General features: G+C 63.0%; 53 protein-coding genes, 4 tRNA genes and 1 pseudogene (1 of these 58 cut by a window edge). 16 read left to right on the top strand and 42 right to left on the bottom strand.

Going from position 1 to position 56,197, the window contains the following annotated elements; translation table 11 throughout:
- A protein-coding gene (gloB, locus tag A6V37_RS14575) for a hydroxyacylglutathione hydrolase (protein ID WP_064268413.1) crosses the window boundary here: on the bottom strand, positions 1-199 show its start. The gene continues 593 nt to the left of window position 1, outside the view; only the first 199 of its 792 coding nucleotides appear in the window; the start codon lies at positions 197-199; its stop codon lies beyond the left edge, outside the window.
- 19 nt (positions 200-218) lie between these two features.
- Here gloB and A6V37_RS14570 point away from each other — a divergent pair, with 19 nt between their 5' ends.
- The 5 genes from A6V37_RS14570 (at position 219) to A6V37_RS14550 (ending at position 4,847) form a co-directional block, all read left to right on the top strand.
- Positions 219-1,094: a class I SAM-dependent methyltransferase gene (locus tag A6V37_RS14570; RefSeq protein ID WP_064268415.1), complete on the top strand. Its 876-nt coding sequence runs from the start codon at positions 219-221 to the stop codon at positions 1,092-1,094.
- Positions 1,091-1,537 carry a ribonuclease HI gene (gene rnhA, locus A6V37_RS14565; protein WP_064268416.1) on the top strand — a complete coding sequence of 149 codons (447 nt, stop codon included), beginning with the start codon at positions 1,091-1,093 and terminating at the stop codon, positions 1,535-1,537. The genes A6V37_RS14570 and rnhA overlap by 4 nt, the downstream gene beginning before the upstream one ends.
- A gap of 105 nt (positions 1,538-1,642) precedes the next feature.
- Complete coding sequence (gene dnaQ / locus A6V37_RS14560; protein WP_064268418.1) at positions 1,643-2,377, top strand: DNA polymerase III subunit epsilon; 735 nt, start codon at positions 1,643-1,645, stop codon at positions 2,375-2,377.
- 48 nt (positions 2,378-2,425) lie between these two features.
- A tRNA-Val gene (locus tag A6V37_RS14555) sits at positions 2,426-2,500 on the top strand.
- 469 nt (positions 2,501-2,969) lie between these two features.
- Entirely contained in the window at positions 2,970-4,847 is a 1,878-nt protein-coding gene (locus A6V37_RS14550) for an ABC transporter ATP-binding protein (protein WP_064268420.1), read from the top strand.
- Between the two features lie 5 nt (positions 4,848-4,852).
- Here A6V37_RS14550 and A6V37_RS14545 read toward each other — a convergent pair whose 3' ends face one another.
- From A6V37_RS14545 to A6V37_RS14535, 3 genes are all read right to left on the bottom strand, one after another.
- Positions 4,853-5,317 (bottom strand): DUF2214 family protein, encoded by a 465-nt coding sequence (locus tag A6V37_RS14545; protein WP_064268421.1) that lies wholly within the window; start codon positions 5,315-5,317, stop codon positions 4,853-4,855.
- A gap of 152 nt (positions 5,318-5,469) precedes the next feature.
- A complete protein-coding gene (locus tag A6V37_RS14540; RefSeq protein WP_064286101.1) occupies positions 5,470-6,327 on the bottom strand; it encodes a hypothetical protein in 858 nt (285 codons plus the stop codon).
- Between the two features lie 235 nt (positions 6,328-6,562).
- Complete coding sequence (locus tag A6V37_RS14535; protein WP_064268423.1) at positions 6,563-7,627, bottom strand: glycosyltransferase family 4 protein; 1,065 nt, start codon at positions 7,625-7,627, stop codon at positions 6,563-6,565.
- 692 nt (positions 7,628-8,319) lie between these two features.
- Here A6V37_RS14535 and A6V37_RS14525 point away from each other — a divergent pair.
- A complete protein-coding gene (locus A6V37_RS14525; RefSeq protein ID WP_064268426.1) occupies positions 8,320-10,155 on the top strand; it encodes an ABC transporter ATP-binding protein in 1,836 nt (611 codons plus the stop codon).
- Between the two features lie 118 nt (positions 10,156-10,273).
- Here the strand turns inward: A6V37_RS14525 and otsA are convergent, their stop codons facing one another.
- Genes otsA through A6V37_RS14510 form a run of 3 tightly spaced genes read right to left on the bottom strand, consistent with a single transcriptional unit; the run spans position 10,274 to position 12,915 of the window.
- On the bottom strand, positions 10,274-11,734 hold the full coding sequence (gene otsA, locus A6V37_RS14520) for an alpha,alpha-trehalose-phosphate synthase (UDP-forming) (RefSeq protein WP_064268427.1): 1,461 nt from the start codon (positions 11,732-11,734) through the stop codon (positions 10,274-10,276).
- A gap of 52 nt (positions 11,735-11,786) precedes the next feature.
- Positions 11,787-12,536, bottom strand: a complete 750-nt coding sequence (otsB, locus tag A6V37_RS14515) for a trehalose-phosphatase (RefSeq protein WP_064286082.1) — start codon at positions 12,534-12,536, stop codon at positions 11,787-11,789.
- Between the two features lie 49 nt (positions 12,537-12,585).
- Positions 12,586-12,915 carry a hypothetical protein gene (locus tag A6V37_RS14510; protein WP_064268429.1) on the bottom strand — a complete coding sequence of 110 codons (330 nt, stop codon included), beginning with the start codon at positions 12,913-12,915 and terminating at the stop codon, positions 12,586-12,588.
- 111 nt (positions 12,916-13,026) lie between these two features.
- Between A6V37_RS14510 and A6V37_RS14505 the strand changes: the two genes are divergently transcribed.
- From A6V37_RS14505 to A6V37_RS14495, 3 genes are read left to right on the top strand one after another with little or no spacing between them, the layout of a single operon-like run.
- Positions 13,027-13,596, top strand: coding sequence for an SCO family protein (locus A6V37_RS14505; protein WP_064268430.1), 570 nt, complete (start codon positions 13,027-13,029; stop codon positions 13,594-13,596).
- 18 nt (positions 13,597-13,614) lie between these two features.
- A complete protein-coding gene (locus A6V37_RS14500) occupies positions 13,615-14,076 on the top strand; it encodes a copper chaperone PCu(A)C (protein ID WP_064268431.1) in 462 nt (153 codons plus the stop codon).
- A 9-nt stretch (positions 14,077-14,085) separates the two neighbouring features.
- Positions 14,086-14,970: a cytochrome c oxidase assembly protein gene (locus A6V37_RS14495; RefSeq protein ID WP_064268432.1), complete on the top strand. Its 885-nt coding sequence runs from the start codon at positions 14,086-14,088 to the stop codon at positions 14,968-14,970.
- A gap of 73 nt (positions 14,971-15,043) precedes the next feature.
- Here the strand turns inward: A6V37_RS14495 and A6V37_RS14490 are convergent, their stop codons facing one another.
- The 4 genes from A6V37_RS14490 to A6V37_RS14475 form a co-directional block, all read right to left on the bottom strand.
- Positions 15,044-15,538, bottom strand: coding sequence for a GNAT family N-acetyltransferase (locus A6V37_RS14490; protein ID WP_064286080.1), 495 nt, complete (start codon positions 15,536-15,538; stop codon positions 15,044-15,046).
- 109 nt (positions 15,539-15,647) lie between these two features.
- Positions 15,648-16,406 carry a TraB/GumN family protein gene (locus tag A6V37_RS14485; RefSeq protein WP_064268434.1) on the bottom strand — a complete coding sequence of 253 codons (759 nt, stop codon included), beginning with the start codon at positions 16,404-16,406 and terminating at the stop codon, positions 15,648-15,650.
- 48 nt (positions 16,407-16,454) lie between these two features.
- Positions 16,455-16,859, bottom strand: a complete 405-nt coding sequence (locus tag A6V37_RS14480; protein ID WP_064268435.1) for a hypothetical protein — start codon at positions 16,857-16,859, stop codon at positions 16,455-16,457.
- A gap of 103 nt (positions 16,860-16,962) precedes the next feature.
- Positions 16,963-17,697 carry a hypothetical protein gene (locus tag A6V37_RS14475; protein WP_064268436.1) on the bottom strand — a complete coding sequence of 245 codons (735 nt, stop codon included), beginning with the start codon at positions 17,695-17,697 and terminating at the stop codon, positions 16,963-16,965.
- A 215-nt stretch (positions 17,698-17,912) separates the two neighbouring features.
- Here A6V37_RS14475 and A6V37_RS14470 point away from each other — a divergent pair, with 215 nt between their 5' ends.
- Positions 17,913-18,968 carry a hypothetical protein gene (locus tag A6V37_RS14470; RefSeq protein ID WP_064268894.1) on the top strand — a complete coding sequence of 352 codons (1,056 nt, stop codon included), beginning with the start codon at positions 17,913-17,915 and terminating at the stop codon, positions 18,966-18,968.
- 85 nt (positions 18,969-19,053) lie between these two features.
- Here A6V37_RS14470 and A6V37_RS14465 read toward each other — a convergent pair.
- The 5 genes from A6V37_RS14465 to uvrC all read right to left on the bottom strand — a co-directional run bounded on the left by A6V37_RS14465 (position 19,054) and on the right by uvrC (position 22,569).
- Positions 19,054-19,127, bottom strand: a tRNA-Cys gene (locus A6V37_RS14465).
- A 105-nt stretch (positions 19,128-19,232) separates the two neighbouring features.
- Positions 19,233-19,308: transfer RNA gene (locus A6V37_RS14460), tRNA-Gly, on the bottom strand.
- Between the two features lie 63 nt (positions 19,309-19,371).
- A tRNA-Gly gene (locus tag A6V37_RS14455) sits at positions 19,372-19,447 on the bottom strand.
- Between the two features lie 214 nt (positions 19,448-19,661).
- Entirely contained in the window at positions 19,662-20,255 is a 594-nt protein-coding gene (gene pgsA / locus A6V37_RS14450) for a CDP-diacylglycerol--glycerol-3-phosphate 3-phosphatidyltransferase (protein ID WP_064268437.1), read from the bottom strand.
- 133 nt (positions 20,256-20,388) lie between these two features.
- Positions 20,389-22,569, bottom strand: coding sequence for an excinuclease ABC subunit UvrC (gene uvrC / locus A6V37_RS14445; protein WP_064286079.1), 2,181 nt, complete (start codon positions 22,567-22,569; stop codon positions 20,389-20,391).
- A 165-nt stretch (positions 22,570-22,734) separates the two neighbouring features.
- Here uvrC and earP point away from each other — a divergent pair, with 165 nt between their 5' ends.
- The 3 genes from earP (at position 22,735) to A6V37_RS14430 (ending at position 26,720) form a co-directional block, all read left to right on the top strand.
- Positions 22,735-23,928 carry an elongation factor P maturation arginine rhamnosyltransferase EarP gene (earP, locus tag A6V37_RS14440; RefSeq protein WP_064286100.1) on the top strand — a complete coding sequence of 398 codons (1,194 nt, stop codon included), beginning with the start codon at positions 22,735-22,737 and terminating at the stop codon, positions 23,926-23,928.
- 308 nt (positions 23,929-24,236) lie between these two features.
- Positions 24,237-24,794 carry an elongation factor P gene (gene efp / locus A6V37_RS14435; RefSeq protein ID WP_012433870.1) on the top strand — a complete coding sequence of 186 codons (558 nt, stop codon included), beginning with the start codon at positions 24,237-24,239 and terminating at the stop codon, positions 24,792-24,794.
- A gap of 543 nt (positions 24,795-25,337) precedes the next feature.
- Positions 25,338-26,720, top strand: a complete 1,383-nt coding sequence (locus A6V37_RS14430; protein ID WP_064268439.1) for a sigma-54-dependent transcriptional regulator — start codon at positions 25,338-25,340, stop codon at positions 26,718-26,720.
- Between the two features lie 17 nt (positions 26,721-26,737).
- On the opposite strand, the gene nagZ is transcribed toward A6V37_RS14430, so the two are convergent.
- From nagZ to A6V37_RS14320, 22 genes are all read right to left on the bottom strand, one after another.
- Positions 26,738-27,766 carry a beta-N-acetylhexosaminidase gene (gene nagZ / locus A6V37_RS14425; RefSeq protein WP_064268440.1) on the bottom strand — a complete coding sequence of 343 codons (1,029 nt, stop codon included), beginning with the start codon at positions 27,764-27,766 and terminating at the stop codon, positions 26,738-26,740.
- Between the two features lie 70 nt (positions 27,767-27,836).
- Complete coding sequence (gene acpS / locus A6V37_RS14420) at positions 27,837-28,277, bottom strand: holo-ACP synthase (protein WP_064286078.1); 441 nt, start codon at positions 28,275-28,277, stop codon at positions 27,837-27,839.
- Between the two features lie 16 nt (positions 28,278-28,293).
- A complete protein-coding gene (gene pdxJ / locus A6V37_RS14415) occupies positions 28,294-29,058 on the bottom strand; it encodes a pyridoxine 5'-phosphate synthase (RefSeq protein WP_064268442.1) in 765 nt (254 codons plus the stop codon).
- Positions 29,055-29,960, bottom strand: a complete 906-nt coding sequence (gene recO, locus A6V37_RS14410) for a DNA repair protein RecO (protein WP_064268443.1) — start codon at positions 29,958-29,960, stop codon at positions 29,055-29,057. Before recO ends, pdxJ begins: the two co-directional genes overlap by 4 nt.
- Positions 29,947-30,846, bottom strand: a complete 900-nt coding sequence (gene era / locus A6V37_RS14405) for a GTPase Era (protein ID WP_064268444.1) — start codon at positions 30,844-30,846, stop codon at positions 29,947-29,949. The genes recO and era overlap by 14 nt, the downstream gene beginning before the upstream one ends.
- Positions 30,847-30,900: 54 nt before the next feature.
- Positions 30,901-32,118 (bottom strand): ribonuclease III, encoded by a 1,218-nt coding sequence (rnc, locus tag A6V37_RS14400; protein WP_075643488.1) that lies wholly within the window; start codon positions 32,116-32,118, stop codon positions 30,901-30,903.
- 174 nt (positions 32,119-32,292) lie between these two features.
- Positions 32,293-33,186 carry a signal peptidase I gene (gene lepB, locus A6V37_RS14395; RefSeq protein ID WP_064268446.1) on the bottom strand — a complete coding sequence of 298 codons (894 nt, stop codon included), beginning with the start codon at positions 33,184-33,186 and terminating at the stop codon, positions 32,293-32,295.
- An 18-nt stretch (positions 33,187-33,204) separates the two neighbouring features.
- The gene (lepA, locus tag A6V37_RS14390; RefSeq protein ID WP_064268447.1) at positions 33,205-34,998 is read right to left on the bottom strand and encodes a translation elongation factor 4; all 1,794 of its coding nucleotides are present in this window, start codon (positions 34,996-34,998) and stop codon (positions 33,205-33,207) included.
- Positions 34,999-35,225: 227 nt separating this feature from the next.
- Positions 35,226-35,489, bottom strand: a complete 264-nt coding sequence (locus tag A6V37_RS14385) for a glutaredoxin family protein (protein ID WP_064268448.1) — start codon at positions 35,487-35,489, stop codon at positions 35,226-35,228.
- The gene (locus tag A6V37_RS14380) at positions 35,486-37,012 is read right to left on the bottom strand and encodes a DegQ family serine endoprotease (RefSeq protein WP_064268449.1); all 1,527 of its coding nucleotides are present in this window, start codon (positions 37,010-37,012) and stop codon (positions 35,486-35,488) included. The genes A6V37_RS14385 and A6V37_RS14380 overlap by 4 nt, the downstream gene beginning before the upstream one ends.
- A gap of 35 nt (positions 37,013-37,047) precedes the next feature.
- Positions 37,048-38,091 (bottom strand): MucB/RseB C-terminal domain-containing protein, encoded by a 1,044-nt coding sequence (locus tag A6V37_RS14375; protein WP_064268896.1) that lies wholly within the window; start codon positions 38,089-38,091, stop codon positions 37,048-37,050.
- Positions 38,092-38,095: 4 nt separating this feature from the next.
- Complete coding sequence (locus tag A6V37_RS14370) at positions 38,096-38,725, bottom strand: sigma-E factor negative regulatory protein (protein ID WP_064268897.1); 630 nt, start codon at positions 38,723-38,725, stop codon at positions 38,096-38,098.
- Between the two features lie 83 nt (positions 38,726-38,808).
- The gene (rpoE, locus tag A6V37_RS14365) at positions 38,809-39,408 is read right to left on the bottom strand and encodes an RNA polymerase sigma factor RpoE (RefSeq protein WP_064268450.1); all 600 of its coding nucleotides are present in this window, start codon (positions 39,406-39,408) and stop codon (positions 38,809-38,811) included.
- Between the two features lie 102 nt (positions 39,409-39,510).
- Complete coding sequence (locus tag A6V37_RS14360; protein ID WP_341272021.1) at positions 39,511-39,996, bottom strand: hypothetical protein; 486 nt, start codon at positions 39,994-39,996, stop codon at positions 39,511-39,513.
- A gap of 14 nt (positions 39,997-40,010) precedes the next feature.
- Complete coding sequence (fabF, locus tag A6V37_RS14355) at positions 40,011-41,249, bottom strand: beta-ketoacyl-ACP synthase II (RefSeq protein WP_064268899.1); 1,239 nt, start codon at positions 41,247-41,249, stop codon at positions 40,011-40,013.
- A gap of 327 nt (positions 41,250-41,576) precedes the next feature.
- Complete coding sequence (gene acpP, locus A6V37_RS14350; protein ID WP_004197638.1) at positions 41,577-41,816, bottom strand: acyl carrier protein; 240 nt, start codon at positions 41,814-41,816, stop codon at positions 41,577-41,579.
- A gap of 152 nt (positions 41,817-41,968) precedes the next feature.
- A complete protein-coding gene (gene fabG / locus A6V37_RS14345; RefSeq protein WP_064268451.1) occupies positions 41,969-42,718 on the bottom strand; it encodes a 3-oxoacyl-ACP reductase FabG in 750 nt (249 codons plus the stop codon).
- Positions 42,719-42,817: 99 nt separating this feature from the next.
- Entirely contained in the window at positions 42,818-43,753 is a 936-nt protein-coding gene (fabD, locus tag A6V37_RS14340; protein ID WP_064268452.1) for an ACP S-malonyltransferase, read from the bottom strand.
- Between the two features lie 106 nt (positions 43,754-43,859).
- Positions 43,860-44,849, bottom strand: coding sequence for a beta-ketoacyl-ACP synthase III (locus tag A6V37_RS14335; RefSeq protein ID WP_064286077.1), 990 nt, complete (start codon positions 44,847-44,849; stop codon positions 43,860-43,862).
- Entirely contained in the window at positions 44,849-45,955 is a 1,107-nt protein-coding gene (plsX, locus tag A6V37_RS14330; protein WP_064268454.1) for a phosphate acyltransferase PlsX, read from the bottom strand. The genes A6V37_RS14335 and plsX overlap by 1 nt, the downstream gene beginning before the upstream one ends.
- 172 nt (positions 45,956-46,127) lie before the next feature.
- Positions 46,128-46,307: a 50S ribosomal protein L32 gene (gene rpmF / locus A6V37_RS14325; protein ID WP_006051932.1), complete on the bottom strand. Its 180-nt coding sequence runs from the start codon at positions 46,305-46,307 to the stop codon at positions 46,128-46,130.
- Between the two features lie 101 nt (positions 46,308-46,408).
- Positions 46,409-47,053: a DUF177 domain-containing protein gene (locus A6V37_RS14320; RefSeq protein WP_064268455.1), complete on the bottom strand. Its 645-nt coding sequence runs from the start codon at positions 47,051-47,053 to the stop codon at positions 46,409-46,411.
- A 235-nt stretch (positions 47,054-47,288) separates the two neighbouring features.
- On the opposite strand from A6V37_RS14320, the gene A6V37_RS14315 reads away from it, so the two are divergent.
- Both A6V37_RS14315 and A6V37_RS14310 read left to right on the top strand, forming a co-directional pair.
- Positions 47,289-47,906, top strand: a complete 618-nt coding sequence (locus tag A6V37_RS14315) for a Maf-like protein (protein ID WP_064268456.1) — start codon at positions 47,289-47,291, stop codon at positions 47,904-47,906.
- Positions 47,903-48,622, top strand: coding sequence for an SAM-dependent methyltransferase (locus A6V37_RS14310; RefSeq protein ID WP_064268457.1), 720 nt, complete (start codon positions 47,903-47,905; stop codon positions 48,620-48,622). The genes A6V37_RS14315 and A6V37_RS14310 overlap by 4 nt, the downstream gene beginning before the upstream one ends.
- A 124-nt stretch (positions 48,623-48,746) precedes the next feature.
- On the opposite strand, the gene A6V37_RS14305 is transcribed toward A6V37_RS14310, so the two are convergent.
- The 4 genes from A6V37_RS14305 to A6V37_RS14290 are packed head-to-tail and all read right to left on the bottom strand — an operon-like array spanning position 48,747 to position 51,863.
- On the bottom strand, positions 48,747-49,751 hold the full coding sequence (locus A6V37_RS14305; RefSeq protein WP_064268458.1) for a S49 family peptidase: 1,005 nt from the start codon (positions 49,749-49,751) through the stop codon (positions 48,747-48,749).
- Positions 49,752-49,784: 33 nt separating this feature from the next.
- Complete coding sequence (locus tag A6V37_RS14300) at positions 49,785-50,189, bottom strand: Rieske (2Fe-2S) protein (protein ID WP_064268459.1); 405 nt, start codon at positions 50,187-50,189, stop codon at positions 49,785-49,787.
- Complete coding sequence (locus tag A6V37_RS14295) at positions 50,186-50,845, bottom strand: HAD-IIIA family hydrolase (protein ID WP_064268460.1); 660 nt, start codon at positions 50,843-50,845, stop codon at positions 50,186-50,188. Before A6V37_RS14295 ends, A6V37_RS14300 begins: the two co-directional genes overlap by 4 nt.
- Positions 50,838-51,863, bottom strand: coding sequence for an RluA family pseudouridine synthase (locus A6V37_RS14290; protein ID WP_064268461.1), 1,026 nt, complete (start codon positions 51,861-51,863; stop codon positions 50,838-50,840). The genes A6V37_RS14295 and A6V37_RS14290 overlap by 8 nt, the downstream gene beginning before the upstream one ends.
- Before the next feature lie 731 nt (positions 51,864-52,594).
- Between A6V37_RS14290 and A6V37_RS14285 the strand changes: the two are divergent.
- A pseudogene (locus tag A6V37_RS14285) lies at positions 52,595-55,864 on the top strand (Rne/Rng family ribonuclease); the annotation flags it as partial.
- Positions 55,865-56,197 lie beyond the last annotated feature (333 nt).

The raw sequence follows: 56,197 nt of genomic DNA, 5'->3' as shown, positions 1-56,197 counted from the left end.
GATCGGCCACCCCACCGACGTGGTCTTGATGATGGTGCGTGAGTAAAATAGCGCTCAGCCGCCAACCACGTTTCGCGAGATAGGCCTGAACAGGCGCGGCCTCGCCCGGATCGACGACTACCGCGTGGTGTCCGTCGGAAACGACCCAGATGTAATTGTCATCAAACGCCGGGACCGGTACGTACTCGAGCGCATTCATAAGCGACGCATTCTTTGATATGACTGATCGATCGATTATAGACTGGCCCGCCTGGACCGATTCACCGCCCGGCCGCTACGTGCTCGACTGGGAACAGACCCAGCTCGACCGCGTGGTGTCGGACGTGTTCGGCTACCATGCGCTGCAACTCGGCCTGCCGCAGCTCGACGCCTTGCGCGAAAACCGCATGCCGTGCCGCGGGCTCGTGCTCGACGCCGCGAGCGGTGCCAGTGCGCCCTACGCGTTTCCGCGCGGCCCGGGGCAAGCCGGCAACAGGCACGGCAACGGCTCGAGCCATGGCGCGGGTCATGACGCAACTCAAGGCGCGTTCGCAGGACTGCCCGCGCCGGCCGGACGCAGCACGGTCTGGTGCGACCTGCTGGACCTGCCGTTCGAAGCGCAGAGCGTCGATCTGATCGTGATGCCGCACACACTGGAATTCACCAGCGATCCGCACCGGCTGCTGCGCGAAGCCGAGCGCGTGCTGATGCCCGAGGGCCAGCTCATCATTCTCGGCTTCAACTCGCTGTCGTTATGGGGCGCGCGGCAATCGGTCGGCAAGATGACCGGTCGGCCGTTCGTGCCCGAGTCGGTCGACCTGATCGCCTTCACGCGTCTGAAAGACTGGATCAAGCTGCTGGGCTTCGACCTTGAACGCGGGCGCTTCGGCTGCTATCGTCCGCCGCTTGGCAGTGAGCAATGGCTGTCCCGCTACGGCTTCATGGAAGCCGCCGGCGACCGCTGGTGGCCGATTTTCGGCGCCACCTACATGATCAAGGCAATCAAGCGCGTGCGCGGCATGCGCCTCGTCGGCCCGCTGAAAGTAAAGAAACCCGTCCTCGCCGCGGGCCTCTCGCCCGCCGCCACACCGAATACACGCAACCCGACTCAATGACCTCTGATCTCATCGACATTTATACCGACGGCGCCTGCAAGGGCAACCCAGGCCCGGGCGGCTGGGGCGCGCTGCTGCGCTTCGGCGACCAGGAAAAAGAACTGTTCGGCGGTGAAGCCAACACCACCAACAACCGTATGGAACTGATGGGCGTGATTGCCGCGCTCGAAGCGCTGAAGCGCCCCTGCAAGGCGGTCGTGCATACCGATTCGCAATATGTGCAGAAAGGCATCAGCGAGTGGATTCACGGCTGGAAGAAAAAAGGCTGGATCACCGCCGCGAAGCAGCCGGTGAAGAACGCCGATTTGTGGAAGCGGCTCGACGCGCTCGTCACGCAACACGAAATCGAATGGCGCTGGGTGCGCGGGCATAGCGGCCACCCGGAAAACGAGCGAGCCGATCAACTGGCCAACCGCGGCGTCGCGTCGCTCGCGCAGACGTAAGACCAGACATCAGTCCCGTCGCGAGGCTAGCACCGGGAACCTCGCGCACGCCCTTCCCGCGCTCCTTGTTTTCCGCAGCAATTTTCTGAAGCAGGCTATTCCGACATGCGTCAACTCATCCTCGATACCGAAACTACCGGCCTGAATGCCCGCACCGGCGACCGGATTCTCGAACTCGGCTGTGTCGAGCTGGTGAACCGCCGGCTCACCGGCAACAACCTGCACTTCTACATCAACCCGGAGCGCGACAGCGATCCGGGCGCATTGGCCGTTCACGGCCTGACGACCGAGTTCCTGAGCGACAAACCGAAGTTCGGCGAAATCGCCGACCAGTTCCGCGACTTTATCCAGGGCGCGGACCTGATCATCCACAACGCACCGTTCGACATCGGCTTTCTCGACGCCGAGTTCGCCCTGCTGGGTCTGCCGCCGGTGAAGACTTATTGCGGCGAAATCATCGACACGCTGGCGCGCGCCAAACAGATGTTCCCGGGCAAGCGCAACTCACTCGACGCGCTGTGCGACCGCTTCGGCATCAGCAATGCGCACCGCACGCTGCACGGCGCGCTGCTCGACTCGGAACTGCTCGCCGAAGTGTATCTGGCGATGACGCGCGGCCAGGAAAGCCTCGTCATCGACATGCTGGGCGAATCGCATGCGAGCGGCGATGCGCACGCACCACGCGTGGCGATCGGCTCGCTCGATCTGGTCGTGCTCGCCGCCAGCGACGACGAACTCGCCGCGCACGAGGCCGTGCTCGACGGTCTCGACAAGGCGATCAAGGGGACGAGCGTGTGGCGCCTCGACCCCGCCGCAGCCGCGGATGAGCAAACTACTTAAAAAGTACTAGACGGGTGCGAAAATCCCTGACATAATTCGGCTCTCTTCGGGTGGTTAGCTCAGCGGTAGAGCACTGCCTTCACACGGCAGGGGTCACTGGTTCGATCCCAGTACTACCCACCAGAATTTTGGTGTGTCGATCACCGAAGACAAAAGGGCTTATGCAGAAATGCGTAAGCCCTTTTCTATTTTCCGGGCCCAGTATCAAAAGCAGTCGCTCGTCAAATCCGAAACTTCGTATCTTTGCAGACGCGAAATACTGCTGATATAGTCAGTTTTCGGGCACTCGCCCCGTCCATTTCTCCACCTCATTCGACTACAGGGAGGCGCCACATGTTCACAATGCGTATCGCCACCCTCGGCATAGTCGCGCGACCGCTTTCACGATCGAAGTCACGACCGCTTTCACAGTACTAAGGTCGCTGATTCGTCGCTTGCGTCGCTAATGCGGCACCGCCTCAACGGGCGCTCCGCGCAATTTCCAGACAGTCCGTAGTTTCATTGCCGGCGTATGCCGGTGCGCTTCGACTGTCTCGTCCTTTCGCTTCTGACTGGAACCTCGGTGCGCCCTGGCGCCACCAGGTCGTGGCAAATGACCAGAAAAAAACTCGACTTTCGCGGACAGGCCTTCAAGGATGTCCTGGGCTTCACCTTCCGTCACTGGGCGCAGCAACCGGGGCGCATCCTCGTCATTGCGGCGCTGGTGCTGCTCGCGGCCGTGGCCGACGTGCTCACGCCGATGTTCGCGGGCCACCTCGTGGACGCCATCGCTTCCGGCCCGGCCAGCCAAGCCTCCGCCTGGCACGCGGCGCTCACGGCCTTTTGCGTGCTGGCCGCGCTCGGCGTTGGCGCCACGCTGCTGCGGCAAGGCGTGTACTTCAACATCATCCGGCTCACGCTCAAGATGATGAGCGAAATCGCCGCCAACGCGTTCCATCGGGTGCAGCGCTTTTCGACCGACTGGCACGCCAACAGCTTTGCCGGCTCCACCGTGCGCAAGATCACGCGCGGCATGTGGGCGCTCGACCTGCTCAACGACACGCTGCTGATCGCGCTGTTCCCGTCGCTGGTGATGCTGGTGGGAGCGACCACGCTGCTCGGCTGGCGTTGGCCAATGATGGGCGCGGTCGTCGGGATCGGCTCGGTGCTGTATATCGCGGTGACGGTGGCCATGTCGCTCGGCTTCGTGGCCCCGGCCGCGCGCCTCGCGAACGCATGGGACACGCGTATGGGCGGCGCGCTCGCCGACGCGGTCAGCTGCAACGGCGTGGTGAAGGCATTCGGCGCGGAAGCGCGCGAGGAAGCCCTGCTGGCGCGCGTGATCAGCAAGTGGAGGCACCGCACGCGTCGCACATGGATGCGCGGCACGATCAACGGCGGCGTCCAGGGCGGCATGCTGGTCGCGATCCAGGCCGCGATTCTCGGCACCGCGCTGCTGCTGTGGGCGCGCGGCGAAGCGGGTGTCGGCGACATCACATTCGCGCTGACCATGTTCTTCATGCTGCAAGGCTACCTGCGCGAGGTCGGCATGCATATCCGCAACCTGCAGCGTTCGGTCAACGACATGGAAGAACTGGTGTCGCTGCAGAGCCAGCCGCTCGGTATCGAGGACCGCCCTGGCGCGGGTCCGATCGCGATCGGCCGGGGCGAGATCCGCTTCGAGCACGTCACCTTCCACTATGGAGCGACCGGCAAACCGCTCTACGACAACTTCTCCGTGCGCATCGCGCCGGGTGAGCGCGTCGGACTGGTCGGGCATTCGGGCTCGGGCAAGACGACCTTCATCAAGCTGATCCAGCGCCTCTACGACATTTCAGGCGGACGGATCACGATCGACGGTCAGGACATCGCTCACGTACGGCAGGCGTCGTTGCGCGGCCAGATCGCAATCGTTCAGCAGGAGCCGGTGCTGTTTCACCGGTCGCTGGCCGAGAACATCGCATATGCGCGCCCAGGCGCCGGCCGTGCCGAGATCGAGCGTGCCGCGCGGCTCGCAAGCGCGCACGACTTTATCGCCGACCTGCCCAATGGCTACGACACGCTGGTCGGTGAACGCGGCGTCAAACTCTCGGGCGGTGAGCGTCAGCGAGTCGCGATCGCGCGGGCATTTCTCGCCGACGCACCGATCCTGATACTGGACGAAGCGACGTCAAGCCTCGACAGCGAAAGCGAAGTGCTGATCCAGCAGGCCATGGAGCGGCTGATGATGGGCCGCACCACGCTGGTCGTCGCGCACCGGCTGTCCACGGTGCGCGCGCTGGACCGGCTGCTGGTGCTGGACAAGGGCAAGGTGATCGAGGAAGGCAGCCACGAAGCGCTGATCAGACTCGAAAACGGCCTGTACCGGCGGTTGTTCGAACGTCAGGCCCTGGAGCTGATCAAGGGGCTGGGCGAGCCGGAGTTCACGCCCCCGGCCTCGCGGCTGAATGCAAACCGGACCGACGATTCCAGTTTGCTGGTTGGGAAGTAACCGACCTACACCACACCGGCTGGCAGCCCGACACCTCGTGCCATGCCGGTGGCGGCGAGCACCATCAGCACCAGCAGGATCGTTTGAATGACGCTGTAGCGAGCATAGGAGCGAGCCTTGCGCAGATCCGGCGGCGCGCCTTTCCTGATGGAGGCGCGCCAACGCATCAACGCAAGCATGGACGGGATTTCGAGGATGAGAATCGCCACCAGCAGTGTCATCTTGAGGTGAAAGAGCGGCTCGTGGAGGTAGTAGTCGGCGCCCTTTTCGAAACCGCCGAAAGCACGCATCAATCCGGTCACGACCAGCACCAGTCCCGAGAGAGCCCACCTGGTATCCGCGCGAAATACCGATCGCAACGCAGCCGGTACAGCGGCGCGGCGCAGCGCCCATGTGCGCCGGAGAATCGACGCGAGCGCGAAACCATAAGCAAGCAGATGAATGGCGGCAAGCAACCAGCGAACCAGCATGGCGACTCCTGCAAAAGACGCGATACGATCGTTGTATGTTTTACTCGCCCATGCCGGAGCATCGGGCGCCATGACTTCATTATCAGCTACGGCTTAATTTACACCGTCTGATTCTGTCACGTGATGCGGCCGACTGCACAAATCGTGCGGACTCAGACCTGCTGCAGGGATGTGTCGAGTGCGCGGGCCGCAACCCGGTCGCCCTCGTTCGAGAGCGCAACGCGAAACACGGTTTGCCGGTTGTGACCGGCCGCCGCCGGCGAATCCCACAACAATTCGATCTTCGGACGACGGCCAAAGGTGCCACGCGCCAGCGACGGCGCGCCAGCCGCCCCGCGCGGCGCGCTTCGCCCCCCCTGCAACTCACTCATCGCACCGATCGCCACCGCGGGAGTCGGTGTCGGCGTCGCGGGCCTGTCTTGTCCCGCAGCCCAGCGCACGGACAGCTCGCGCGCATCGTACTGCCCCACCTTGCGACGCTCGGCCCACACGATGACGGTGCGCGTAGCCGGATCGAGCGCGACCGCGTACCGGCCGATCGCAAAGCGGCGCGCGGCAATATTGGTCCGCCACAACGGGCGCGGCCGGCAAATCCACAGCACGGCTGCGTACAGCGCCGGCGCGGCCACCAGCCAGCCGTTGGTGGCTGCCACCGCTTGCACGGCGCGCCGCCAGCCGGCGCTCGCCGCAAACGCGCCGACCGACCAGACTGCAAACAGGAATCCGAGGAAAGCAAACAGACGCAGCGCCTGCCGCAGCCATTGCGGCAGCGGATGAAACGGACGCTCGGCCACGGCGCGCGCGCCTGGCAGGAAGATCAGGAGAAACAGGAATACGAGGTTGATGCACGCCCATGGCGAGGACACCATGGCCTGCAGCGAGGCGCCCAGGTCCATCTGCGCCATCGAGAAAAGCCAACGGGTGAGGAGCACGAGACCGATGGCGCGCAACGCGAAAATCGTTCCGGCGCCGGGCGCCGCGTTCGCACGCGTCTCTTTCGTTCTCGCCAAGGCATCCTCCTGTCGTCGGCGGCGCCGCAGCCAAATTTGCGGCACGGCCATTATAGGGATATTACGGAGAGTGGCTCATTCTTACCGACCCGAAACCCTCACTTTTACCCATTGGCACGTAAAAACGCGGCGCGCATGCAACAACGCCCCGGGGGCGATGAGCCCACGGGGCGTTGTTGGGGGCTGCCGGCGCTCAAAAGCGCGCGGCAAGCCGGACTGCTGTTACCGCCTCGCCTTAGTCGGCGTTGACTTCGCGCAGCACGGTGCGGTGCTTCCGACGCAGCAGTTCTTCGTAGGTCGCGACGTAATTCTTTGCCATGACCTTCGACGAGAAGCGCGACTCGAACGCCTTGCGCACGTTGGCGCGCGGCAGCGTATGCAGACGCTTGAGCGCGGCGACCGCGCTGATTTCGTCTTCGACCACAAAACCCGACACGCCGTTTTCGATCACTTCCGGCACCGAACCGCGATTGAACGCGATCACCGGCGTGCCGCATGCCATCGCTTCGATCATCACCAGACCGAAGGGCTCCGGCCAGTCGATCGGGAACACCAGTGCATGCGCGTTGCCGAGGAACTCACGCTTTTCGGCTTCGCCGATTTCGCCGATGTATTCGACGTGCGGGAGCGCCATCAGCGGCTTGATCACTTCTTCGTAATAGGCGCGGTCGGCCTTGTCGATCTTGGCGGCAACCTTGAGCTTCATGCCTGCCTGTCCGGCGATGCGGATCGCGCGGTCGAGGCCCTTCTCCGGCGAGACGCGGCCGAGGAATGCGAGGTAGCCCGGCTCGACGTTGGGGATCGGCGTGAGCACGTTTTCCGGCAGGCCGTGATAAACGGTTTGCAGCCAGTGCGCCTGCTGCAGCGGAATGCGCTGGTTGTCCGAGATCGACACCACGGGCACGTCGTTGAACGTGTTGAAAATCGGCTGCAGTTCGGGCAGATCGAGACGGCCGTGCATCGTCGTCAGGAACGGCACCGGCTGGCGCGCGAACAGCGAGAACGGGTAGTAGTCGATGTGGAAATGCAGCACGTCGAACTCGTCCGCGCGGCGGCGCACTTCTTCGAGCAACAGCATGTGCGGCGCCATCACGTCGCGGATAGTCGGGTCGAGGCGCAGCGCCTGCGGCCAGAAGGCTTCGAGTTTCGCCGAGGTTTGCGAATCGCCGCTTGCAAAAAGCGTGACGTCGTGGCCCTGCTCGACCAGCGCTTCAGTCAGATAGGACACCACTCGTTCCGTACCGCCATACAGCTTGGGCGGAACCGCCTCGTGCAACGGAGCGATTTGAGCGATTCGCATAATGAAGAACTCCTAGTAAAAAATCAGGCAAAGATACGGCGTTGGGTAAAAGCGACTCGCTTGCTCGCCAGGGCAGTCTGACCGGATTTGCCGGCACGGGCCTGATTCTTTCGAGAAATCCTGCGATAGATCGCTTGGGTACTGAGCCCAGATCAGTGGGTCACCGTCTGCGCATGTGCCAGTAAACGCACATGCGGCGCCAACGTTGACAAACTGTCAGAAAATTCGGTGGGCCTACAGAGCATGAATTATCAATGCTGGAATTCTTACCGCACCACGACATTTCAAAGTCTTTACGTTGTTACAAAGCGGAAACACTTTGCAAACCCTTGTTTTGTAAGACAGTTCTAGAGTGACAACTGGCTAACGACATCGGCCGTCAGCGGCGAATCGTCGGCATTGACGTCAATCATGTCGACGAACGGTAAAAAGTACCGCGCCGCATTGAATGCAGTTTGTAATTATATCTCGAAATTTTCCGCAACCTGTGTGAACCGTTGCCGCGTTGACGGGTCGAGCAGGAGCAGGTCGCGGACATCCATCGCGAAATCAGTCGCGTCAAGGCCCGGATACACAGGGCGCAATCGCTTTTGCATGTTTACAATGCGAAGCATGGGCTTCGCGGCGAAGTCTTTTTCTGTGTGGCCCACGCTTTGCGTGCACAACCCGAAACACACCGACCTCACGATCAATTGGAACATTTAACCATCGCCCAGCGTAATGCCCAGAACGCAAAGCTCGCGAGCTATGCGCACCGGCCTCTTGCGTTTCTTTTCCGCTTCATCCGCCGCCATCCGCTCGCGCATGCGACCGTCCTGTGCAGCGTGTTTGCGGCCGTGGGCTGTGCGCTCGCTTCGCAATACGCGATCAAACATCTGATCGACGTCCTTGGTGAAGGCCGGCATCACCCCGGCCCGCTGTGGGGGGCATTTGCCATCCTCGTCGGCCTGATCGCCGCCGACAACCTGTTGTGGCGGGTCGGCGGCTGGGTCGCCGCGCATACGTTCGTCGCCGTGACCGGCGACCTGCGGCGCGACCTGTTCCAGTACCTGAGCGGACATTCGCCGACCTACTACTCCGAAAAGCAGCCGGGCATGCTCGCCAGCCGGATCACGGCCACCTCGAACGCGGTCTACACGGCGGAAAACACCACCGCGTGGAACGTGCTGCCGCCGTGCATTGCAGTGCTCGGCGCGATCGTCATGATCATCTCGGTGAATCCGCTGATGGCCTGCGGTCTGATGACATGTTCGGCGGTTCTGTCGGTCGTGCTGTACAAGCTGGCCGGGCGCGGCTCGGCGCGCCATCACCATTTCGCCACCAAGGCGGCTTCGGTGGACGGCGAGTTGGTCGACGTGATCAGCAACATGGGGCTCGTGCGCGCCTTCGGCATGACGTTTCGCGAGCAGCAGCGTTTCGGCGCGACGGTCAAGGCCGAAATGGACGCGCGCCAGCAAAGCCTGCTCTATCTGGAAAAGCTGCGCCTGCTGCACGCGGTGATCACCGCACTGCTGTCGGCGGGCCTGCTGGGCTGGGCGCTGTGGCTGTGGGATCAAGGCAAGGCGACCTCGGGCGACATCGTGCTCGTCAGCTCGCTCGGCTTCACGATTCTGCACGGCACGCGCGACCTGGCCGTGGCGCTGGTCGATGTCACGCAGCACGTGGCGCGTCTCGCCGAAGCCGTGCGCACGCTGCTCGAGCCGCACGGCATGCCGGATCGCGACAACGCGACCGAGCTCGTGCCGCAGGGCGGCGGCGTCGCTTTCGATAGCGTGACGTTCGCCTACCCGCGCCGCCGCGCGATTCTCGATCACTTCGATCTGCAGATCAAACCCGGCCAGCGCGTCGGCCTGATCGGCAAGTCGGGCGCCGGCAAATCCACCGTGCTGGCGCTGTTGCAGCGCTTCTACGAAACGCAAGGCGGCGCGATCAAAATCGACGGCCAGGACATCGCCACCGTCACGCAGGACAGCCTGCGCCACACCATCGCGCTGGTGCCGCAAGACATCTCGCTGTTCCATCGCACGGTGTACGAGAACATCGCTTACGGCCGCCCCGAAGCGAGCCGTGAAGAAGTGCTCGCGGCCGCACGCGAGGCGCGTTGCGCGGACTTCATCGAGGCCATGCCGGAAGGCTACGACACCATCGTCGGCGACCGCGGCGTGAAGCTGTCCGGCGGCCAGCGCCAGCGCATCGCGATTGCACGCGCGATTCTGAAGAACGCGCCCATCCTGCTGCTCGACGAAGCCACCTCCGCGCTCGACAGTGCATCGGAAGAAGCCATCCAGAAGGCGCTCGACCGGCTGATGGTCGGCCGCACCGTGATCGCGATTGCGCACCGGTTGTCGACGCTGAACAACTTCGACCGCATCATCGTGATGAGCGCCGGCAAGGTGATCGACGACGGCAGCCCGGAAGAACTGCGCCAGCGCCCCGGCCTGTATCGCGATCTGCTCTCGAAACAGTATGGCAAGGGCACGACGCTGCATATCGGTGGCAAGAAGGTCGACGAACAGCACGTGGCCTGAGCCACTCGCCGCGCGCTCGATACCGCGCGCCGCCACCAACAAAAAAGCCGCTTTTCAAGCGGCTTTTCTACTCCTGATTGTCACGCGTCACGCGCGAAGCGATCCCCACGAACGCTGCCTACCCGGACTGCGTTTCGCGTGCCGCCCGTTTCCCTGATGCCGCTCTGCCCTTTGCGCCCCGCGTGTTTTTTGCCGCGGCAACACCCTGCAGATCACGCATGAAGTTATCGCGCCATACCGACACGTTGTTCTCGCGTAATTGAACCATCATGTCGCGATGGCGCGCCTGGCGCTCCGCGAGCGGCATCGCCAGCGCCTTGCCGAGCGCTTCGGCCATGCCGTCGATATCGACCGGATTGACGATCAACGCGCCGTCCAGCTCCTGCGCGGCGCCGGCAAAGCGCGACAGCACCAGCACGCCGGGATTCTCCGGATCCTGCGCCGAAACGTACTCCTTGGCGACGAGGTTCATGCCGTCGCGCAACGGCGTGACGTAGCCGACATGGGCGGTGCGAAACAGCGCGGCCAGCACCGAGCGCTCGTATTGCTTGTGGATGTAGAGAATCGGCGTCCAGTCCAGTTCGGCGAAGCGCCCATTGATCCGCCCTGACTCGCCTTCGAGTTGCAGGCGGATGTCCTGATACGCATGCATGTCGGCGCGCGTGGGCGGAGCGATCTGCAGGAACGACACCTTGTTGCGTTGCGCGGCCGCGTGTTCGAGCAGACGCTCGAATGCGCGGAAACGCTCGACCAGTCCCTTCGAATAATCGAGACGGTCCACGCTCATGATCAGCTTGCGCGAATGCAGCGTCGCTTTCATCGTGCGCACCGGCTTGCCGCGCTCGCCCGCTTTCGCGAGTTCGGCGATTTCGTCCGGGTAGACGCCGATCGGATACGCCGCCGCGCGCAGCGTGCGGCCGAACGCGTGGATCGTCATTGGGTCGCCGGCCGATGCCTCGACCGTACCGCTCGCTTCATTGACGATGTAGTCGCAAAACGCGCGCAGATCCGGTGCGGTCTGGAAACCCAGCAGATCGAACGAGCACAGTGCTTCGACCAGTTCGCGATGCGGTGGCACCGCCAGCAGCACCTGCGACGCCGGAAACGGAATATGCAGGAAAAAGCCGATGCGATTCTTCACGCCGGCTGCGCGCAGCGCCTGCGCGAACGGGATCAGGTGATAGTCGTGCACCCAGATCACGTCGTCTTCGCGCAGCAGCGGCACGAGTTGCTGCGCGAGCCACGCGTTGACGCGGCAGTAGCCCTCGAAATCGTGCCGGTCGTATTGCAGCAGGTCGGCGCGGTAGTGGAACGCGGGCCACAGCGTGGCGTTCGAGAAGCCACGGTAGTACTGGTCGTAATCGCGGCGCATCAGCGCGATGGTCGCGAAAGTCACCGGCCCTCGCTCCTCGACCTTGATCTGCGGCTGGCCCGAGCTGAGCACGTCGCCGCTCCAGCCAAACCACATGCCGCCGGTTTCCTTCAGCGCGTCATACACGCCAACCGCCAGACCGCCCGCCGCCGGGCCGCCCTCCGAGATTGGCGCCACCCGGTTGGATACGATGATCAGTCGGCTCATGAAGCGCAATTCCCGATGCAGTGCGTTATTTGCGTTGAGCGACGCGCGGCCGTCATGCTGAGCGCGCCGCCGCGACGATCGATGCGAGCCAGTCGAGCAGCCCCGAGACCGAGTCGATGCGCGTATGCGCCATCGTCTCGCCCGCACCAACCTTGATCGACACGCCGCCGCGCTCGTTGACGACGGCAAAGCCTTTCTCGTCCGTCAAGTCGTCGCCGGCAAACACCGGCTTGCGGCCGACGAACGGCGGCTCGTCCAGGAACGCGCGCAGCGCGCGGCCCTTGTCGACATCCTTGGGTTTGATTTCATAGACCATCTTGCCCGGCTGCAGCACGTAGGCGCCGGCGTAATCGGCCACCAGCCGCCCGGTCGCCTCGCGCGCCACTGGCTCGCGATCCGGCGCATTGCGGTAATGCAGCGCGACGGCCGCGCCCTTGATCTCGAGCAGCATGCCGGGGTTTTCGTTGACCACTTGCGCGAGCACCTGCTCCATGCGCAGGAGCCGCTCGTCTTGAAAGCCGATGCGCTGCGTGTCGCCGTTCGCGTCGCGCCGCTCGGCACCGTGCAGGCCGGCAATCGGCATATCGGGCATGCCGAGAAAAGCGTCGATGCTGTCGATCCCGCGCCCCGACACGACCGCGACTGCGCCGTTGGTCAGGCTGCGCAGCTCGGTCAGCAGCTCGATCACGCGCGGTTGCACCAACACGCCGTCCGGCGTGGGGGCGAGTTCGACGAGCGTGCCGTCGAAATCGAAGAAAAATGCCGTCTCGCTCGGAGACAGAACAGCCGGTAGTGCTTGCATCGGATAGTTTTGCCTTTCAGCCCTCTGCGGCCGGAAAAGTGTGCGCATCTTACCGCGCATCCGTCAATTTTTCGAGAAAGTAAGGCAGCACACAAGCCTGGCCGGGCGCCGCGCGCAGGCGGCGCAAAGAGTCGCGTTCAAAAAGGACACGATCAGGCGTCAGCGGGCTTTCAGCCGCCTGCGTCAAATTGCCCCGCAAACCGCGCGCCCGGGGGTGCTGCGCGGCGTGACCGGCGATTTTGCGATAAAGTCGCAGCCACGCGGACGATTGCCGCCACGAGCATAGTTGCACAGTATGACGGCCCGCGCGCCGCACGCGAATCGGCCGGCGCTGTTCACCGGCATCGCTCCCCTGCACCACCCGCGCGCTGCTCTTCAATCAAGTCACTGATCCCCTGCTTTGCTCCCGAACCTCTCATCCCGGCACTCGCAAGCGAACCTCGCGTCGTCACGCAAGGCGGGGGCCGTTCGCCGGTTTGCGCTGACCGTCATGCTAGGCGCGCTGACCGCGCTCGCAGGGTGCACGCATCGAGCCGAACCCTGGCAGCTGACGAACGTCACCGGCCACCTGCCGGATCTCGATTTCACGCTGACCGCCGACGACGGCCGCACGGTCCACGGCGACTCGTTCAAGGGCCGCGCCTCGCTCGTCTATTTCGGCTACACGCATTGCCCGGACGTCTGCCCTGAAACGATGGGCCGTCTCATGCAGGTGCTGGGCAAACTCGGCCCCGACGCGCAGAAGGTGCGCATTCTGTTCATCACCGTCGATCCCGCACGCGACACGCCGCAAGCCTTGCACGACTATGTCGGCGCCTTCGACGCACAACACGCCGAAGGGCTGACCGGCACCGACTGGCAAATCGAGTCGCTCGCCAAGCGCTATCGCGTCGCCTATCAGATGGAAAAGCGAGACCCCAACGGCAACTACGAAGTCACCCATAGCTCCGCCGTCTATGTGTTTGACAGCGAGGGGCATGCCCGCCTGCTGGCCACCGATCACGACACGCCCGATGCGATCGCACAAGACCTGCGCCGCATCATCGAAGACCATTCCTGACCTTTTCCGAGTCCATTTATGTCGATCAAGACCAAATCGTTTGCAGCATTGACTTGCGCCCTCGCCCTCTCGTTCGGTGGCGCGTTGAGTGCACAAGCGGCGGGCCCCAATGCGATCAGCGTGAAAGACGCGTGGGTTCGCTGGCTGCCGAACAATCTGCCCGCCGCCGCCTATGTCACGCTGGTGAACGCGAGCGACAAGCCGGTCGATCTCGTCGATATATCCAGCAACGACTACGGCGACGCAATGCTGCATCAGACCGTGTCGAACGGTTCGTCGCAGAAGATGGTGATGGTCGACAAGCTCACCGTACCGGCGCATGGCCAGGTCGCGATCGCGCCGGGCGGTTATCACGTGATGCTCGAGGACGCGAAGCACAAGGTCGCACCTGGCGATACCGTGCATCTCACGCTCAAGTTCTCGGACGGCGAGACGCTCGACACGCCCTTCGCCGTTAAGTCGCCGGCTCAGACCAAGTAACGGGCCGCGATGAACCTGCTCTACTGGCTCGACCCCTGGGAGTTTTCGCCGACCGTCGTGATCGCCTTGCTGGTGCCGGCGATCCTGTTCGTGCGTGGCGCGCGCCGCGCGAAGGTGTCGGCCGCGCGGCGCATTTCCTTCTGGTTCGGGCTGGTGGCGTTGTACGTCGCGTTGCATACGCGGCTCGACTATTTCTTCGAGCATGAGTTTTTCATGCATCGGGCGCAGCATCTGGTGCTGCACCACCTCGGGCCGTTCTTCATCGCGCTGTCGTATCCAGGCGCGGCCTTACGCGCGGGTATTCCGTTCAGTTGGCGGCAGCGCTTCGTGCGGCCCGCGCTGGCCACACCGGTGGTGCGCAAGCTGCTCGACGTGGTGATGCATCCTGTCGTCGCCGTCACGCTATTCGTCGGGCTGATCTACTTCTGGCTGATGTCGCCGATTCATTTCGTGGCGATGCTCGACTGGCGGCTTTATCGCGTGATGAACTGGAGCATGGTGATCGACGGTCTGCTGTTCTGGTGGCTCGTGCTCGATCCGCGTCCGGCGCCGCCGGCGCGTTTGTCGCCGGGCAAACGCGTGCTGGTGGTGATCGCCGCGATTCCGCCGCAGATTATTCTCGGTGCGTTCATCTTCTTCACGCCGCACGAGTTGTATCCAATTTATTCAATCTGCGGCCGTGCGTTCACGTGGCTCAGCCCGATGCGCGATCAACAGATCGGCGGACTGCTGCTGTGGATTCCAGGTTCGATGATGAGCGTGATCGGCGCACTGTTGGCCCTGCGTCACTGGATGCGGCTGTCGGCGCGCGGACGTCTGCGCGGCGAGCGGAGGGCGAAGGCCGCGCAAGCATTGACGCGAACTGCTGCGGCGCCCGCCGGCGGAGATCGCTGATTCTGGCCGATCCACGCGGCGATCGAAACGAACCCGGTGGCACATGCGCCGGGTTCGGCGTCGTCCGGCTGCTTCAGGCCGAGCGCATCCAGACGTGCGGGATGCCGTCTTCTTCGTGAATCTCCGAGACCGGCGTGAAGCCGAACGCGCCGTAAAAGCCTTGCAGATGAGCCTGCGCGTGCAGACGAACCGGCGTGCCGGGCCACTGCGCCCGGATGTGCGTCAGCGACCGTTCCAGCATCGCATTGCCCAGACCGATGCCGCGAAACGCTGAAGTTGTCAGCACGCGGCCGATACGGATATCGCGATCGTCAGCGTCCGGCAGCAGCACCCGCAGATAGCCTGCGAGCGGCGGACGGCTCGCGCCGGGGCCATAAGCAAGAAGATGCCAGGCCTCCATATCGAGCCCGTCGATATCGCCATACAGGCAGTTCTGCTCCATCACGAACACCGCGCTGCGCGCGGCCAGCACCGCATAGACTTCGGCGCTCGTGAGGCTGTCGAAGGGTTTCCAGCGCCATTCGAGTTGTGCCAGACGCGTGGCGGCGGTTTGCTGCGGTTCGGTCATGAAAGGGCTCAAAAGAAGAAGACACGCCGTCACGGCTGGCGGCACTGCGGAATTATGCCGCACGAGGCAGCCCGGTGGGACGATGCCGCCCCACCGCCCTACGCGCTCGTTACGTGCTGACAAAAACCGGCTCGACGGGTCGCGCGAGACATTCGATCAGATTGCCCGGCCCGCACAAATGCAACGCGCCGACAACCACCAGCGTGCGTTCCGGCCGCGTGAAATATTCCGTCAGACGCGCCGCCCATACACGATTGCGCGTGTCGAGAATCGCCTGGCGAATGCCCGGCAGATTGAACATCGGCGACTCGACGGCGATACCGTGCACCGCGTTCAGATCGCCGTCCAGCCAGGCTGCATGCATGCGCTCGAGCGTACGCTGCGGTTCACCGAGGTCCGACATCAGCAAGGCGAGCGCCGCGCCGATCGCGTCCAGCGGAATCGATTCGAGCGTGTCGGCCACTTCCCGCGCGGTCTCGAGATACCAGTAGGGTTTGGCTTGTGTTGCCGCCGAGCGCAGCATGCGCGGCTCGACGCCTTCGACGACCTGCTGGAACAGCGTTGGCGCGACCACCAGCGCGGCCCATGGCCGCAGATCCGCGAGCGGCGCCAAGGGCCCGTCAACGGGCCACGCCGCGTCGAGTTGCCGCCATGCATCGGCGCCTAGCAAGGTTTGCAGTTGCGAGGTGGCGCCTTGCTGGTCGCTCTTCAGAAACGGCAGAATGGTCGGTGGATCGGACTCGAACACGAGCGCTTCGGCCCAGTCATACGCTTCGGCGATCCATGGCGGCGTTCGGCGGCTCGTCGCGGGAAACAGATGCATCGAGCCAAGCAGACGAACCTGGGTGCCGGTGAGTTGTAGGTACATACGGTTTCGGTGTGGACAGGCTATGACGCGATTAGACCAGCGTGCCGGTCAATTGATAACACGCGACACCTCACGCCGGACTGCAGCCCCTCGCCACGCCGTACGCACCGTGCACGCGACGAATAGCAGAAAGGCGATCTGCGACAGGTACAGATCCAGCCGGATCGGGTTATGCAGCGCGAACCATGAATTGTGCGCCACATCTGTCACGATGACAGCGACGCAGACAATCAGGCCGACTCGCGGCACGACGAGCAACAGCAAGACGGCCAACGGATCGATGAAGGTCAGCGAGGTCCAATAAATGCGCGTCAGTTGCGCTACGCCGCCGTAGTCCCAGCCGAGGCCATGCGCGAGAGCCACTTGCAGATGCGTCCAGGTGGCCCCGCAAAGACAGAGCGCATAGATCAGGCGCAAGTAGAAACTGCGGCGAGCAATGTTTTGAATGTCCATGCCTGGCGAATCTCCTGGTAGCGGCGACAAAAAAGAAAGCCCCAATTACATCGGGGCTTTTTCTGCGGAAGTAGCTGCCGCCAGATAATCGAACGCCTGCCGATTAATCCGTGCTTCTTTTGAACGATTCGAGTTCGCTCGTATAACGCTCGTTGCGCACGCCGTTGCTGCCGTAATATTCTTCCACCGACTTTACCCACCGGCCAATCTCGGGCACATACCAGAACGCTTTATAAGTGCGCCCCGTCACCTGCCTGGGACCGGCGTTCTGCGCATGAGTCACCATGGCCGTATCGCCTTGCTGAGTCTGCACGGCTTGTGTCACGGTCTGCGTCGGCTCGATCTGGCCAACCCAGTCGCCTTCCGCCTCGACTTTGATCGCCTGGAATTTGCCTGCCGGCACCTCGACCGTTTCCGTATCCACCACCCGGTATTGACTGCTCCACTTCAGCGATGAATAGGTCTTGTTCGGATGGTCTTCCGTGTATCCGAGGTTCCACGTTTTGCCCGACGATAACGGAAACTGGAACGGACGATTGACGACGACTTCCGCGCCATTGATGCTGCGCTCGCGGCTCCAGTCCGCGCCCGCGACGACTTCATTCGGCGCCTGCGTGGAGCCCGCCTGTTTCGACGTGTAGTAGATGTGCGACTGAGTGGAGCGCAAGACCGTTACTTCATCATGTGTCTGACGCCAGACGGAAGGCGTTCTCTCGAACGTGTTGACGTAAGTCCAGGTGTCCCCGGCTTTGACGGCCGGTGCCGGCGCGGATTGCGCATTAGCCAGCGCCGGCAACCCCATGGCCAGCAGCATGGCAGCAGTTATGGTCTTTTTCATTGGTCGAATTGTAGGTGTTCTAACGGGCGTGCCCTGCCGGCTCTATTCGCAATCAGAAAGCACCGACATTTATTGGCACCGGTCCATTCGCACTAACGGATACACGCAGTGGTATTTTGTCACTGTACATTATCGCCAATTTCCTTTGGCAATCAAAATTTAACTCGGGACATTAAAAAGCCATTAAAACAGATTTGAAAGAAAATAAAATGAAAATGAAAGAACAAAAAAAGCAATTGGTAAATAATCGCGTAATTCTGGCAATTAGCGCCGCGCTATTTCTGGCTGCGTGCGGAGGAGGCGGGTCGGGGAGTTCGGCATCGACAGGAAACACGGCCAATCTGAGCGCCACGCAGCAAAACTACGAAAGCGTCGCACTCGCGGCCAATGGCGGGCTTCATTATCTGCATGCCAGCCTGGTGGCGAGCACATCGTCGACGGGAGCATTGACCGTCGCCCCTTCCAGTAACTTCTATACCGACGACTCGAGCATCACGCAAAGTCCGGCGGCCGGCGAGGAGTTGCTGACAGTTGGTCATACGTCGGTATCGGCGGCGCTGAGTGTTCCCACCATTGCGGTCGCGCGCCGGCTATTCAATGGCGCGATCTATAGCGATGCATTTCCGGCGCAAGTCCGGGTCAGCTACGTGGGATCGAACGTTCAGGAAGACTACCTGGCCTCGGACGGCAAAACTGTGACGCACACGTTACTCGGCACGAACTACAGCGTCGTCCCGCTTAGCGGCCTCATTTCGTCGTCGCCCGCCGAACTGTTCTCGAATAGCGCCTTGGGCGTTCTGACGAACACGATCAACGGCCAATCGTTTTATAACAAACAGGCCAATTGGCGAGCTGGGGCAAGCTACGTCAAAGTCGTGAGGAACGAAGTCGGCGACTCGGTCACCACATTCGACTGCCTTGCACCGGTCACGACCGGAACCACCCCGACACCGTGCTCGACCACGATCTCGACGCTTGAAGGCTTCTTCCCGCGCGTGAGCACGGCGGACGGCAAAAGCTATCAGATCACCGACGGTCAGATCGTCACGCTGGCGGGTATGCGCGCATGGGTGGCCACTGCACCGCTGGCCACCGCAACCACCGAGTACCGGGTCTTCTATCAGTACAACGGTGGAATCAATGTGGGCTACCTGGTCAAGGATGGCACGACGCTGCAGTTGGCTCCGCTCGGCGGCGGAACACCGCAAGACAGCTATTACTTCCTGAACAGCGCAGCGGTGCAATCAATCAAAGCCGCGATCGCGTTTTGACGAAGCACCTTCGCGCGTGCAGCGCGATGGAACGCTGAAAAAAGAAAAGCCCCGACAAGTCGGGGCTTTTCTTTACATCTACTACTGGAGGCGCGAGCCGGAGTCGAACCGGCCTAAACGGCTTTGCAGGCCGCTGCATAACCGCTTTGCTATCGCGCCGCAAGCGGACTGGAACCTAGCTGCAGATTCGCAGATTTTGTCCGGTGGGCAACCGGGAGGACCGGACCACCAAACAAAAAGGGAAGCGTTGCTTCCCCTTATGTATGGAGCGGGAGACGAGGCTCGAACTCGCGACCTCAACCTTGGCAAGGTTGCGCTCTACCAACTGAGCTACTCCCGCATTGCACTGCTTCGCAACGCCTTGCCTTTTTACTTCGCCAAACAAACGCGCTGCTTCAAAATTTGGAGCGGGAGACGAGGCTCGAACTCGCGACCTCAACCTTGGCAAGGTTGCGCTCTACCAACTGAGCTACTCCCGCATTGTGCTGCTTTTGACCTGCTAACTGCCGCCTTGTTACTGCAACTGCTCTTTACTGCTTCCGACGTTCTGAACTGCGCGCATCGGAGAAACGAGATTATGGAGAAACGACTGAAACGTGTCAACCCCTTTTGCGAATCTCTTTGAACGAACAGATTTCACTCATGCTTCAGCGCGTGTCGACACGCGTCCGCCAGCCCCAACACAGAGAGAAATCAGGCCACGCCACCCCGCTCGCGGATCTGCGGCCACGCGAGCTTCATGTAGTAGAGCATCGACCAGATGGTCAGGAACGCGGCCAGATAGATGAGCCACAGCCCCCATACGCGCGTGTCGATCACCACACCGCCGCCGAAGTGCACCGGGCCGTAGAGCAGCAGCATCGGAATCGCCACCATCTGACACGCGGTCTTGAACTTGCCGAGCGAATTCACCGCGACGCTCTTCGACGCGCCGATCTGCGCCATCCACTCGCGCAACGCCGAAATGGCAATCTCACGTCCGACGATCACGAGCGCGATGGCCGAATCGATACGGGTGAGTTGCACGAGCACCAGCAACGCGGCGGTGACCATCAGCTTGTCGGCGACCGGATCGAGAAACGCGCCGAACGCCGAGGTCTGATTCCATTTGCGCGCCAGATAGCCGTCGAACCAGTCGGTCAGCGCTGCCAGAATGAAGATCGTCGCAGCGGCCAGATTGCGGTGCGCGGGGCTCATCATCATGTCAGGCAAATAAAACACGCCGACCACGAGCGGAATCAGAACAATCCGCAGCCAAGTCAGGAAAATCGGGAAATTAAACGGCATGGGCAAGCGCAGCGTCTGACAAGGGAGTTGCAATTGTGCCGTGTCACAAAGCCCGCCACAAGCGAAGCGGCGCGCGGGGCCCGGCGCCGGCGCCGCTCACGCGCGGTGGAGCGGCTAACCCGCTCCACCGCCATCAGTGCAATTGCCGGTAGATCTGCTCGGCGAGCGCCTGCGAAATGCCTTCGACACTCGCCAGATCCTCCACACTCGCGGCAACCACGCCACGCAGTCCGCCGAAGCGCGCCAGCAGCCGCTGGCGCCGCTTCGCGCCCACCCCTTCGAGCTCCTCGAGCCGCGAGGTCTGGCGCGTCTTGCCACGCTTCGCGCGCATGCCGGTGATCGCGAAACGGTGCGCTTCGTCGCGAATCTGCGCGACCAGCATCAGCGCGGCGCTTTCCTTGCCTAGTTCGAGCGGCGCGCGGCCGTCGGCGAAAATCAGCGTTTCGAGGCCGACCTTGCGGCCCTCGCCCTTTGCGACGCCGACCAGCATGCCGGTATCGAGACCCAGTTCAGTGAACACCTGGCGCGCGATTTCGACCTGACCCTTGCCACCGTCGATCAATACGATGGTCGGCAAAATGCCGCCTGCCGCCGCAGGCTCAGCGGCATCCGCCGCGAGCGAAGGGTCCGCGGCCGCATCGCTTTGCATTTGAGCGGCTTCGTCTGCAGCGTTCGCGGCGGCTTGCTCGACCATCTTCTCGTAGCGGCGCGTGAGCACCTGGCGCATGGCGGCGTAATCGTCGCCGGGCGTAATGCCGGCGATGTTGTAGCGGCGGTACTCCGACGACTGCATCTTGTGATGGTGATACACCACGCACGACGCCTGCGTCGCCTCGCCCATCGTATGGCTGATGTCGAAGCACTCAATGCGCAGATGAGCGAGATCGTCGGAATCCATGCCGAGCGTGTCGGTGAGCGCGCGCGTGCGGGCCTGCTGCGAACCTTGCTCCGAGAGCAGGCGTGCGAGCGCAAGCCGTGCGTTCTGCTCGGCCATGGCGAGCCACGCGCGGCGCTGTCCTTGCGGCTGACGCAGCACGGTCACCTTGTGCCCGGCCTGCTCGATCAGCACGTCGACCAGTTCGCGCGAGGCCGGCGCGTGGCTGACCACCAGCACCGGCGGCACGCGATTGCCGAGGTAATGCTGGGCAATGAATGCTTCCAGAACTTCGGCCTCGATTCCGCCGCTTGCCCGGCCTTTGCGCTGCTTCGCGGGTTCGGAGCCTGAGCCGGCCTCGTCAGCCGGTTCGGGTGCGTCTGCGGAACCGGCTTCGATGGCGTCGTCTTCTTCGTCTTCCAGCGGCAGGTCTGTGGCGATCGCGGCATCGGCGGCTTGCGTTTCGCCCTGCGCCGTTTCGTCCGAGAGCGACCCGGGACCGACATCGGCCGGCGCCTCGCCGCCCTCTTCCAGCCCGCCCTCGTCCGCGGTCAACGCGCTTTCCACATGCGCCGGGAAATAGGCTTTGTCGCCCAGATGCCGCCCGCCGCGCACCATCGCGAGATTCACACACACGCGCCCGCCAAGCGCGACCACCGCGAGAATATCGACGTCGCTGTCGCTGCCGACTTCGATGGCCTGCTGATGCAGCACCGTCGACAGCGAGCTCATCTGGTTGCGCACCGCCGCGGCCTGTTCGAACTTCAGCTCGCCCGCGAACGCGTGCATCTTCTGCTCCAGCTCCTTCATCACTTCGCCCTGGCGTCCGAGCAGAAAGCGCGACGCGTTGGCGACATCGCGCGCGTAATCCTCTTCGCTGATGGCCGCGACGCACGGCGCCGCGCAGCGCCCAATCTGATGCAGCAGACAGGGCCGCGTGCGGTTGTTGAAGACGGAGTCTTCGCAGGTGCGCAACTGGAACACGCGCTGCAGGATCTGGATGCTCTCGCGCACCGCCCATGCACTCGGAAACGGACCGAAGTACTGGTTCTTGCGATCCACCGCACCGCGGTAATACGCCATGCGCGGAAACTTATGACCGGTCAGCTTGAGATACGGATACGACTTGTCGTCGCGAAACAGAATGTTGTAACGCGGCGCGAGCGCCTTGATCAGGTTGTTCTCAAGCAGCAGCGCTTCGGCCTCGGAACGCGTGACAGTCGTCTCGATGCGCGCAATGCGCGTCACCATCATCGCGATACGCGGCGAGAGCAGCGTCTTGGTGAAGTAGCTCGAGACGCGCTTCTTGAGATCGCGGGCCTTGCCCACGTAGAGCACCGCGCCGTTCGTATCGTAGTAACGATAGACGCCGGGCAGATGCGGCAGTTGGGCGAGCACTTTTTTCGGCTCGAAAGTGGCTGTTGCTTCGGGTTCGGTCATGCAGAATCGGTTAGATAGGACAGTCTCGCGAAGCCTTGCCCCGCGTGCCGCGCGCCGGCGCGAACCGGAGTCCGCCACTCGCGCAATCGTGAACGAGTGCTTTAGAATCGCCAGTTTAGAACATTCCGCGTGCGTTCGACCCGCGCTGCCACGAATCAGGCCACCATGTCTTCCGCTACGCCCCGTTCCGACCAAACCGCCGCAACGCCCTCGGCACTTGCCTGCGATATTTTCTGCGCGGTGATCGACAACTTTGGCGACATCGGCGTGTGCTGGCGGCTCGCGCGCCAGCTCGCGAGCGAACACGGTTGGCAGGTGCGGCTGTTCGTCGACGACCTGCACGCGTTCCAGAGGCTGTGCCCGTCGCTGGCGCCCGATCGGGCACGTCAGACGGTAGACGGCATCGTCGTCGAACACTGGCACGAACCGGAGCATGCCGGCGATACGCTTCACGTGGCCGATGTCGTCATCGAGGCATTCGCCTGCGAACTGCCGCCCATCTACGTCGCCGCCATGGCGCGGCGCGAACGCGCGCCGGTATGGTTCAACCTCGAATATCTGAGCGCCGAAGACTGGGTCGCGGATTTTCATCTGCGGCCGTCGCCGCATCCACGCTACCCGCTCACGAAGACGTTCTTTTTCCCCGGGCTCGGCCCTGGAACCGGCGGCGTGCTGAAGGAACAGCACCTCGACGGCGCGCGGACCGCTTTCGCCGCATCGCAGGCAGCCCGTGATGCCTGGTGGCGGACAACCACCGGCCGGGCGATGCCGCCGGCCGAAGCGACCGTCATCTCGCTGTTCGCCTACGAAAACCCCGCCGTCGACAGCCTGCTCGAACAGTGGCGCGACAGCCCCGGCCCGATCGTGCTGCTGGTGCCGGAAGGCCGCATTTCAGGTGCGGTCGCGCGCTTTTTCGGTGTGCCTTCGTTTGCCGCGGGCGCGCACGCCGAGCGCGGAAGCCTCACCGCCCATGCCCTCGCCTTTACCGAGCAGCCCGGGTACGACGCGCTGCTGTGGGCCAGCGACATCAATTTCGTACGCGGTGAAGATTCGTTCGTGCGCGCTCAATGGGCCGCCAAACCGTTCGTCTGGCACATCTACCCGCAAGCCGACGACGCCCATCTGCCAAAGCTCGACGCCGCGCTCGCCGCCTACGCCCGCACTCTGCCCGCCGACGCGCGCGACGCCCTCGCACGCTTCTGGCACGCCTGGAACGGCGGCGGCCGCCCTGACTGGGCGGAATTCAAGGGTCACTACCCGGCGCTGAAGCAACGCGCGGCCGAATGGGCCGGCGAACTGGCCCAGGTGGGCGACCTCGCCGGAAATCTGGCCTTGTTCGCAAAAACTCAGTTAAAATAAGCGGTTATCCAACGGCCGACGACGCAAGCGCGGCCCGATCGCAGCGGCGGAACCTGGTTAATGCACGTGCACGCACTTGCGCATTTGCTGGGCCCGCCAGCCGGCCCGGCATCGAAAGATGCGAGACATATCCCTACGTCAGCGCGTGAGTGGCGGAAATGTCGAAATCAGGGACGTATGCTGCGGGTCGGCGCCACTCGTGTACACGCCCGCACAGGGTAAAGAGCAGGTAACGGACTGCTGGGCCGCTTGCGCCGTATGCCGTTGAGCACAAAGTTGAAGCTACTTATTTCGTACAGGACAGTTTTATGAAGACCGCACAGGAACTCCGCACCGGCAACGTCGTGATGATCGGCGCAGACGCAATGGTTGTGCAGAAGGCCGAATACAACAAATCGGGCCGCAACTCCGCCGTCGTCAAGATGAAGTTCAAGAACCTGCTGACCGGCGCAGGCATGGAAAGCGTGTACAAGGCTGATGACAAGTTCGACGTCGTCGTGCTGGAACGCAAGGAAGTGACGTACTCGTACTTCGCCGACCCGATGTACGTGTTCATGGACGCCGACTACAACCAGTTCGAAGTCGAAGGCGAAATGATGGGCGACGCCCTCCATTACCTCGAAGACGGCATGGCTTGCGAAGTCGTGTTCTACAACGAGAAGGCCATCTCGGTCGAACTGCCGACCACGCTGGTCCGCGAAATCATCTACACGGAACCGGCTGTGAAGGGCGACACGTCGTCGGGCAAGGTGTTGAAGAACGCCAAGCTGAACACCGGCTTCGAATTGCAAGTGCCGCTTTTCTGCAACATCGGCGACAAGATCGAAATCGACACGCGCACGCACGAGTACCGCAGCCGCGCTTAAGCGCCCTGCTCGCCAGATCCCGGCGCCGCAATCGCGGCGTTGCGAAAATAAAGAAAAGAAAAAGCGCCCAAATTGGGCGCTTTTTCTTTTCTGTGCCACCGTGTATGGTTGAGGAAAACTTTACCGGTAATGTTCTCGATATTTCCACCCCGCAGCCTCTGCTTTCCCGAGTTGCAAGCAACAAACCATTGATAAGCTTAAGTAAATCATCCTGGCACGGTCCCTGCTGCTTTTCGAGATAGAGCGGTGCGACTTTATTTTCTTCAAGACCCCGGATGCCGCGCGAACCAGGACGTTGGTGAAGGCAAGTGGAAGCAGATGACCGGCAAACCGGGGGCCGCGTTGCCTCGATAGCAACCGGGATTTCTGACAAACCGAGTGAAGGAAATACAGACGCCTGCCGACGCATCCAAGCGTCAGGAGGGCTTCGCAATGTTACACATAGGACCAACGGACCAACCACGCGTGTCGAAGTGCCACCTTGCGCCAGCGTCTTAGCTTTGCGCACCAGGCATTCCATCCATCTAGAAGATTGCGCTCGCCATGCCACACGCCCTGATTGTTGAAGACGACCCCAATAGCCTGTCCGGCCTGTCCGCCATCCTCGCCGCCGACGGTTTCTCCGTCGATACGGCGACCACGATTGCCGAGGCCAGAGCCGCACTGACGCGCTTTATTCCCGACGTCGTGCTGGTCGACCTGAATCTGCCGGACGGCAGCGGACTCGATCTGTTGCAGCATTTACCCGCCCATCCGCCAGGCGGCGCCTTGCCCGTCATCGTGATGACCGGCAATGCCACGGTGGAAAGCGCAATTGAAGGATTGCGCCACGGCATCTGGGACTACCTCCTGAAGCCGGTCAACATTCCGCGCTTGCGCAGCCTGCTCGCGCGCATTCCACGGCCATACGAACTGACCGAAGAAGTGCAGACGCTGCGCGCGTCGCTGCGCCAGCTCGGCCGCTTCGGTTCGATGCTCGGCCGCAGCGGCGCGATCCAGCATGTCTACGACACGGTCGAACGTCTCGCGCCTACTGAGGCCGCCGTGCTGATTTCGGGCGAAGCCGGCACCGGCAAGCAGATGGCGGCACGCACGATGCACGATATGAGCCGGCGCCGCAAAGGCCCATTCATCGCGTTCGACTGCCGGACCGCGAACAGCGTGGCGGCGCAACGCTCGCTCGACAGCCTCCTGTTCGGTCACGAACGGGGCGCGTTCAACGGGGCCGAGCAGCGCGAACCGGGCCTGTTCGAGCAGGCGAGCGGCGGCACGCTGTTCATCGATGAAATCGCCGAGTTGCCACGCCCTCAGCAGGAAGCGCTGTTGCGTGCGCTCGATTCGCAGACTTTCATGCGCGTTGGCGGGACGAGTCAGGTGGTGACGGACTTCCGGCTCATTGCCTCGACGCGCAAGGTTCCGCGCGCGGCGGTGGCCGACGGCAGCCTGCACGAAGATCTGACGGTACGTCTTGAAGCCGCTGCGGTGACACTGCCGCCCTTGCGCGAGCGCGGCGACGATCCGGCGCTGATCGCCCAGTCGATTATCGACGACCTGAATCAGGAAGCCGCGGCGCGCGGTGCCTCGGAGACCACCAAACAGGTTGGGCCGAACTTTTTGCGCGAGTGTCTCACGTATGACTGGCCCGGCAATGTGCGCGAGTTGCAGGAGCGCGTGCGGCGCGCGTATCACGCTTCGGGCGACGTAGTGGAATCGCTGCGCGCCGACGAAGCGGGCTCGGCGAACGGCCTCGACCTGAACGGCAGCCGCGTGCAGGTGACCGTCGGCACGCCGCTCGCGGACGTCGAGGAAATGCTGATTCGCGCGACGCTCGATGCGGTCGGCGGTACACGCCACCGGGCGGCGTCGCTGCTGGGGATCAGTCCGAAGACGCTCTACAACAAGCTGCAACGCATGCGGCTGAACTGAGCCGCCGCTCGCGCGGCTTACGCAAACGCGCTGCGCAGCAAGGCCTGCGCTTGCAGATATTGGGGCTCGGCGACCAGCCTGCTCCATTTCAGCGCCTTGCCGCGCGGCCGCATGCGCCTCAAACGCCGCTGCGATTCCTTCGACGGCATGAAGCGCAGCGCATCCAGCACTTTCTCCGCCTCGTCCGGCTGATTGCAGATCAGCACCATGTCGCAGCCGGCCTGCAAGGCGGCGGCGGCGCCTTCGGCCAGCGTGCCGCCCTGGCGCGCGGCTTCCATCGAGAGGTCGTCGCTGAAAATAGCGCCTTCGAAACGCAGCTTGTTGCGCAGAATCTCCTGCAGCCAGACGCGCGAAAAACCCGCCGGCTTCGAATCGACCTTCGGATAAATCACGTGCGCCGGAATCACCGAACCGAGCGTCAAGTCGAGCCAGTCATACGGCGCCACGTCGTCGCGCAGGATTTCTTCGAGTGAACGATCATCGACCGGCATGGCGACGTGCGAATCCGCCTGCGCGAATCCGTGCCCCGGAAAGTGCTTGCCGCAATTGCTCATGCCGGCCAGCGCGAGCCCGTGGTTCAGGCTCTTCGCGAGCAGGGTCACCACGCGCGGATCGCGGTGAAACGAACGGTCGCCGATCACTTGCGACTGTCCGTAGTTCAGATCGAGCACCGGCGTGAAACTCATGTCGATGCCGCACGCGCGCAACTCGGCCGCGAGGATATAGCCGACCGCCGTCGTCACCTTCGTGGCGTGCAACACGTCGCTGTCCCACAACGCGCCCAGCTTGCCCATGGCGGGCAGAACCGTGAAACCGTCAGTGCGAAAGCGCTGCACGCGCCCGCCTTCGTGGTCGACGGCAATCAGCAGGTCGTCGCGGACCGCGCGAATCGAGTCGGTGAGCGCGATCAGTTGCGCACGGCTTTCGTAGTGGCGCGCGAACAGGATCACGCCGCCAGTCATGGGATGAGCAAGGCGGCGTCGGTCGTCGTCGTTCAGCGTTTTGCCGACGACGTCGAGCATGACCGGTCCGGGAATGAGTTTCATCGAATTCTGCTAGAAAAAAACGTGGAGCAAAGAGAGACACGGCCTACATAGGCCGCGTTCAAGGAGTTTTTTATTCAGTGGCGCCGCGCGCGCGGCGGGCGTCGAGCTCGTCCTTCTGCCCTATTTCAGCGATCACGAACGACACCGCGTAGTCGCGCTCGTCGGTGATCGTCACGCGCGCCGTGATGCCGCGCGCGTTAAGCCATTCGGCCAGCTCGCCCGAAGCGACCACCATCGGCTCGCCGCTTGGCTGGTTGAGCGTTTGCAGGGCGCGCCAGGTCATCGGCCAGCGCATGCCCAGGCCGATTGCCTTCGAGAACGCTTCTTTGGCCGAGAAGCGCGTGGCGAGGAACGCGAGACCGCGCGCCGCGGAGCGCGCCTGACGAGCGTGATACACGCGCAGCTCGTCCGGGCCGAGCACCTTCTCGGCGAAGCGGCCGTTGGTGCGCGTCATGACCGCGGCCACGCGGCTGACCTGAACGATGTCCGTACCAATGCCGTAGATCGCCATGCGCGAGGCTTCCGAGTTACGCGCGCGCGCCGAGACGCGCGGCGACCATGATCGCCTTCATCTCGCGCACCGCGTTGTCCCAGCCCGCGAAGATCGCATGCGCGACGATCGCGTGGCCGATGTTCAGCTCGACGATGCCCTCGATGGCGGCAATCTGCTGGACGTTGGTGTAGTGCAGGCCGTGACCCGCGTTGACCTTGATGCCGAGCGTCGCGCCGAATTCGACCGCGCGCACCACGCGCTCGAATTCGCGCTGCTGTTCGGCGGGATCGTGGGCTTCGGCGTAACGGCCGGTGTGCAATTCGATCACCGGCGCGCCGGCTTCATGCGCTGCGCGGATTTGCGTTTCGTCCGGGTCGATGAAGAGCGACACGCGCGAGTTCGCGTCGGCGAGTTGCTTGCACGCGGCGCGCACCGCTTCGAACTGGCCGGCGACATCCAGCCCGCCTTCCGTTGTCAATTCCTGGCGCTTTTCCGGCACGAGACACACGTCATGCGGCTGCACTTCGCACGCGATGTCGAGCATCTCCTGCGTCACCGCGCATTCGAGGTTCATGCGCGTCTTGAGGAGCGGCCGCAGCTTGCGCACGTCCGCGTCGACGATATGGCGGCGGTCTTCACGCAGATGCAGCGTGATGACGTCGGCGCCGGCCTCTTCGGCCATCAGCGCGGCGCGGATCGGATCGGGGTAAGAGGTGCCGCGCGCGTTGCGCAGCGTGGCGACGTGATCGATATTCACGCCCAGGTCAATCACATTCGGCGACGTAAGAAAGAAGCTCATAGGTTCTGCAAGTCGATCAGGATCTGGCGCGTCGCGAGCGGCGTGCCGCCAAGGTAAGTGTTGAGCAGAAAGCGCATCAGCGTTTTGCTTTGCGCCACAGTCTGCGTTCGATGGTAATCGTCCTGCTCCATGTCGAGCAAGGTTTGTCCGGAGACGACCGGCCATTGCGCGGGCAGATCGTCGGACGCCTCGCGCACGCCGCGCTCCGGATCGAACACATAGCGCCCCGCCGCCACCACCGCTTTGCGCGCGACCGTGCGATCCAGCGCCATCGCATAACCGGTTTCGCGCAGCAGCACACGCTCGAACGAACGCAGCACCTGCACGGGCGGCTCGTCGTGCGCGAGACGCGTCATCGTGACGACGTAGTGATGGAACAGCTGAGGATGCGGGTCTTCGCGCGCGCAGAATTTGACCAGCAGTTCATTGACATAGAAACCGCACAACAGCGCGTCGCCCGCCAACGGCAACATGCCGCCGACCCATTCTGCGCCGGTCAGCGTGCGCATTTCGGATTTGCCCGACCACGACAGCGCGAGCGGCTGGAACGTCTGCAACACGCCGCGCAGCGCGGAGTGCGGACGTTTAGCGCCCTTCGCGACGAGCGCGAGACGGCCGTGATCGCGCGAGAGCACGTCGATGATCAGGCTGGTCTCGCGATACGGATAACTATGGAGAACGAAGGCAGGCTGCTCCGCGATCCGATAGACCGACGCGGACGCGCGCGGTGCGCGGCGCGCCGGCGCCTGATGCGGCTCGCCGTCGGCGCCCTGCACATTTTGACGGGAGGATTTTCTGGTACTACGAGCGGGTTTGGACGGCTCGCGCGCCGGCGCGTCCGGCTCCGGGTCGTCCGGGTCGGCGTCGGAATTCAGCGTCATCCACGCTTCATTCGTACCCATACGCACGAAGTCCAGCTTCGTTGTCGGCCCAGCCGCTCTTCACCTTGATGAAGGTTTCCAGGTACACCGGACCGTCGAACAGCTTCTCCATATCGAGGCGCGCTTCCGTGCTGATCTGCTTCAGCTTGGCGCCCTTCTGGCCGATGATCATCGCCTTGTGCATGTCGCGGTCGACCATGATGGTCGCGAAAATGCGGCGCAGACGCCCTTCCGTTTCGAACTTGTCGATCAGCACGGTGCTCGTGTACGGCAGCTCGTCGCCGGTCCAGCGGAACACTTTTTCACGCAGGATTTCCGCGGCGAGGAAGCGCTCGCTGCGATCGGTCAGGTCGTCTTCGCCATAGATCGGCGCGCCTTCCGGCAGGAATGGCTTGACGGTCGCCATCAGGCGTTTGATGTCGTCGGCATTCTTGGCCGACAACGGCACGATCTCGCTGAACTGGCGCAGCGCGCTGATCTTCTGCATGAACGGAAACAGCGAATCCTTATCCGACACGCGATCGAGCTTGTTGGCGATCAGCAGCGTGGGCACCGAAGGCGGAATCAGGTCGAGCACCTGCTGGTCGTCCGCGCCGAAACGGCCGGCTTCGATCACGAACAGAATCGCGTCCACCGAAGTCAGCGTGGACGTGACCGCTCGATTGAGCGAGCGGTTCAGCGCACCGCTATGCTTGGTCTGGAAACCCGGCGTGTCGACGAAGATGTACTGCGAGTCTTCCAGCGTATGAATGCCGGTGATGCGGTGGCGCGTGGTCTGCGCCTTGCGCGACGTGATACTGACTTTCTGGCCGACCAGCGCGTTCATCAGCGTGGACTTGCCGACATTGGGGCGACCGACGATCGCGACCATGCCGCAGCGGAAACCAGTTGGAGTGGGAGCGTTCATATTCGGGCTACGGCAGGTTCAGGTCGGCACGCGGGGATGGCGCGCCGAGGGCAATCAATGGCCCGCGTCGGCGACGCGCGTTTGCACCGCGTCGGCTACGCCGGGTTCGTGTTCGGTGGGTGCCGCCGCGCTCGGTGCGGATACGGCTGGAGCGGCGGAGGCCTCGCGGTTGCGATGTTTGTCGGCACCGCGGACGGCGGTTTCGGGCCGGGGGTCGGCGGGTTTGGCGTCCGATCGTTCGGCCGGCTTGTCCGTAGCGGCTTTGTCGGCGGATCTGTCGCCCGTATGAGCAATCGCCTTGTCCGCCCGGTCGGCCTTTTCGGCGCGCTCCGCTTTGTCCTGTCCGCTGTATTCGACGTGCGCAGCGCGAATCACCGCCAACGGCGCGGCCGCGGGGGCCGGTACAGGACGTTCGGCAGCCGGTTCCGCAGCGGCGGCCGCGCGGGACTCGCCGCGCACCGCGCCGCGTTCGGTCTTGCGGTCAGGGCTGCGCAAATCCAGCGCGGCCTGCACGCCGGTCACGCCGGGGACGATCTCCGGCTCGACGTGCTTCGCCGCGCGGGCGCCCTTCGAGCGCTTGGGCTTGGCGACCACCGCGGGCGCGGCGGCCATGACCTCATCGAGTGCCTTCTTGGCGGCCGCCTGTTCCGCCGCACGACGGCTCGCGCCGGAGCCGGACACTTTCACCTCCAGCTTCGGCACCGTGCATTCGACTTCGAATTGCTGATTGTGCGCCGCACCATGCGTTGCGACCACAGTGTAGGTGGGCAATGCGATCTTGTGGCCCTGCAGATATTCCTGCAGCAGCGTTTTGGCGTCTTTGCCGAGTGTGCGCGGGTCGATGTGGTCAAGAATTGGCACGTAAAGGCGCTTAATGACCGTCTGGGCGGCTTCGAAACCGCCGTCGAGGAACACTGCGCCAAGCACCGCTTCGAGCGTATCAGCCAGGATTGAGGGCCGGCGGAAGCCGCCGCTGCGCAACTCGCCTTCGCCCAGCCGCAGGCCCTCTGAAATATTAAGGGCCTGAGCGATTTCGTACAGGGATTGCTGCTTGACCAGATTGGCGCGCACGCGCGACAGATCCCCCTCGTCCAGCTTTCCGAAACGTTGGAACAAAAGCGCAGCCACCGCGCAATTTAGAACGGAATCGCCAAGAAACTCGAGCCGTTCGTTATGCGTGGAACTATGACTGCGGTGTGTTAAAGCCTGGCGCAATAATTCCGCATTGCGAAATTCGTAGCGCAAACGGCTTTCCAACGGAGATTGGGGCATGGGCAGAGTATAACGCGGGCGCCTGACCCGGCGAAAACGCGGGGCGGCTAGCGGAAAAAGCGTGGTGAAGCGACGTTACCGCGGGATCTTAATGTAGCGTGATAACACGCCGCGACTGACTTGACCGATGCAGGGCCAACCGCGCGGCGTGTCGTGCAATCAACGCACGCGAACTCAGTTGAATGAGCCGATGCGTTTCAGATTGCTGAAGTTCATCCAGATGAAGAACGCGCGGCCGACAATATTCTTGTCCGGCGCAAAACCCCAGTAACGGCTGTCCGCGCTGTTATCGCGGTTGTCGCCCATCATGAAGTAGTTGCCCGGCGGCACCTTGCAGATCACGCCGCGTGCGTTGTACGTGCAGTTGTCGCGATACGGATAATCTTCCGCACCGACGATGAACGGCGGCACAGCAGGATTGTTCAGAATCGCGTTCTTGCGGCCGTCGAGATTTTCTTCGAACTGCTTCGCGTAGCCAAGACGCTCTTCGTCGAGATAATCGGGCAGCGGCGTTTCCGGCACCGGCTTGCCGTTGATGGTCAGCTGCTTGTCCTGATACGCGACGGTGTCGCCCGGCAGGCCGATCACGCGCTTGATGTAGTCGACCGATTCGTCTTTCGGGTAACGGAACACCACCACGTCGCCACGCTGAAGCGCACGGCCTTCGGTGATTTTCGTATTGGTGATCGGCAGGCGGATGCCGTAGTCGAATTTATTGACGAGAATGAAGTCACCGACCAGCAGCGTCGGCACCATCGAACCCGAAGGAATCTTGAACGGCTCGACCACGAACGAGCGCACCACGAACACCACCAGAATCACGGGGAAAAAGCTCGCCGAATATTCGAGCCACCACGGCTGGCGCAGCTTGTCATCGCGCAGGCGGGCGCGCGTTTGCGCCGCGTTTTCGTCGGCGAAGCGCTCACCGACGCGTGCCTGCTGACGGTCGAACTCGGCGACCACGGCATCCGCCGCGCGGCGCCGTTGCGGCATGAAAACCAGTTTGTCTGCGACCCATGCGACGCCCGTCAAAATAACGAGCACAAAAAGAATCAGCGCAAAATTCATAGGGTTCCGTTGTTCGTCTTATTTGTCTTCGACACGCAGAATCGCGAGGAAAGCCTCTTGCGGAATCTCGACCGAGCCCACCTGCTTCATTCGCTTCTTACCTGCCTTTTGCTTTTCGAGCAGCTTCTTCTTACGTGAAATATCGCCGCCGTAGCATTTTGCCAGCACGTTCTTACGCAACGCTTTAATGTTTTCGCGCGCGATAATGTTCGCGCCGATAGTGGCCTGAATCGCGACGTCGTACATCTGGCGCGGAATCAGTTCGCGCATCTTCGCCGCCACTTCGCGGCCGCGATACTGGCTTTGCGAACGGTGCACGATGACCGACAGCGCGTCGACCTTGTCGCCGTTGATCAACATGTCGACCTTCACGACATCCGCCGCGCGATATTCCTTGAACTCGTAATCCATCGACGCGTAGCCTCGCGATATCGACTTCAAACGATCGAAGAAATCGAGCACGACTTCGCCCATCGGGATTTCATAGGTCAACTGCACCTGGCGGCCGTGATACTGCATGTTGATCTGCGTGCCGCGCTTTTGCGTACACAGCGTGATCACCGAGCCGACATAGTCTTGCGGCATGTACAGGTTCACGGTGACGATCGGCTCGCGCACTTCTTCGATCTTCGACGGCTCCGGCATCTTGGCCGGATTCTCGACCATGAGGGTCGTGCCGTCACGCTGCAGGACTTCGTACACCACGGTAGGCGCCGTGGTGATCAGGTCCATGTCGAACTCGCGCTCGAGACGTTCCTGCACGATTTCCATGTGCAACAGCCCGAGGAAGCCGCAACGGAAACCGAAGCCGAGCGCCTGTGACACTTCCGGCTCGTACATCAACGAGGCGTCGTTCAGCTTCAGCTTTTCCAGCGAGTCACGCAGCGCATCGTATTGGTTCGCTTCGACCGGATAAAGGCCGGCGAACACCTGCGGCTTCACTTCCTTGAAGCCGGGCAAAGGCTCGGGGGCCGGACGGTTCACCAGCGTGACGGTGTCGCCCACTTTCGCCGCGGCCAATTCCTTGATGCCAGCGATAATGAAGCCCACCTGCCCAGCCGACAGCGACTCGAGATTCTTCGACTTCGGCGTGAACACGCCGATATGTTCGACCGGATATTGCGCGCCGGTCGCCATCATGCGGATCTTGTCTTTCGGACGCAGCGTGCCGTTGACGATACGCACCAGCATCACGACGCCGACGTAGTTGTCGAACCACGAGTCGATGATCAGCGCCTGCAGCGGCGCTTCCGGATCGCCCTTGGGCGGCGGCACTTTGGCGATCAACGCCTCGAGCACGTCTTCGACGCCCAAGCCGGTCTTCGCGCTGCAATGCGTCGCATCCGTTGCGTCGATGCCGATCACGTCTTCGATCTCCGCGATCGCGTTCTCAGGGTTCGCGGCCGGCAGGTCGATCTTGTTGAGCACAGGAATCACGTCGACGCCGAGTTCGATTGCCGTGTAGCAGTTGGCAACGGTCTGTGCCTCCACGCCCTGGCTCGCGTCGACCACCAGTAGCGCGCCTTCGCAGGCGGACAGCGAGCGGCTGACTTCGTAGGAGAAGTCAACGTGCCCCGGCGTGTCGATCATGTTCAGGTTGTAAACCTGGCCGTCACGGGCCTTGTACGTCAATGCGGCGGTTTGTGCCTTGATGGTAATGCCGCGCTCGCGCTCGAGATCCATCGAGTCGAGCACCTGGGACTCCATCTCGCGATCGGACAAGCCGCCGCAGATCTGGATGATGCGATCGGCGAGCGTCGACTTGCCATGGTCGATGTGCGCAATGATCGAGAAGTTACGAATATGATCCATTCAGTACCGATCAAGCGAAAAAGGCGCGCTCGGACAATAGCGGAGCACGCCTTGTAAGTAGGTGAAAAACCTATCTATTTTAGCCGAAAAGGCTATCCCCCGGCGGATCTTACGAAGCGCGGGTTGAAAAGACGGCTCGGAAAAGGGGTAAAACCCGGGATAAACCCAGGATAAAACTCAGGGCGTACGGCGTGGCATCTGCTCTGTGCGCGTAAGCCCGAACAAGCTCACGGTGCCGCCGCAACACGCGCGGCGAGCGCGGCGCGAACCCGCGCGACGTCGAGATGATAGTGACACAGTTCGACGCCGTCGCAGACCAGAACCGGCACCCATTCGTTATACCGGGCTTCCAGCACCGGATCGGTGTCGACGTCGATCACTTCGACCTGCGCGCCGAACTCGGCCAGAAAAGGCTCGAGCGCCGCGCGCATGTCATCGCAGAGGTGGCACCACGCGCGCCCGTAGAGCGTGAGCGGCGCCGCCATGGTCATTTCTGGGTGCTACGCGGGCGAATCGGCACGAACTGCGTGTTCTCGCCACGGCGAACCAGCAACGCGGCCATTTTCTGTGGGTCGAGATGCGAGCTCACGTCGTCGAACTGCTTGGCACTCGTGATATCGGTGTCGCCCACTCGCAGGATGATGTCGCCCTTTTGCAGGCCGACGCGCGCTGCCGGGCCGTCCACGGCGTCGACCTGCACGCCATTGTGCAGCTTCAATGCCTTCATCTGATCAGCAGGAATGTCGCTGACGGCCACACCCAGCGCATTCGTGGCACGCTGCTTGGGCGGCTGCGGCTTCTTCTGATCCGCCTTGGCGGTCTTGTCCGGCTGCATCTCGGCAATCGTCACCGGCAGATCGCTCGTCTGACCCTTGCGCCAAATCGTGATCGTCGACTTGGTGCCCGGTTTCGTGTCGCCGACCATACGCGGCAAATCTGTCGCCGTATCGACCGAATGACCGTTGAACTTCAGAATGATGTCGCCTGGCTGCACGCCGGCTTTGTCGGCCGGACCACCCGGCTCGACGCTGCTGACCAGCGCGCCCTGGGCCTTGGGCAGACCGAGCGAATCGGCCACGTCTTTCGTCACTTCGCCGATCGCCACGGCGATCCGGCCACGCACGACCTTGCCCGACGCCTTCAGCTGGTCGGCCACGCGCATCGCTTCGTCAATCGGAATCGCGAACGAGATGCCCATGAAACCGCCGGTACGGCTATAGATTTGCGAGTTGATGCCGATCACCTCGCCCTGCATGTTGATCAGCGGACCACCCGAATTGCCCGGATTCACCGCCACGTCGGTCTGGATAAACGGCAGATAGTCTCCGGTGTCGCGCCCCTTGGCGCTGACGATGCCAGCCGTCACCGTGTTCTCGAGACCGAACGGCGAGCCGATCGCGACCACCCACTCGCCCACGCGAACCTTGTTCGAATCGCCGATCGTGATGGTGGGCAGATTGGCGGCGCTGATCTTCACGACTGCAACGTCGGTGCGATCATCCACGCCGATCAGTTTTGCCTTGAATTCGCGCTTGTCGGTGAGCGTGACGTAGATCGTGTCCGCGTCGTCGATGACGTGCGCGTTGGTCATGACGTAACCGTCCGCCGACAGGATAAAGCCGGAGCCCACGCCACTGTTCTGTTCGGAATCGCCGTTATCCGGCGTGTCCTGGCTGCCGCCGCTTCCACCGCTTCCACCGCTTCCGCCGTTATCACCACCGCGCGGGGTTCCCGGCGATTGCGGCGACTGCGGCAACGGAATGCCGAAGAAGCGGCGGAAAAACTCCGACATGTCGCCTTCGTCCATGCCCGGCGGCAAGCCGCCGCGGGCACCGCTGCTCGACACGCGAGTAGTCGTGCGAATGTTGACGACCGCCGGGCCGACCTTGTCGACCAGGTCAGTGAAGTCGGGCAGACTGGCAGCGGGCGCCGCCGATGCCGTATGCGGCAAAAGTGGCAAACATGCCACCACCACCGCGGCCGCGAGGAATTTGCGCACCGAGAAAGTCGTCATATCGTAGCAAGCCGAGGGATACAGGATTCGGAGGATTACTTCGGAGCTTTATATTCTATGGCAGACGCAAATTGCTGCAATGTGCTCTGGGGCACTTCACCAAGCAAAGTAATCCAGAAGTCGCCCCGACGCTTGACGAGCACGTGCGTGGCGCCGCTGCTGCCCGCGCCTTCCTTGCGCGTGTTGTTCTCGACCGGCTCGACGAACACCGAAATGGCCGCAAGACCATCGGAGAACACGGCCTGGTCCACCGGAATGGTCGGCTGGCCCGCGTCACGCGCGGCCATGGGACGGCGTAACTCGCGAATCATGCGGAAGCCCGGCACGGTGGGCGTGATTTGCCAGCCTTGCGCGGCCATATCGACCGGCTCGACCGGCGGACGCACTACCGTCCAGCCTGCCGTATTACGAATACCGTTGACGATACCAGTCTTGTCGACCGGCACGCCGATGCGAATCTGGGAAAACGACAGCTGCTCGAGCACCTGGCCATTCGGGTCGAGCGTCTGCGCACGCAACAACAGGCCGGTTTTCTTGTCGGCCCACAGCTTGTAGGCGAAGCGATACGCGTCTTTCGGATCGAGCTCGATCACCTGGCTGTCGACGCCGGCAACGCGGTCGTCGCCGAGCAGTTTGGGCTCGTAGACCGACAGCACCTGCTCGCCACTCACCGCCAGCAACGCCGGGAACGAGTCTTTGTTCTGACGTTTCTCGACGACGCACAGATGCCGCTCCGGCACGAACGTGTAGAGTTCGTCGTTATGACGCAGCATTTTGCGTGGCTTGCCGTCGAGGCTTTCAAGCTGCTCGAACTCGCCATCCGTGCGGGTCGCATAGTGCGCGATCCGCGACGTCTGAACAAAATTGCCACGCTGATAGACGAACGCACCCTCGTAGTTCTGCTGCTGCGCGGCCTGGTGGATGCGATCAAGCAGATCCGCGGCCGTGCGATGGGCGACGAGCGGATCGTTGGTTTGCGCGAAGACCCGCGGTGTGGCGGCTAACAATACGGCTGCGCAGAACAGGAATGCCGGCAACCGCCCCCAGATAGTCGTTTTATTCAACCGCGGAGTCTGCATCAAACTATTGGCCTTGCGTAGTAACAGCGGCAGCGCGGATCAGCGGCATCGAACCGGGCATGACCGGTTGCTGCGCGAATTGCTGGTGAGCTTCCAGATACTGGTCGAGACTGGCGTCACGAATGATGTTGGCGTCTTGCGCGACCGGCTGGAGCGTAGCTGCCGGCACCGAGGCCATGGCCACGCGTTGCATTGCGTCGCCATGCGACTGGACCGACGCCAACTGCGCGCCCGGGCCGCCCGGCACACCTTGCAGTTGCGGCACGACGATCCACGTCAGCGTGGCGGCAGCGGCAGCCACGGCAAAGGCCGGCAAGACACGGCGGCGCAGCGCCAGCAGACGGCGCGCAACCGGCATGGCGGCAGGCGCCAGCACATGCGGCTCGCTCTCGAAGCGCGCGACAAAACCGCTCAGGAAGGCGCTGCTCGCCGCCGGGCTGACCGCCAGATCGTCGGAACGCAAAGCGTCGCCGATCAGGTGATAGCTCGACCAGGCGGCGCGATCTTCGCCGTTCAGTTCGGAAAAAAACGTGTCCAGATTCAGATGCTCTTCGCCGAACAACTCGCCGTCGACAAAAGCGGACAGACGCTCGCCGCGCGAGCTGGCTTGCGATTGCATCGAGACCGACCCCATGATGCTCCCCATCTTACAAATACCCCGTAGTGACACCACTAATCCAGATATTGCACCCGCGCCCCGCTCGGCCGGCTGGTGAATTACCAGCGTTTGCCTTCAGGTGTGTCAAGCAACGGACGCAATTTTGCCGCAATGGCTTCGCGAGCGCGAAAAATTCGTGATCTGACTGTGCCGATTGGGCAACCCATCATCTCAGCGATTTCCTCGTAGCTCAAACCTTCAATTTCACGAAGAGTAATGGCGGTGCGCAACTCTTCCGGTAAAACCGCCATCGCAGCATTGACCGTCTCAGCGATCTGCTTGCTCATCAACATCGACTCAGGCGTGTTGATATCCCTTAGTTGGTCCGCGTCCGAGAAAGTTTCAGCTTCTTCAGCATCCGCTTCGGTCGATGTCGGCGCGCGCCGCCCTTGGGTCGCAAGGTAGTTCTTTGCCGTGTTGACCGCAATCCGGTACAACCACGTATAAAAAGCCGATTCCCCGCGAAACTGCGGCAACGCCCGGTACGCCTTGATAAAGGCGTCCTGGGCGACGTCTTCCACTTCGGCGGGGTCCCGCACGAGGCGCGAGATCAGCCGGAGAATCTTGCGGTGGTATTTGGAGACCAGAAGCTCGAACGCGGCCTTGTCGCCCTTCTGGACGCGCTCGACCAGCATCTGATCAATTTCTTTTTCGCTCACCTGATAAATCCGTTAACTATAGGGCGCATGGCGGGGCACCATTGTAGCGTCCCCATCAACGATGGGACGTTACTCCGGTAACAGCGGTTACAGTCGTTACAGTCAGGCGCCGGCGCCACGCCGGCCCAGCACGGCCAGTTCCCGGAAGACGGGAGCCGGAAGCGCGTCGGCGGAAAACAGTAAAGTGCGCGTGCGGCCCTGCTCGGGCGCGAGCGCCAGAACCAGCAATCGGTCGCTCCACTGCGAGCAGCCTGCAATGCGCCCCTGCGCCAGCAGGACGCCCGCCCGGCCCCAGACGGACAGACCGCTCGGCCCGATTTTCAGGGCGACAGGCTGCGCCTGCTCATGCCGGTGTGCGGCAAGCACGAGCAAGGCGCACACGGCGAGCGTCAGCGGAACCGCCTGCCATGCGCCCAACTGCGCCGCGAGACAGGCATGGACGGCCGCTGTCGCCGTCACAACGGAAACCCCCAACATGACGCGCATGGCGACGGAGCGCCGCAGCGCGATCCGCTGCGGCGCTCCGTCGGACGTTGCCGATTCAGGGGCAAGCACCGGCAGAGCCGGTGCAGTGGACTGGCGCGTCACCAACTCTCGGACGATCAGGCGCGCTTGAAAACCAGCGTGCCGTTCGTGCCGCCGAACCCGAACGAGTTCTTCAGCGCGACGTCGATCTTCATTTCCCGCGCGATGTTGGCGCAGTAGTCCAGGTCGCAGGCCGGGTCCTGGTTGAAGATGTTGATGGTCGGCGGCGACACCTGATGATGCACGGCCAGCACAGTGAACACCGATTCCAGACCGCCAGCGCCACCCAACAGGTGACCGGTCATCGACTTGGTCGAGTTCACGACCATGTCTTTGGCGTGGTCGCCGAAAGCGCGCTTGATGCCGGTGGTTTCAGCCAGGTCGCCGAGCGGCGTGGACGTGCCGTGCGCGTTCAGGTAATTCACCTGATCGGCATTGACGCCCGCGTTCTTCATTGCGGCCAGCATGCAGCGGCGCGCGCCGTCGCCGTCTTCCAGCGGTGCGGTCATGTGATAGGCGTCGCCGCTCATCCCGTAGCCGCCGACTTCGGCGTAAATCTTCGCGCCGCGTGCCTTCGCGTGCTCGTACTCTTCGAGCACCATCACGCCGGCGCCTTCGCCCAGCACGAAGCCGTCGCGATCCTTGTCCCACGGACGGCTAGCCGTTGCCGGATCGTCATTGCGTTGCGACAGCGCGCGCGCCGCCGCAAAGCCGCCGATACCGAGCGGCGACACGGTGGATTCCGCGCCACCCGCGATCATCACGTCGGCGTCGCCGTATTCGATCAGGCGCGAAGCCTCGCCGATACAGTGCAGACCCGTGGTACACGCGGTGACGATAGCGAGATTCGGACCCTTGATGCCGAACTTGATCGACAGATGGCCGGAGATCATATTGATGATCGAAGCCGGCACGAAGAACGGCGAAATCCGGCGCGGGCCGCGATTGAGCAGTTCGGTTTGCGTCACTTCGATCATCGGCAAGCCGCCGATGCCCGAACCGACCACCACGCCGATGCGCTCCGAATTCTCGTCGGTGACTTCGAGGCCGCTGTCCTGCATCGCCTGGATGCCTGCAGCCACGCCGTAATGGATGAACGTGTCCATGTGGCGCGCTTCCTTACCGGGGATGTAGTCCTCGATATTGAAGCCCTTCACCTCGCCGGCGAAACGCGTCGAAAAGTTCGACGCATCGAACTTCGTGATATTGGCAATACCCGACTTGCCGGCGACCAGATTGGCCCAGCCGTCGGCAACATTATTGCCAACAGGCGAAATCAGCCCCAGGCCTGTAACAACAACACGACGGCGGCTCACGGTAACCCCTTTTTCATAGATGACAAAAGCAAAAGCCACAGCGGCCACAGGAACTTGCCCTGTGTGCCCTGTGGCTGTTAACCGCCCCCACCCCTGGCGCTTCGCACCAGGTGCCCCCGAGAGGGGCAATCCCCCAAGGGGACGTCCTTCGGAGCGAAAAACGCGGGGCGGCCCGGCGTTTTCTTGAAAGTCGGCATTCGCGCGAAAAGTTGCGCTGTCAACATTGCTGGCTCCTGCACGGCAAAAAGCGCCAACCCTGCAAGCGTCGGCAACCGACACGGCAGGGCGTCATACGCCGCCAACGCAGAAACGCAGGCGCGAATGACTTTAGGCCTTGACGTTCGCGCGAGCGTAGTCGATCGCTTGCTGAACGGTAGTGATCTTCTCGGCTTCTTCATCCGGAATTTCCATACCGAATTCGTCTTCGAGGGCCATCACGAGTTCAACGGTGTCGAGCGAATCGGCGCCGAGGTCGTTCACGAACGAAGCTTCGTTCTTGATTTCAGCTTCTGCAACGCCCAGTTGTTCTGCGACGATCTTCTTGACGCGCTGTTCGATATTGTCCATTACCCCTCCAAGGGAAAGAAAGTCAAAAATACAGGTGCGCGCATTTTATCAGGTTTGCCCCGGCAAAAAAGCGGCGCATCAGGTTGCTGTCAAGGCATGCGCCTTATACGCGTATGCAAACGCATCAAGGCGCGGATAGTAACCGAATTTGGTTACGACATGTACATTCCGCCGTTCACATGCAGTGTCGTGCCGGTGATATAACCCGCTTGTGGCGAGGCCAGAAACGCCACTGCGTGCGCGATGTCCTCCGGGCTGCCGAGGCGGCCAAGCGGAATCTGCGTCTTCAGCGCCGTTTGTTGCTCTTCCGGCAAGGTCTTGGTCATGTCGGTGTCGATGAATCCCGGCGCCACGCAATTCACGGTGATGCCGCGGCTGCCGATCTCACGAGCAAGCGCACGGGTCATGCCCGCCACACCCGCTTTCGCGGCGGCGTAGTTGATCTGCCCCGGGTTGCCGGCCGAGCCGACCACCGAGGTGATGTTGATGATGCGGCCGCCCTTGGCCTTCATCATTGGGCGCAGCACCGCGCGCGACAGCCGGAACACCGACTTCAGATTGGTGTCGACCACCGCGTCCCAGTCGTCGTCTTTCATGCGCATGGCGAGCTGGTCCTGCGTGATGCCGGCGTTGTTCACCAACACGTGCAGCGCGCCGAACTCCTTCACCGTACCGTCGATCAACGCTTCGGCCGCAGCCGCGTCGTTCACGTTGAGCACCGCGCCGCGGCCGTTCACGCCCGCCGCGTTAAACGCTTCGCTGATGGCGGCCGCGCCGCTTTCGCTGGTCGCCGTGCCGATCACCGTCGCACCCTGGCGCGCCAGTTCCATTGCGATTGCACGGCCAATGCCACGCGAAGCGCCCGTCACGATTGCAATCTGCTTGTCGAGAGTCTTTTCCATCTGTCAGTCCGGATGCCCTTCTGTGGGCTGATTGATTCCTGATGCGAAGTCCTGATGCCGTTGCACAGCACCCGTCTCCGGGCACTGACCGCACGGCCTTCAGCCAGCGATCACGAGTTTGAGCGTTTCTTCGAGCGAAGCCGGATCGAAGATCGAGGCACCGGTCAGGTTGCCGTCGATACGCTTGGTCAGACCCGCCAGCACCTTGCCAGGTCCGCATTCGATCACGTGCGTGACGCCTTGCGCCGACATCGCCTGAACGCTTTCGACCCAGCGCACCGCACCGGCCGCCTGACGCACCAGCGCGTCCTTGATCTGCGCCGGCTCGTTGACCACGGCGACATCGACGTTGTTGATCACGGGAATCGCCGGCACCTGCACTTCGACGCTCGCCAGATATTCGCGCAGCTGGTCCGACGCGGGCTTGAGCAGCGACGAGTGGAACGGCGCCGACACCGGCAGCGGCAGCGCGCGCTTGGCGCCCTTCGCCTTGGCGACTTCGCAGGCTTTTTCGACCGCGGCCTTATGCCCCGCGATCACGACCTGCGCCGGCGCGTTGAAATTGACCGCTTCGACGACACCCGCCACGGACGCTTCGGCGCACACCGCGCGGACCGTGTCGTCGTCGAGACCGAGAATCGCGGCCATGCCGCCTTCGCCCACCGGCACGGCCGTCTGCATGGCTTGCGCTCGGAAGCGCACGAGCGGCACGGCATCGCGAAACGCGATGGCGCCCGCCGCAACCAGCGCCGTGTATTCGCCGAGGCTATGGCCCGCGACGACGGCCGGCTTCGGACCGCCCGCCTGCAGCCACGCGCGATACATGGCGTAAGCGGCGGTCAACATGACCGGCTGGGTGTTGGTGGTGAGGTTGAGATCTTCGGCCGGGCCTTCGGCGATCAGCTTGCCGAGGTCCTGATTGAGCGCATCGGAGGCTTCCTGAACCGTCTCGCGCACGACCGCGTGATCGGCGAATGCGTTGAGCATGCCGACTGTCTGCGAACCCTGCCCAGGAAAAACGAACGCAAATTTCATATCGTCCCCAAATTCGATGTAGTCAGTTGTGGGTGGCGCACCGCGAGCTAAACCCGGCGGTGCGCAAGCGCCGCCAGCCGCGCGCGCTGCTGGCCTGAGGCGGTTATCAGTAACGGATAACCGACGCGCCCCACGTGAAGCCGCCGCCGACGCCTTCGATCAGCACGTTCTGGCCGCGCTTGATGCGGCCCTCGCGCACTGCGACGTCGAATGCGAGCGGAATGGACGCAGCCGACGTATTGCCGTGCTCGCCAACCGTGACGACCATGCGTTCCTGCGGCAAGCCGAGCTTGCGGCAGGTGCTTTGCATGATGCGGATATTCGCTTGATGCGGGATCAGCCAGTCGACCTGTTCAGCCGACAGATTGGCCTTTTCGAGCGCCTCGACCGCGACCTTTTCGAGCACGTTGACGGCGAGCTTGAACACCGCCTGGCCGTCCATATGCAGGAACGCGCTGCCTTCGATCACGCCGCCGTTGACATTGCCCGGCGTGCAGAGAATGTTCGAATGGCTGCCGTCCGCGTGCAATGCGCTGGCGAGCACGCCTGGTTCGTCGGACGCCTGCAGGATCACTGCGCCCGCGCCGTCGCCGAACAGCACGCAAGTGGTGCGGTCTTTAAAGTCGAGAATGCGCGAGAACGTTTCCGCGCCGATCACGAGCGCCGTACGATGCTGACCGCTGCGGATGAAGCTGTCCGCTGTCGCCACCGCGTACGCAAAGCCGGAACAAACGGCCTGCACGTCGAATGCCGCGCCGTGGTTTTTGATGCCGAGCTTGTTCTGCAACAGGCACGCCGTGCTCGGAAAGACGAAGTCCGGCGTGGAAGTGGCGACGATGATCAGGTCGATGGCCTGCGGGTCGATGTCCGCGGCTTCGATCGCGCGTTGCGACGCGATGAGCGCCAGATCGCTGGTCGTGACATCAGGTTCCGCGAAGTGGCGCGCATGGATGCCCGTGCGGGCGACGATCCACTCGTCGCTCGTCTCGATGCCTTCCCTGGCGAGGCGTTCTGCCAGATCCTGATTGGTGACGCGCCCGGGCGGCAGGTAGCTGCCGGTGCCCAGCACGCGGGAATAAATTGTCGATTGAGCCATTATGCCTTCGAGGATTGCGCAGCGTAGGGCTCGGCCGGCTGGCCTGCGATCGGGCTTGCGTGACCCGCACCGCTCGCGTCGCGCGCCGCCTGTTCGAGAGAACCTGCATTCTCTTCCATCGCCCGCGCAAGGCGCTCCAGCACGCCGTTTTTGACGGCATCATACCCGCGTTTGATAGCCCACTCAAACGCGTAGGCGTCCGCCGAACCGTGACTTTTGATCACCAGCCCACGCAGGCCAAGCAATGCGGCACCATTATATTGCCGGTGGTCGACGCGTTTCTTGAAACGCATCAATACCGGCAGGGCCAGCACCGCCATCACCTTGGTGAGCCACGAGCGGCCGAACTCTTCCTTGATGATATTGGAGAGCATCTGCGCGAGGCCTTCCGAAGTCTTCAGCGCGACATTGCCGACGAAGCCGTCGCAGACGATCACGTCGACCGTGCCCTTGAAGATATCGTTGCCTTCAACGTTGCCGTGAAAGTTAAGTGTACTCGCGCGCAGCAGTTCGCCGGCACGTTTGATGGTGTCATTGCCCTTGATGACTTCTTCGCCGATGTTGAGCAGGCCGATGGTGGGCCGCTCGCGGCCTTCGAGCGCCGACACGAGCGCGTGCCCCATCTCCGCGAATTGCAGCAGATGCTGTGGCTCGCAGTCGACGTTGGCGCCCAGGTCGAGCATCATCGTGTAGCCGTTGGGATTGGGCAATGCCGACGCGATAGCCGGGCGTTCGATGCCCGGCAGCGTCTTGAGCACATAGCGCGAGACCGCCATCAGCGCGCCGGTGTTGCCGGCGGAAATGCAGGCTTGCGCCTCGCCTTCCTTGACGCGGTTGAGCGCCACGCGCATGGATGAGTCTTTTTTCTTGCGCAGCGCGACTTCGACCGGATCGTCCATGGCGACGATCTCGGAAGCAGGGACGACGGTCAGCGCCGGCAGGTCTTGAGCCTTCAGCTTCTTCAGCTGCGCACGAATCGCACTTTCAATGCCGACGAGCAGCAGTTGCGCGTCGGGATGCGAACGAGCGAAGTTGACGGCCGCGGGAACGGTCACGGACGGGCCGTGGTCGCCTCCCATGCAATCTATCGTGAGCTTTACTGTCATGGAGTGCGACGAATATCAGGCGCCCTGCATGGAACCGCGGTCAGCGCCAAAGCGCCAACTGCGATCGACACAAAAAAGCGGCAACTGAATGCCGCTTTTTTGCCGAGCCGGGAAAATGTCAAGCGAGACGATCGCCACGCGAAACGCCAAAGGGCGCAACGCAGTGAAACGATTAGTCGTTCTTCGTCTTGACGACTTTCTTGCCGCGATAGTAGCCGTTCGGGCTAACGTGGTGACGCAGATGCACTTCGCCCGTGCTCGGTTCCACGGCCAGCGGCGCTGCCGTCAGGAAATCGTGCGAACGGTGCATGCCGCGCTTCGACGGCGACTTCTTATTTTGTTGAACTGCCATGACTAACTCCTAAAAATTTTCCGAATTCTAACACAGCCCGATCCGGTCTCCGCCACTGACCAAATGGCCAATGCGCCCGCATCGCGCTCCCATGCAACTGTTCAGTGCTTCTTGTCGTCCGGCTCACCGCGCTTGAGACTTTCGAGCGCCTTGAACGGATTAGGCCGCTCGGGCTCGCCGCCCTCATCAGCTTCGTCCAGCGCACCCTCGTCGCCCTCGCCTTCGGTACCCGCCACACCAGAGACGAGACTCTCGTGCACCTTGGGACAGACCTCGTGCTTGGGCACGAGCGGCAAGGAAAGCAGCAACTCTTCTTCGATCAAGTCGACGAGATCGAACTGGCGCGAGCCCACGATCACTTCGACTTCATCCTCGTCGAGCGGAAACTCTTCGGCTTCCGCCTCAGTGTTGACGATCCGGTAAGTTGCATCGACGTTGAACGTCTGCAAGTACGGTGTCATGCACCGCTGACATTCGAGCCAGGCAGCGCCGTGAATCGCCAACCTCAAATAAGGCTGGGGACCCTCGGTGCCGTCATCCTGCAATTCCGGCTGCGTCGCCCCTTCGGCTTGCCAGGTGAACGCGGTATCGCGGTCTGGCGCTTCTGCCGGGACTTCGTTTAACATGCGCGGCAGTTGCGAGACGCGCACGACACCCGCGGCCTGCCGCCCACTCCGCGCAAATTCGAACAGATCGAGTTCATGCGGGTCGTACAGACCAGCAGGGTTGCCAGGATGTTGAGTCATGTGCGCTCCTGCGTCGGCAAGGATTTCGCCGGGGTAATCCGGTTTGCGAAAGAGCCCGCGAGATCCCTGTTTTGTGCACGGGTCGAGCACAGGAGAGCCCCGCTTGCGCAATAGCATACCGATGAAAAGCCCAAAATCATATCCGTTTTATCTTTTCGAGTCAAACACTTAAGCCCGTACACGCGCAAGCTTTGCGCAACCCCGTACGACCCGCCTCTCTAGCCGTTGGTTGACCATGCAAGATTCCCCCAATCGCCCGCCACGCCTGATTCTGGCGTCGAGTTCGCCGTATCGCCGCGAACTGCTCGAGCGCCTGCGTGTCCCGTTCGATGTCGCCGTACCGGCGATCGACGAGACGCCGCTCCCCGGCGAAACGCCCGAAGCCACCGCGCTACGGCTCGCTGAAGCCAAGGCGCGCGCGGTGGCCGGAGGACTCGGCGCCGGCGAAGCCGCGCTCGTAATCGGCTCCGACCAGGTCGCCACTTACGACGGCCTGCAAATCGGCAAGCCGGGCACTCACGAGAAAGCGCTCGCCCAACTTCAGGCGATGTGCGGACGCGAAGTGCTGTTCCATAGTGCGCTATGCCTGTTCGACACCCGCTCGACCACGGCACAAACCACCGATGTCATTACCCGCGTGCAATTCCGTAATCTGCCGGACGCCGCGTTGAATGCCTATTTGCTGGCCGAAACGCCCTACGACGTCGCGGGCAGCGCCAAGTCCGAAGGGCTCGGCATCGCTCTGCTCGAAGCCATCCACTCCGACGACCCTACGGCGCTCGTCGGCCTGCCGTTGATCGCGCTGTCACACATGCTGCTTGCGGTGGGTTATCCACTCCTGGGGGCACAATGAGCGGCACGCTCTACCTGATTCCGAACACGCTCGGCGAAGGCGACACCGAGGCACTCGACGCCGTCCTGCCCGCGCCGGTGCGCGCCCGCGCGGCTTCGCTCCACTATTACATCGGCGAAAACGCGAAAACCACGCGTGCGTTCCTGAAGAAAGTCGGCACCGACCGGCCGATCCAGGACATCGAGATTCGCGAACTGAATGTGAATACACCGGCCGGCGAGATCGACAAACTGCTCGCACCGCTGCTTGCCGGCACCGACGCCGGCCTTGTCTCCGAGGCGGGCTGCCCGGCGGTCGCCGACCCCGGCGCCCTGCTGGTGCGCCGCGCGCATGAGCGCGGCGTGAAAGTCGTGCCGTATGTGGGACCGAGCTCGATTCTACTGGCGCTGATGGCTTCGGGATTGAACGGCCAGAGCTTCGCTTTCCACGGCTATCTGCCGGTCGACGCCAATGAACGGGCAAAACGCCTGCGAGAACTGGAGCAGCAGTCGCGTAAAGGCAAACAGACGCAGATATTCATCGAAACGCCGTACCGGAACCGCGCTCTGCTCGACACGCTACTGGCGACGTGCGCGCCGTCCACGCTTGTCTGCGTGGCCGTCGATCTGACGCTCGCGACAGAAACCATCGCCAGCCGCACCGTGACTGACTGGAAGAAGAAACCGGCGATCGATCTTCACAAGCGGCCGGCTATTTTTCTGATCCTGGCCGTATAAGCGGGACCGCGCCGCAGCCGGACGGCAAATAGAACGAAGCGGCAAACCCAGAAGGCACGCAAAAAAGCCCCGCGCGACCGTGACATAACGGCCACGCGGGGCTTTTCCAATTCAACCCAGCCGATCAGCGCAGATTCAGCTTTGCCCCAAGCGCCATTGCGTGCACGGCGCCGGCGCCCACCGCGGCGCCGAATTTGCGCGCAACGCGGTCCGTAATGCTCTCTTTCACCGTGTAATCGACGATATCCGGCGCCTTGAAGAGTTCACGCGCCACGTAATCCGCATCGCCAAATCCGTCGGCGAGGCCCAGCTCGACGCTCTTCTGACCCGTCCAGAAGAGGCCCGAGAACATGTCGGGCGTTTCATGCAGGCGCTTGCCGCGCCCTTCGCGCACGGCGTCGATGAACTGGGCATGAATCTGGTCGAGCATATCCTGCGCATGTTCGTCCATCTTCGGCGTTTCCGGCGAGAACGGATCGAAAAAGCCTTTGTTCTCACCAGATGTATGTAGACGGCGCTGAATCCCGAGTTTGTCCATCAGCCCGGTGAAGCCGAAGCTGTCCATCAGCACGCCGATCGAACCGACGATGCTCGCCTTGTCCACGTAAATCTTGTCGGCCGCCGCGGCCGCGTAATAGCCACCCGACGCGCACATGTCGCCGACCACGACGTAGAGGGGAATGGACGGATACTTGGCACGCAAGCGGCGAATCTCGTTGTAGATGATGCCCGCCTGCACCGGGCTGCCGCCCGGGCTGTTGCAGCGCAGGATCACGCCTGCCGTGCCGGCGTCGTCGAACGCGCCTTCCAGCGCGGTGCTGATATCTTCCGCGTTCGCGTTCGTATCTGCCGAAATTTCGCCGTCAAGCGCCACCATTGCCGTGTGACGGCCAGTAGCAACGACCTTGTCGCCCGAGAAGTCGATGGCGGCCCATATTGCCAGCAGCAGCACGATCAGAAAGAGGAACCGGAAGAAGATCTTCCAGCGCCGCGCCGCGCGCTGTTCATTGATCGCCGCCAGCGCAATGCGCTCGAGGGCAGCGCGTTCCCAGCCCGGCTCATCAGCAGGCGTGCGGGGGCGGCCTGTCAGAGACGGTTCCTTCGGCTCAGGAGTCAAATTGTCGGACATGCGGTGGTGTGGAAAGGTCGAAGATAAGAAAAATCAGGGCGTGGCTGGGCGCAGCTCGCCGTCGGGCAACCAGAACACCGCGCTGCCCTCGGGCGTCTCCCGTTCGTCCACCTGAAGCGGCCGCAACCTGCCGCCACGGCAAGGACCGCCCACGCATTTGCCCGTATCTGGCGCGTAAATCGCGCCATGTGTAGCGCACATCAAGTATAAACCGGACGACTCGAAGAACTGCCCTTCGGCCCAGTCCAGCTCCATTGGCACATGGGCGCAGCGGTTCAGATAGCCGTAGGCACGGCCATCATAGCGAACAAAAAACACCACGACGTCGTCTTTGCCCAGCTTGGCCGCATACCGCACGCCCGTGCCGCCGTCGACCAGCTCGGCCGACGCGCAAACGCGTACGGCGGCCGGCCCCGCCTCTGTCGAGCTCGTGCTCATGCGTTCTCTCGCAGCCAGCCGGACAGCGCACTCACGCTCGACGCCACGAATTTCGGCGACAACGCGCTCAACGAATCCGCCGGATGCGCGCCATAAGTCACGCCGATGCACGCCACGCCCGCGTTGATCGCCATCTGCAAGTCGTGCGTCGTATCGCCCACCATCACCGTGCGCACCGGATCCTGCCCCAGTTCACGCGTCAGCTCATGCAGCATGGCGGGATGCGGCTTCGAGAACGTCTCGTCGGCGCAGCGCGTGCCGTCGAACAGGCTGGTCAGGCGCGATTGATCGAGCGCGCGGTTCAAGCCGACGCGGCTCTTGCCCGTTGCGACCGCCAGCAGATAGCCCTGGTCGCGCAATTCCTGAAGCATCTCGCGCACGCCGGCAAACAGCTCAGTGGTCTGATCCTTCACCAGATAGTGGAAGCGGTAGCGCTCGGCGAGGCGCGGATAGTCCGCCGGATCGAGCGTGGGCGCGGCGATTTGCAGCGCATCGCGCAGACCGAGGCCGATGACATAGCTGGCGGCCTCGTCGGCGGGAACCGGCAAGCCGAGATCGCGACACGCCGCCTGGATGCTGCGCGTGATGTGCGCGGTCGAATCCATCAGCGTCCCGTCCCAGTCGAAGACGATCAGATCAAATTGCTCTCTAGCCATGCGGTGTCGTCTCCGGGTCAGACCCATTACGTAATTCGTTGAGTTGCGCGATGAAATTGCGGCATTCGGCCGGCAACGGCGCCTCGAATTGCAGGGGCGCGCCGGTGGCCGGGTGCGTGAGTTTAAGCCGGTAAGCGTGCAGGAACATGCGCTTCAGGCCCGGTTTGGCGTTGGCGCGCGCCAGCGCCTTGTTCAGCGCGAAGTCGCCATATTTGGCGTCGCCGACGATAGGCAGCGCGAGATGCTGCAAATGCACCCGGATCTGATGCGTGCGACCGGTTTTCAGCTCCGCTTCGAGCAGCGCGTACTCCGGCCACCGGTCGATCAGATTGAAAACCGTATGCGAGGCTAGCCCGTCAGGCTGCACGCGCACACGCCGTTCGCCGTCCGCAGTCAGATACTTGTGCAGCGGCTCCTTGACGGCGCGGCGGCGGCCCCAGTCGCTAGCCCAGTCGCCATGCACGCAAGCATAGTAGCGCTTATCCATTTTGTTCTCGCGAATCTGCTCATGCAGATTGACGAGCGCGGCGCGTTTCTTGGCGAGCATCAGGATGCCAGACGTCTCACGATCCAGCCTGTGCACCAATTCGAGGAATTTCGCCTGCGGACGCGCCTCGCGCATCTGCTCGATCACGCCGAACGCGACGCCGCTGCCGCCGTGAACGGCCACGCCCGCCGGTTTGTCGATGACGAGCAGATGGTCGTCTTCGAAAATGATGTTGAACTGCGCGGACGGCACCGGCGCGTGAGCAGCCGTGTCACTCGGCTGAGCGACGCGAATGGGTGGCACGCGCACCAGATCGCCCAGCTCGAGCCGGTACTGCGCGTCGATCCGGCCCTTGTTCACGCGCACTTCACCGCTGCGCAAGATGCGGTAAATATGGCTTTTCGGCACGCCTTTACAGACGCGCAGCAGGAAATTGTCGATGCGCTGACCGGCCGCGCTGTCGTCGATCTCGATCAAGGAGACCTGGTCGCTTGCGACCGATTTCTGGGATATTTTGCCTAACTCTTTCATTATGAATATAATTTGCCCAGCAGTCTGCGGCGGCCGGCGCAGTGACCGGAATTCGGGCGGATTGCGCAGGTGCAAGCGATAAACCGTTATTTTACTTGCGCCGGGGTCTGGTTGCTCACCCTGAAAATGAGATGCAACACGTTGCACGCACGAGGTCAGTGCCCGGCAGGGACGGCGCCCACAGGCGCGTTCGGTCAAGGCCGGCTTCGACGGTAACGGAATTTTGGTAAAAAAGAATTTAACTTTCAGCTTCGGTATCGGCGGTCTGACGCCCTGTTTTACGAAGCTGCAAGTTGCGAAAATACGGCGTGCGCCCGAGGCGTCTTGTAGAAAGTACAAGACATGGCGACGTCAAAATGAGGCGAGACACCCCCAGCAGGAAAAGACGCGCCGACTGCGCGAACTTCCCGCTGCGGCATGACCGCAGCCTCCGACCCTCCGGTCACGCGCCCAGTTGGCGCACCGGCGCGAGTGGACGGAAGCTGGTGAATGGTTTGCCGGCAGAACCCGCGGCGTGTCGGGTCGTTATTTGAAGCCGTGTTCGCATGTGCCCTGCGGCACCGCGCCCATTGTTAATGGGACCGGGCCCTCTCAGGCAATTCTCCCGCCATTTTTCCTGCTCCAGCGTGCTTGTGAAAACACAATAAGGCGCGGCCTATCCCTGCCCTCCATGCTCTCGCGACTGACAACCGCGCAGCTGGAGGCAGGCTGAGCCGCTCTGGAGCCGTTCAATGAAACGCATGTTGTTCAATGCGACGCAGCAGGAAGAACTGCGCGTCGCCATCGTCGATGGGCAAAAACTCATCGATATCGACATCGAAACCGCCGGGCGCGAACAGCGCAAAGGCAATATTTACAAAGGCATCATCACCCGCATCGAGCCGTCGCTCGAAGCCTGTTTCGTCAACTACGGCGAAGACCGCCACGGTTTTCTGCCGTTCAAGGAAGTCGCCCGTCAGTATTTCCGCGACGGCGTCGACATGCGCTCCGCGCGCATCCAGGACGCACTCCGTGAAGGCCAGGAACTGATCGTTCAGGTCGAAAAGGAAGAACGCGGCAACAAGGGCGCGGCCCTCACCACCTTTATCTCGCTCGCCGGCCGGTACCTGGTTCTGATGCCGAACAACCCGCGCGGCGGCGGCGTGTCGCGCCGGATCGAAGGCGACGACCGTCAGGAACTGCGCGAAACCATGGCGCAACTGCAATTGCCGGAAGGCATGAGCATCATCGCGCGCACGGCCGGCATCGGGCGCAGCGCCGAAGAACTGCAGTGGGACCTGAACTACCTGATGCAACTGTGGCGCGCGATCGAAGCCGCGTCGCAAAGCGGCTCGACCGGCCAGCCGATGCTGATTTATCTCGAATCGAGCCTCGTCATTCGCGCGATTCGCGACTATTTCCAGCCGGATATCGGCGAAATCCTGATCGACACCACCGAAATCCATGACCAGGCACGCGCCTTCATGGATATCGTGATGCCGGATAATGTCAGCAAGGTGAAGCGGTATCACGACGACGTGCCGCTGTTCTCGCGCTTCCAGATCGAACACCAGATCGAAACGGCGTATTCGCGCACGGTGCCACTGCCCTCGGGCGGCGCGATCGTGATCGACCACACCGAAGCGCTGGTCGCGATCGACGTGAACTCGGCCCGCGCCACCAAGGGCGCCGACATCGAGGAAACGGCCGCGCGCACCAACCTCGAGGCCGCCGACGAAGTCGCCCGCCAGTTGCGCCTGCGCGACCTGGGCGGTCTGATCGTGATCGACTTCATCGACATGGAATCGGCCAAGAGCCAGCGCGAAGTCGAACAACGCCTGAAAGACGCCCTGAAGCACGACCGTGCGCGCGTCCAGATGGGCAAGATCTCGCGTTTCGGCCTGATGGAACTGTCGCGTCAGCGTCTGCGCCCGGCCCTGTCGGAAGGCAGCCACGTGACCTGCCCGCGCTGCAACGGCACGGGTCACATCCGCGATACCGAGTCGTCCGCGCTGCAAGTGCTGCGGATCATTCAGGAAGAAGCGATGAAGGAAAACACCGCGGCAATTCATTGCCAGGTGCCGGTCGAAGTGACCGCCTTCCTGCTGAACGAAAAGCGCTCGGAAATCAACAAGATTGAGTCGCGCTTCAAGGTCAATGTCGTGCTGGTGCCGAACAAGCATCTGGACACGCCGCATTACAAGCTCGAGCGTCTGCGTCACGACGACGCGCGCCTCGACGACCCGCGCGCCTCGTGGAAGATGGCCGAAGAAGCGGCCCGCGAACTGGAATCGGAAACGGGTTACAGCAAGCGCACCGAAGAAGTGAAGCCGAAGCAGGAAGCGGCGGTCAAGGGCATTACGCCTGAAAAGCCGGCGCCGAGCGCGCCGCCTCGTCCGGCCGCCACCCCGGCTCCGGTCGCGGTTACGCCGGCGAGCGGCGGCTTCATCGGCTGGCTGAAGAACCTGTTCGGCATGCAGCCGGCCGCGCCGGCGCCTGTCGCACCGGCCACGACCGACAAGCAGGCGCGTCCGCAACGCGCCGAGCGCACGGAGCGCGGTGAGCGCACCGGCGAACGCGGCGGCGATCGCAACCGCAATCGCCGTGGCGGCGCCGGCGGCCGCGATGCAGCAGGCCGCGGCGAAGCCACGGGCGGCGGCCGTCAAGGCCAAAGCCAGCAGCCGTCGCAACGTCGCGAGGAACGCGAACCGCGCGAAGGCCGCGAAGTGCGTGAAGCACGCGAGGGCCGTGAGCCGCGCGAAATGCGTGAAGGGCGCGAAGCACGCGAGGGCCGCGAACCGCGTGGCAATCGCGAGCCGCGTGAAGCCCGTGAAGGCCGTGAGCCGCGCGAGGGTCGTGAAAACCGTGACCGCGACAATCGTGGCAGCGAGCGAGTGGAAACCGCGGAAGGCGCATCGCGTGGCGAACGTCAGGAACGCGGCGAACGCCGTGAACGTGGCGAGCGTGTGGAACGCGGCGAACGCCGCAAGCCGCAAGCGGAAACCCAGGAAGCATTGACGCAAACCGACGCTCAGCCGGCGGAAGATCTGGCGCAAAACCAGGCCGCCTTGGGCGAAAACGGCGTGCCGGTCGATCAGGAAGCGGTGGCGCGTGACGGTGAAGAGCGCCGTCGTCGCCGTCGCGGCCGTCGCGGTGGCCGTCGTGAGCGTGAAGAGGACGTGAACGGCAATCTGGCAGCGGACGTTGCGGAAGCGGAAGGCGACAGCGTCAACGTGACCGACGACGCACCGGTGCGCACGGCGCATCAGCCTGCCGAGCGCGAAGCCGAAGTCAGCGAGGCGAAGCACGTCGCGCCGGTGGAAGTGGCTGCCGTTGCTGTAGCGGCGGAAGCCGCTGTGGTGACCGAGCGGCATGCGGCCATCGAAACGCCGGCTCCGGCCGTCGAACCGGCCGAGAAGGCGGAAGCGGTGGTAGCGGCTGTGCAAGCCCCGGTTGCTCCGGCAGCCGTGGAGCCGGCAGTGGCAGAGCCGGTGGCGCAAGCCGCCGCGACGGTCGAGGCTGCTCAAGCCGCGCCGGCAGTCAGCGAGACGGTTTCGCTGGTCGAACCGGTTGCACACGTCGAAGCACCGGCGCTCGAAGCCCAAGCCGCGCCCGCACCAGCCGAAACCGCCGCCCCCGCTGTGGTAGCCGAAGCACCGGCCGCCGAGCCCGCACCGCAAGCCGAGATCGTCGAGTCGCAGCCGGTCGTGGCAGCGGTTGCGCCTGCAGCGGAACCGGTAGTGGCACCGGCGGTGGTCGAGCCGGCGCCTGTCGCCGCTGCGCCGCAAGCGCCGCAAGCGCCGCAGGCAGTGCGCTATACAGGCATTTCGGCGGAAACGCTGAAGCCAGTGCTGGAGCAAGCGGGCCTCGTGTGGGTGAACACCGACGCCGACAAGCTGCGCGCAGCGCAGGAAGCGGCCGCGCTGACGGCCACGCCGGCTCGCGTGGTTCGCGAACGCAAATCGTTCCCGCCCCTCGATAGCGCTCCGATGCCGCAGGTCGAAACACCCAAGCACCCGCAGTCAGCTGCCTGCTCCTCCCTCGTCAAACCCGCCCTGCCCCGCCGGTCTTTTCTTTTTGCTGCTACTCCCCTCGACCACGCCCCCCCGCCCGGCCAGCCCCCCGCCCTCGCGCGCCCTGCCCTTCTGCCCCCCCTCGCACGTGGCCAGCCCTTCGGCCCGCCCCCCCCCCCCCCCCACCTGCCCACACAACCCACCGCCCCCTCCCAGCGTCCCGCCCGTCACCCCCCCGCCCCGCTCCCGCCCCTCTCGCACTCCTCTCAAACCCCGCCTTCCGCCTCCCCCCGCCCGCACACCGCCACTCGTCTCTCCCTCGTCCTCCCCGCCTCCCTCTCA

The organism is Paraburkholderia ginsengiterrae (assembly GCF_001645125.1).
Lineage (GTDB): Bacteria > Pseudomonadota > Gammaproteobacteria > Burkholderiales > Burkholderiaceae > Paraburkholderia > Paraburkholderia ginsengiterrae.
Note: the sequence above shows the minus strand (reverse complement) of the source record. Positions and strands in the feature narration are given on the sequence as shown.

Bases quoted from the DNA above. Each gene is read 5' to 3' on its own strand.
- A6V37_RS14570 (WP_064268415.1), top strand. From the start codon at position 219: ATGACTGATCGATCGATTATAGACTGGCCCGCCTGGACCGATTCACCG.
- rnhA (WP_064268416.1), top strand. From the start codon at position 1,091: ATGACCTCTGATCTCATCGACATTTATACCGACGGCGCCTGCAAGGGC.
- dnaQ (WP_064268418.1), top strand. From the start codon at position 1,643: ATGCGTCAACTCATCCTCGATACCGAAACTACCGGCCTGAATGCCCGC.
- A6V37_RS14550 (WP_064268420.1), top strand. From the start codon at position 2,970: ATGACCAGAAAAAAACTCGACTTTCGCGGACAGGCCTTCAAGGATGTC.
- A6V37_RS14545 (WP_064268421.1), bottom strand. From the start codon at position 5,317: ATGCTGGTTCGCTGGTTGCTTGCCGCCATTCATCTGCTTGCTTATGGT.
- A6V37_RS14535 (WP_064268423.1), bottom strand. From the start codon at position 7,627: ATGCGAATCGCTCAAATCGCTCCGTTGCACGAGGCGGTTCCGCCCAAG.
- otsA (WP_064268427.1), bottom strand. From the start codon at position 11,734: ATGAGCCGACTGATCATCGTATCCAACCGGGTGGCGCCAATCTCGGAG.
- otsB (WP_064286082.1), bottom strand. From the start codon at position 12,536: ATGCAAGCACTACCGGCTGTTCTGTCTCCGAGCGAGACGGCATTTTTC.
- A6V37_RS14505 (WP_064268430.1), top strand. From the start codon at position 13,027: ATGCTAGGCGCGCTGACCGCGCTCGCAGGGTGCACGCATCGAGCCGAA.
- A6V37_RS14500 (WP_064268431.1), top strand. From the start codon at position 13,615: ATGTCGATCAAGACCAAATCGTTTGCAGCATTGACTTGCGCCCTCGCC.
- A6V37_RS14495 (WP_064268432.1), top strand. From the start codon at position 14,086: ATGAACCTGCTCTACTGGCTCGACCCCTGGGAGTTTTCGCCGACCGTC.
- A6V37_RS14490 (WP_064286080.1), bottom strand. From the start codon at position 15,538: ATGACCGAACCGCAGCAAACCGCCGCCACGCGTCTGGCACAACTCGAA.
- A6V37_RS14485 (WP_064268434.1), bottom strand. From the start codon at position 16,406: ATGTACCTACAACTCACCGGCACCCAGGTTCGTCTGCTTGGCTCGATG.
- A6V37_RS14480 (WP_064268435.1), bottom strand. From the start codon at position 16,859: ATGGACATTCAAAACATTGCTCGCCGCAGTTTCTACTTGCGCCTGATC.
- A6V37_RS14475 (WP_064268436.1), bottom strand. From the start codon at position 17,697: ATGAAAAAGACCATAACTGCTGCCATGCTGCTGGCCATGGGGTTGCCG.
- A6V37_RS14470 (WP_064268894.1), top strand. From the start codon at position 17,913: ATGAAAGAACAAAAAAAGCAATTGGTAAATAATCGCGTAATTCTGGCA.
- pgsA (WP_064268437.1), bottom strand. From the start codon at position 20,255: ATGCCGTTTAATTTCCCGATTTTCCTGACTTGGCTGCGGATTGTTCTG.
- uvrC (WP_064286079.1), bottom strand. From the start codon at position 22,569: ATGACCGAACCCGAAGCAACAGCCACTTTCGAGCCGAAAAAAGTGCTC.
- earP (WP_064286100.1), top strand. From the start codon at position 22,735: ATGTCTTCCGCTACGCCCCGTTCCGACCAAACCGCCGCAACGCCCTCG.
- efp (WP_012433870.1), top strand. From the start codon at position 24,237: ATGAAGACCGCACAGGAACTCCGCACCGGCAACGTCGTGATGATCGGC.
- A6V37_RS14430 (WP_064268439.1), top strand. From the start codon at position 25,338: ATGCCACACGCCCTGATTGTTGAAGACGACCCCAATAGCCTGTCCGGC.
- nagZ (WP_064268440.1), bottom strand. From the start codon at position 27,766: ATGAAACTCATTCCCGGACCGGTCATGCTCGACGTCGTCGGCAAAACG.
- acpS (WP_064286078.1), bottom strand. From the start codon at position 28,277: ATGGCGATCTACGGCATTGGTACGGACATCGTTCAGGTCAGCCGCGTG.
- pdxJ (WP_064268442.1), bottom strand. From the start codon at position 29,058: ATGAGCTTCTTTCTTACGTCGCCGAATGTGATTGACCTGGGCGTGAAT.
- recO (WP_064268443.1), bottom strand. From the start codon at position 29,960: ATGGGTACGAATGAAGCGTGGATGACGCTGAATTCCGACGCCGACCCG.
- era (WP_064268444.1), bottom strand. From the start codon at position 30,846: ATGAACGCTCCCACTCCAACTGGTTTCCGCTGCGGCATGGTCGCGATC.
- rnc (WP_075643488.1), bottom strand. From the start codon at position 32,118: ATGCCCCAATCTCCGTTGGAAAGCCGTTTGCGCTACGAATTTCGCAAT.
- lepB (WP_064268446.1), bottom strand. From the start codon at position 33,186: ATGAATTTTGCGCTGATTCTTTTTGTGCTCGTTATTTTGACGGGCGTC.
- lepA (WP_064268447.1), bottom strand. From the start codon at position 34,998: ATGGATCATATTCGTAACTTCTCGATCATTGCGCACATCGACCATGGC.
- A6V37_RS14385 (WP_064268448.1), bottom strand. From the start codon at position 35,489: ATGACCATGGCGGCGCCGCTCACGCTCTACGGGCGCGCGTGGTGCCAC.
- A6V37_RS14380 (WP_064268449.1), bottom strand. From the start codon at position 37,012: ATGACGACTTTCTCGGTGCGCAAATTCCTCGCGGCCGCGGTGGTGGTG.
- A6V37_RS14375 (WP_064268896.1), bottom strand. From the start codon at position 38,091: ATGCAGACTCCGCGGTTGAATAAAACGACTATCTGGGGGCGGTTGCCG.
- A6V37_RS14370 (WP_064268897.1), bottom strand. From the start codon at position 38,725: ATGGGGTCGGTCTCGATGCAATCGCAAGCCAGCTCGCGCGGCGAGCGT.
- acpP (WP_004197638.1), bottom strand. From the start codon at position 41,816: ATGGACAATATCGAACAGCGCGTCAAGAAGATCGTCGCAGAACAACTG.
- fabG (WP_064268451.1), bottom strand. From the start codon at position 42,718: ATGGAAAAGACTCTCGACAAGCAGATTGCAATCGTGACGGGCGCTTCG.
- fabD (WP_064268452.1), bottom strand. From the start codon at position 43,753: ATGAAATTTGCGTTCGTTTTTCCTGGGCAGGGTTCGCAGACAGTCGGC.
- A6V37_RS14335 (WP_064286077.1), bottom strand. From the start codon at position 44,849: ATGGCTCAATCGACAATTTATTCCCGCGTGCTGGGCACCGGCAGCTAC.
- plsX (WP_064268454.1), bottom strand. From the start codon at position 45,955: ATGACAGTAAAGCTCACGATAGATTGCATGGGAGGCGACCACGGCCCG.
- rpmF (WP_006051932.1), bottom strand. From the start codon at position 46,307: ATGGCAGTTCAACAAAATAAGAAGTCGCCGTCGAAGCGCGGCATGCAC.
- A6V37_RS14320 (WP_064268455.1), bottom strand. From the start codon at position 47,053: ATGACTCAACATCCTGGCAACCCTGCTGGTCTGTACGACCCGCATGAA.
- A6V37_RS14315 (WP_064268456.1), top strand. From the start codon at position 47,289: ATGCAAGATTCCCCCAATCGCCCGCCACGCCTGATTCTGGCGTCGAGT.
- A6V37_RS14310 (WP_064268457.1), top strand. From the start codon at position 47,903: ATGAGCGGCACGCTCTACCTGATTCCGAACACGCTCGGCGAAGGCGAC.
- A6V37_RS14305 (WP_064268458.1), bottom strand. From the start codon at position 49,751: ATGTCCGACAATTTGACTCCTGAGCCGAAGGAACCGTCTCTGACAGGC.
- A6V37_RS14300 (WP_064268459.1), bottom strand. From the start codon at position 50,189: ATGAGCACGAGCTCGACAGAGGCGGGGCCGGCCGCCGTACGCGTTTGC.
- A6V37_RS14295 (WP_064268460.1), bottom strand. From the start codon at position 50,845: ATGGCTAGAGAGCAATTTGATCTGATCGTCTTCGACTGGGACGGGACG.
- A6V37_RS14290 (WP_064268461.1), bottom strand. From the start codon at position 51,863: ATGAAAGAGTTAGGCAAAATATCCCAGAAATCGGTCGCAAGCGACCAG.